Genomic DNA, 57,063 nt, shown 5'->3' with positions numbered 1-57,063 from the left:
TGCCGGCTTCGTCGTCGGCGTGACGCTCTCCTTCTTCACCTCAGTGCCGCGTATCGCCATCGCCTCCGGCTCGGCCTATCTCGCCGGCCAGCTGCTCGATATCGCCGTCTTCAACCGCCTTCGCCGCCAGGCCTGGTGGCGCGCGCCGCTGGTTGGCTCGCTGATCGGCTCGGCGCTCGATACGGTGATGTTCTTCTCGTTGTCCTTCGCGGCGTTTTTCGTCTTCCTCGGCCCGAACGATCCCTTTGCGCTGGAAGCAGCCCCCATCCTCGGCGTCTTCGCCGCGGAGGCTCCGCGCTGGATTTCCTGGGCGATCGGCGATTTCGCCGTGAAGATGATCGTCGGCCTCGTCATGCTGCTGCCTTATGGCGCACTGATGAATGTGCTGCGGCCGATGCAGGCTGCTCGCGCCAGCTAGCTGAAGTTACGGACGCCGCCGGACCGCACCGGCGGCGAGGGCCGGATGCAGCGGCACCTCTGCCGTCAGATCGTCGATACCTAGCGATGAATCGAGCCGCAGCACCGGCGCTGTCTGTGTTTCCAGCCATTGCTCATGTGCCACAAGGCTGCGGCGTTCGGGGCCGGCCGTATCGTAGCTGGCCGCCCATTCCAGGAATTCCCCGCTTTTTACGGCCATGTCGCCGCCCGGCCTGATTCTATTGCCGTATCGGGCAATCTCCCGCGCAAGGATGCGCGCCATTCTAAGCTCCGAGTCGATCCTGAGGGACACGATCAGATCGTAAAGCGGCTCGAGCGGCCTTCCCCATTTCAGCGCCGATCCGGAGAGGACCCAGCCGTCATGCCGCGCCACCTCATCGAGGAGCAGCCCGATGCGCTCGTCGGCATCCCTCGGCGTCGCGAAGGGCGGATCAGTCGGTAACCAGAAGAAATCGTCGGTGTCGAGATGGGCGATATCGAGCTTCTCGGCAAGCGCACGGCCGAGTGATGTCGTGCCTGAACCGGACGCGCCCATGACATGAATATGCACCACGAACTTCCCTCCGAGGCTGCTTTCCCGATGTCGCAAGCCGACCGATTGCGGCGGGATAGCCGAGGCATATGACATCAGTCTGACGTCTACGTCCTTTCGGACGCACAAAGGACGCTCTAACATTTTGAATCTACGCATCGTGCTTTCCGAAAATCGATTCCGATTTTCGGGCCGATGGCTAGGATCAATTCCGCTTCCGGGAACTCGGCGCTGACCACGCGGCCTCTTCCGAAAGCCGAAATTCCAGCATCAGATTGCGCTGCAGGATCGAATGATTGTCGTCCGACACTAGAATGATATGGGTCGTGCCGTCGGCGGCCTGGAAAGCATCGAGCCCTTCCATATTGTCGATCTGCGAGTTGAAATTGCCTTCCAGCAGCAAGTCGCCGTCGACGACGGCGCCGGGGCTGATGTCGGCGCCCTTGATGCGCCGAAGACGCATGCCGATGCCTTCGGCCATGTTGAAGCGGCGCTCCAGCAGCAGCAGGTCGCCGTTCGGCAGGAAGGCACCGTCGGTGATGTCGAAGCTGCCGTCTCGCTTAACCGAGAAACGGCCTTTCAGCGGCCCGCTGAGAATGGCCGCCAGCCGATTGCCGTCACTGTCGAGACCGCGTTCGGAGACGATGACCACGCCGCCCTTGAGTGGGCTGGATGCCGGCGCCACGGCGATGGTTTCGATGCCGCGGTTGTCGTCCAGCATCTTTCGCGGGATGAGGATCGGCAGGGTGGCGATCACTCCCGAGCCGGCAAAGCCGGGATCGGGATAGACATCGACGCGATGAGCCTGCTCGAAGGAGACCAGGATCCGGTCGCCGTCGAGCGCCAGGCCTTCGGCATCCATATGTCCCTTGCCCTCGAAGCTGCGCCCGGCGCTGTTCTTCATCGGCGTGATCTCGACATCCGAAAGGCCGGAAAGCCTGCCCTTGACGTCGCGCTCGATGCTGCCGGTCAGCCACTGGCCGGTGTCGAGCACGACGACGAAATGTTTTTGGTCCGGCCGGAAACGGATGGAGGAGAGCGAGCCGAATAGCGCTCGGCTGGAGACCATTTCCAGCCCGCCGAGAAATTCCAGCGAACCGAATTGCGTCTCCGAAGAGCCGATCCTGAAATCGGAGATTTGCCGGCTAATGACCGGCACGTCGTCGCCGGCCCATGACGAGGAAGCGCCGGCCGCGATGCAGAGAGCGATCGACGCCGCACGGCAGAGGCGCTTGACTGTCATTCTTCCAGCGACGTCAGCCGGCACGGCGAATCCGGCCGCCGCGCGGCTGGACGGATTGGTCCTCGAACAGTGAGGCAAGCTGCTCGGTCATCGCACCGGCAAGCTCGTCCGCATCGACGATCGTCACGGCGCGGCGATAGTAGCGCGTCACGTCGTGGCCGATGCCGATCGCCAGCAGTTCGACAGGCGAGCGCGTCTCGATCTGTTCGATGACGGCGCGCAGGTGCCGCTCCAGATAATTGCCCGGATTGACCGACAGCGTCGAATCGTCCACCGGCGCGCCGTCCGAGATCATCATCAGGATACGGCGCTGCTCACGGCGCGCGAGCAGGCGATTATGCGCCCAGATCAGCGCCTCGCCGTCGATATTTTCCTTGAGCAGGCCCTCGCGCATCATCAGCCCAAGATTGGCGCGCGCGCGCCGCCACGGCGCGTCGGCCGATTTGTAGATGATATGACGCAGGTCGTTGAGACGGCCTGGCGTCTGCGGCTTGCCGCCGGCAAGCCAGTTTTCACGCGCCTGCCCGCCCTTCCAGGCCTTGGTCGTAAAGCCCAGGATCTCGACCTTGACGCCGCAGCGCTCCAGCGTGCGGGCGAGAATGTCGGCGCAGGTGGCGGCAACCGTGATCGGCCGGCCGCGCATCGAGCCGGAATTGTCGATGAGCAGGGTAACGACGGTATCGCGGAACTGGGTGTCGCGCTCCATCTTGAAGGAGAGCGCCTGCATCGGATCGATGATGATGCGCTGCAGCCGGGCCGGATCGAGATAACCCTCTTCCAGGTCGAAATCCCAGGAGCGGTTCTGCTGCGCCATCAGGCGGCGCTGCAGCCGGTTGGCGAGACGGCCGACGGCGCCTTGGAGATGCGCCAACTGCTTGTCGAGGAAGGCGCGCAGGCGCTCCAGCTCGGCGGCGTCGCAAAGTTCCTCGGCGGTGATGATCTCGTCAAACTCTTCGGTAAAGACGTGATAATCGACCTTCTCGTTGAAATCGGCAAAAGGCGTATTCGGCCGGCGGGTCTCGCCCGGCGTTTCCGAATCGTCCTCACCCTCTTCCATCATATCGTCGTCGGAGATTTCGGCGCCTTCGGTCTCGCCGTCCTCCATCTGCTCGTCGGCGACTTCACTGTCCTCGACGGGGGCGGCATCGGTGCCGGCATCCTCGTCGACCTCGTCCTGGTCCTGCTCATCGCCGCTCGGCTGGTCTTCCTGCTCCGACTGGTCATCATTGTCGGCGTCGCTGTCGTCGTCGCCGTACTCCTCGGCCATTTCCATGGCCGACAGCATGTTGCGGATGACCTTGGCGAAGGCTTGCTGGTCATTGATCGCGCTCGACAGATTGTCGAGTTCGGACCCTGCCTTGTCCTCGATAAAGTCGCGCCAAAGGTCGAGCACCTTGCCGGCAGAGGCCGGCGGGCGCTGGCCGGTCAGCTTCTCGCGCACCATCATCGCAACGGCTTCGCCGACCGGTGCGTCTTCCTGGCGCTCGATGCCGGTAAAATTCGCCTTGGAATATTTCTCATCCGTCATGGAGCGCAGGTTCGACGCCATGCCCTCCATGCGCAGCGCGCCGATCGATTCCACACGCGCCTGCTCGACCACATCGAAGATCGCCCGGGCATCCGAGCCCTGCGGCGCCATCGTCGCATGCACCTTCTCGTCATGGCAGGCGAGCCGCAGCGCCATCGAATCGCCGAGACCGCGGGTGACCGCCAGCTCATGCGCCGTCGGCCGCTTGGAAAGTTCCGGCAGCCGAATGCGCTCGCCGGTCATCCCCGGCCGTTCATTGGCGAAGGTCACCTCAACGTCGCCGTCGCCGGCGATCGAGCGCACGCAGCCGGTTATCGCCCGGCGCAATGGCTCGACGTCGACAGGCGCGCCGGGCTTTGCTTTCGAATTGTCACCGCGAGCTGCCATGATCGGTCGGTCTCAAGCTCCGAGAACGATATTGGCGGCACTTTCCTTCAGCTCGACGCCGAAGGCCCGCTGATAGTGCTCGGCGACCAGCGGACGCTCCAGCTCATCGCACTTGTTGAGGAATGTGACGCGGAAGGCGAAGGCGAGATCGCCGAAGATCTCAGCGTTTTCGGCCCAGGTGATGACGGTGCGCGGGCTCATGACGGTCGAGAGATCACCGTTCATGAAGGCAGCGCGCGTCAGGTCGGCGACGCGCACCATCTTCGACACGGTCTCGCGGCCGCCCTTGTCCTTGCCGAAGCTCTTCACCTTGGCGGCGACGATATTCACTTCATGATCATGCGGCAGATAGTTCAGCGTGGTGACGATCGACCAGCGGTCCATCTGCGCCTGGTTGATCTGCTGCGTACCATGATAGAGGCCGGTCGTGTCGCCGAGGCCGATCGTATTTGCGGTCGCAAACAGACGGAATGCCGGGTGCGGCCGAATGACGCGGCTCTGGTCGAGCAGCGTCAGGCGACCGGAGGATTCGAGCACGCGCTGGATTACGAACATCACATCGGGACGGCCGGCATCATATTCGTCGAAGACGAGCGCAACATTGTGCTGATAGGCCCAGGGCAGGATGCCGTCCTTGAATTCGGTGACCTGCAGCCCGTCCTTGACGACGATCGCATCCTTGCCGACGAGATCGATACGGCTGACATGGCTGTCGAGGTTGATGCGCACGCAGGGCCAGTTGAGCCGCGCCGCCACCTGCTCGATATGCGAGGACTTGCCCGTGCCGTGGTAGCCGGAGATCATCACGCGGCGGTTATGGGCGAAGCCTGCGAGAATGGCGAGCGTCGTGTCGCGGTCGAACAGGTAGTCGGTATCGAGGTCCGGCACATAGGCGTCGCCCTTGCTGTAGGCGGGAACGCGGATGTCGGAATCGATGCCGAAGGCCTCGCGAACCGAAACGGTGGTATCGGGCAGTTCGGAAATATCAAGGTCGATCTTGCTCATCATGTCTCCAAGGCGGGTGATGCCACCCGGCCATACTGTCTCAGGCCATGTCGCAACCGTGACGCCGCGTTTTTTTATTCCGCGCCCGTCCAGGTCGGAACGTCGGCGATGCTTCTCCGGGACTGAAACGAAACCTCGGCGGGATAATGACCGCGTGCGAGCATTCTTGAAAGAGTCCCGGACAAGAAACGCCGCGTCCGGAAGGTCGGCGGAGGCGATGTCGGGAAAACGCACAAATATGAGCCGCGTTTGCCTGCGGCCTCAGCCGATTTGGACCATACCCGATTGAAGCCCAAGAGCAAGGACGGGAATTAACAAAAACCGTTCTGCTTCAACAATTGATAGGCCTGGATGACGGCGCGGAAACGCTCCTCCGAGCCGCGGTCGCCGCCATTGGCATCCGGATGGTGTTTCTTCACCAGTTCCTTGTAGCGGCTCTTGATCTCCGCCGATGTCGCATTGGCGTCGAGGCCCATCGTTTCGAAGGCCTTGGTTTCGAGCGATTTCAGCTTGCGTGCCTGCGGAAAACGCGGCCCGCTGCCCTTGCCGCCTTCCTTGACGAAGCCGAAGGGATCGCGAACGCGGGTATAGGCGCCGGAGCGGATCTCCGAATGCAGCGGACTGTCCTTCGCCGCCTTGTTGACGCCGACCGTCCATGTCGGCCGGTGACCGGTGATCGCCTCTTTCTGGTAACGCGCGATCTCGCCGTCCGAAAGACCGGAGAAATAATTGTAGCCCTTGTTGTATTCCTTGACGTGCTCGAAACAGAACAAAAAGAACTGGCCTTCCGCATTGCGGCCGACGGGAGCGCGATGCGCCCCCTTTTTGTCGCAGCCGTCCCACTGACAGGTAGGCGGCGCCTGCTCTGTCTCTGGCTCGCGTTTGCGGCGTGTTCGGATGCGATCGAAATATTTGGAATCAAGTCTCATGACGGCGCTAATTATGGGGCTGTCGCGAAGCGACAACAAGAATTGACAAACGGGAATGTTGCTGGCTTGGTAGGAACCCTTTTCGCGAACAGCAAGACCGGATGATGACCCTGCGAACCCGCATCGAAGAAAAACTTGTCGAAGCCTTCGCGCCCGACCGCCTGAGCGTCATCGACGAAAGCCATCTGCATGCCGGCCACCAGCCCGATATCACGGGCACCGGCGAAACCCATATGCGGGTGAGGATCGTTTCCGGAAAATTCGCCGGCATGTCGCGGCTGGCGCGCCACCGGGCCATCACCGACCTGTTGAAACCGGAGCTCGATGCCGGCCTGCATGCGCTGGCCGTCGAACCGGCTGCACCTGATGAACCGACCCGCTGGTAGCGGCACGCAACCCATATGGGCATTCGCCGTCTAAGATCCAAGCATAATCAGCCTGGCTTTGCGCCGTCTTCCCCGGCCGGGCGGATGCGCAGCTTGGTGATGCGGTTCTTCTCCCGCTTCATGACGACGAAACGCTTGCCGTAGAAGGTGAAGGCCTGGCGCTCTTCCGGGATGGTCATCGATTCGTGGATGACGAGTCCGGCGATCGTCGTCGCCTCCTCGTCCGGCAGGTTCCAGTCGAGCGCGCGGTTCAGGTCGCGGATCGGCACGCCGCCATCAACGACGACGGAACCGTCGGCCTCCTGGCGCACACCCTGTATTTCGATATCGTGCTCGTCGGAGATGTCGCCGACGATTTCCTCGAGAATATCCTCCAGCGTGACGATGCCCTGCACCTCGCCATATTCATCGACGACGACGGCGAAATGCTGCTTGCGGCGCAGGAAAGCGTTGAGCTGGTCCTCGAGGTTGGTGCTGTCGGGCACGAACCACGGCTTCTGCGCGATCTTCACGATATCGAGGTTCTGCGGCTCCATGTTCGGCTCGGCGAGCGCCCGCAGCAGATCCTTGGCGTGGACGACGCCGATGATGTTGTCGATCGTGCCGCGCCACAACGGCATACGCGTATAGGGGCTTTCGAGGATGACGCGCACCACCGCTTCCGGCGCATCGTCGGCGTTGATCGCCCGCATCGCGGTGCGGTGGACCATGATGTCGGAGAGTTCGAGCTCGCTAAGATCGAGTATGCCGCCGAGGCGGTCACGGTCGGCCTTCACCACCGATCCCTCGCGGTGCAGCAGATCGACGGCGCCGCGCAGCTCCTCATGCGCCGTCAGCATCGATGTCTCGCGTGAGAGATTGATGCCGAACAGCGAAAGAATCTGCCGGACGATCGCATTGACGAAGGAGGAAACCGGGCCGACGACGGCGACGAAAAGCTTGGCCGGCAGCGCGATGGCGAGTGCGAAGCGCTCAGGCGCCGAAATCGCCCAGCTCTTCGGCAGCACTTCCGCGAAGATCACCAGAATGACGGTCATCGCAAGCGTCGCCAGCGCCACGCCGGAACTGCCGAACAGCCCGAGGAAGAGGCTGGTGGCGATCGAGGAGGACAGGATATTGGCGAGATTGTTGCCGATGAGCAGCGCGCCGATCAGCCGGTCGCGCCGCTCGATCAACTGCCGGACGACGCTGGCGCGTTCGTCGCCGTTGACCTCGAGCGTATGGATACGGCTGCGCGAAACGGCGGTCAACGCGGTCTCGGAGCCGGAAAAGAAGGCGGACATGAGCACGAGCGCCGTGATCGAAAGGATCTCCGGCCAATATGTCGAAAGAAATGCCAGAGCGCCTTCGACCGACATCAGGCGTGTTTTTCCCGGAGAAAGCTGATCACTTCGGACGCCGGAACATCGTCGGCGACGAAGGACTGGCCGATGCCGCGTGTCAGGATGAAGGTGAGCTTGCCGCTCTTGACCTTCTTGTCCTGGGCGATCGCGTCCATCAGCGTTTCGGCCGGCGGCAGGTCGCCTGGAATGTCGGACATGCGGGTCGGCAGGCCGACCTCCTTCAGATGCCGCTCGACGCGCCGCGCATCGTCCGGGCTTGCAAGGTTCATCCGTGCGGAGAATTCGTGCGCCAGCACCATGCCGATCGAAACGCCCTCGCCATGCACGAGGCGAGAACTGTCATAGGCGGTCGCCGCTTCCAGCGCGTGGCCGAAGGTATGGCCGAGATTGAGCAGCGCTCGCTGACCATTCTCACGCTCGTCGGCAACGACGACATCGGCCTTTGCCTGGCAGCTTGCGGCAATCGCCTCGATGCGGGCGGAGCCGCCGGTAAAAACCGCTTTCCAATTCGCTTCCAGCCAGGCAAAGAAATCCGGCTTGTCGATCAACCCGTATTTAGCGACCTCGGCGTAACCTGCGCGGAATTCGCGCTCGCTCAGCGAATTCAGCACATCCGTATCGGCCAGAACCAGGTCCGGCTGATGGAAGACGCCGATCAGATTCTTGCCGTGGCGGGAATTGATCCCGGTCTTGCCGCCGACGGAGGAATCGACCTGAGACAGCAGCGAGGTCGGTACCTGCACCAAGCGCACGCCGCGACGGACGATGCCGGCCGCAAATCCCGAAAGATCGCCGATGACCCCGCCACCGAGCGCGATGACGTAATCATTGCGCTCGACGCGCGCCTCCAGCACCTTGTCGCAGGCCGTCATCAGATGTTCGAAGCTCTTGGTCTTCTCGCCGGCCGGCAGGACGACCTCAGCCGAGGCGATACCTGCTTCATCCAGACTTGCGACCAGGGCTTTGAGATAGAGCGGCGCGACATTTTCATCGGTGACAACAGCCGCCTTGCGGCCCTTGAGGCGAGAGGCGATCTCGGCACCGGCCCGCGTAATCAGCCCCGGCCCGATCAGGATGTCGTAGGCGCGCTCGCCGAGCGGCACATGCACCGTTCGGATGGCGGAGGCGGAGGTTATCGCATTCATGACGCTGCACTTTCCTTCTGAGCTTCGATCAAGGCCTTTAAGACTTCGTCGGCCATGATTTCCTTGCGGACGTCGCGCGAAAGCACGGTCAGATCGGCCTGCGCATAGATCGGATAACGCGCATTCATCAGGCCCTCGAGCGTCTGCTTCGGATTTTCGGTCTTGAGCAGCGGCCGTGTGTCGCGCTTGGCGACCCGGTCCCAGAGCACGTCGAGATCGGCCTTCAGCCAGACGGAAAGACCGCCCTTCTTGATATGCTTGCGCGTCCGGTCGTTGATGAAGGCGCCGCCTCCGGTGGAGACGACACGCGGCCCGCTCTTCAGCAGCCGCTTGATCACCCGCGCTTCCAACGCCCGGAACTCCTGCTCGCCATAGGCGGCGAAAAGCTCGGCGATCGTCATGCGCGACACCCGCTCGATCTCGAGATCGCTGTCGATGAAGGGAATGGCGAGCTGGCTGGCGACGATGCGCCCGACAGAGGATTTGCCGGCGCCCATCAGGCCGACAAGGATGAGATTGCGTGAACCGAGCGCGGCGCGAGCTCTGTCTTTCAAGCTTTCAGCAACGGTCAGCAGTTGTTCACTCATCGGTCCATTCACACTTTGTTTGCAAACGGTATCGACAAATGCAGATGGAGCGTCAAGTCGCGGACTAGGGAATCATGGCTTGAATACCGCTTCTTGCACTTGCAGATAGGCTTCTTATAACAGAAGCAGAGCATGAAGGAGTTGCTGGATGCCGACCCTGTTCCGTTTCCTGTTCGTCTGCGCGATCCTCGCCGGGACGGTCTACGGAGCGATGCTGGCGCTTGTGACCTTCGTGGAGCCGCAGCAGCGCGACGTGACGATCCGCATTCCGTCCGAGCGGGTCAATCCGCCCGCGACGGGCGCGATCGACACGACCAGGAAGTGACCGGCATGGTGGATCTCGGCCGCGTCCATGTGGAATCCTTCCTGGAGATGATGAGCGCCGAGCGCGGCGCTGCCGCCAACACGCTGCAATCCTATGAACGCGATCTCGACGACGTCTGCTCCTTCCTGACGGAGCGCAGCATACGGCTCACCGAAGCTGCCTCCGCCGATCTCGCCGCCTATCTCTCCTCGCTCGCCCGAAAGGGTTTCAAACCCTCGTCCCAGGCGCGCCGGCTTGCCGCCATGCGGCAGTTCTACAAGTTCCTCTATGCCGAGGGCCTGAGGACCGACGACCCCACTGGCATTCTCGACGCGCCGAAGAAGGGCCGTCCGCTGCCGAAGACGATGGGCGTCGACGAGGTCGGCAGGCTGCTTTCGCAGGCCGAGGCCGAAGCCGAGGATCCGGCTCCGGGCCAGTTGCAGCGCCTGCGCATGCTGGCGTTGCTGGAGCTGCTCTATGCCACCGGAATGCGGGTCAGCGAACTCGTCTCGCTTCCCGCCCGCGTGCTCGATCAGGAAGGCCGTTTCCTGATGATCCGTGGCAAGGGCAACAAGGAGCGGCTGGTGCCGCTGTCGCATTCGGCAATATCAGCCCTGAAATCCTACGGGCGCCTGCTGGCGGCCGAAAATGCAGCCGTGAAGGAACAGCAGGAAAGCCCGTGGCTGTTTCCCTCCGCCTCGAAGGAGGGATACCTGCCGCGCCAGGTTTTTGCCCGCGACCTCAAGAACCTCGCGATCCGCGCCGGCCTGACGCCGTCGCTGATCTCGCCGCATGTCATGCGCCACGCCTTTGCCAGCCACCTGCTTGCCAACGGCGCCGATCTGCGCGTCGTACAGGAACTCCTCGGCCATTCGGACATTTCGACCACGCAGATCTACACACATGTCCTCGAAGAGAGGCTGCAGCAGCTTGTCCAGACGCATCACCCCCTTGCCAAACAGGCGAAAAAGCACGAATAGGACCGGCGACATGGGGCGGAGCCAGGAAAACGCCCCGGGCACAAGGAACGGAAACGCACCTCATGCACAATTATCTCGACTTCGAAAAGCCGATCTCCGACCTCGAAGGCAAGATCATCGAGCTGAAGAAGCTCGCAACGGAAGACGAGAGCATCGACACCACCGATGAGATCGGCCGGCTGGAGGTTCGCGTCCGTGAGGCGATCGTCGAAATCTATTCCAAGCTCAATCCCTGGCAGAAGACGCAGGTCGCCCGCCATCCGCAGCGCCCGCATTTCATCGATTACGCCAAGACCCTGTTCCAGGAATTCACACCGCTCGCCGGCGACCGCAAATTTTCCGAGGATGCCGCGATCCAGGCAGGCCTTGCCCGCTTCCGCGGCCAACCCGTCGCCGTCATCGGCCAGGAAAAGGGCAACGACACCAAGAGCCGCATCAAGCACAATTTCGGCAGCCCCCGTCCGGAAGGCTATCGAAAGGCGATCCGCATCCTTGAAATGGCCGATCGTTTCGGCCTGCCGGTGATTTCGCTGGTGGATACGGCAGGCGCCTATCCCGGCGTCGGCGCCGAAGAGCGCGGCCAGGCCGAGGCGATCGCCCGCTCAACGGAAATGTGTCTCGGCGTCAAGGTTCCACTGGTCTCCGTCGTCATCGGCGAAGGAGGCTCGGGCGGCGCCATCGCCATCGCCACCGGCAACAAGGTCTATATGCTCGAGCATTCGATCTACAGCGTAATCTCGCCCGAAGGGGCAGCTTCCATCCTCTGGCGCGATTCCACCCGCGCCCGGGAAGCGGCGACCAACATGAAGATCACCGCCGAGGACCTGAAGTCGCTCGGCGTTATCGACGGCATCATTTCCGAGCCGCTCGGCGGCGCGCATCGCGATCCCGACAGCGTGATAGCCGCAACCGGCGACGTAATCGCCAGTGCGCTGGCTGAGATGGCACCCCGCTCCGGCGAACAGCTGCGCAACGACCGCCGCCAGAAATTCCTCGCCATGGGCCGCAATCTCTAACGGACATTCGGTTTCTCATCGATTGGGGCCAAATCTTGGCCACATTGATGTTATCTGTAGCATTCGCGCTTGCGGGGATGTTCCAGGCACGTCATAGGCTGGTAAGGACTTGTAAAGTATAAACCGTCTATGATTCCGTTTGATGCCTGGACTCCATGGGCGGACCGGGTCGCATTATCTTTATGGGCTAGTTGGGATGCGCATACGTCATTTTGCCTATATCTCCCTCATGGCGCTGGCTCTGTCCGGCTGCAATGACGCGTTGGAAACCGCGCAGGTCGATCTTTCCAAGGTCAAGAACAAGGTCGAGCAGCCGCTTCCCAGCCATATCCTCGCTCAGATGTCCGCCAAGGGCATGGACCGTAATTCGCCGATCATGATCCGCATCTTCAAGGAAGAAGGTGCCATGGAGATCTGGAAGGCGAAAACCGACAACCGTTTCGACAAGATCGCCGATTACAAGATCTGCGCCTGGTCCGGCCGTCTCGGCCCGAAGGTAAAGACCGGCGACCGGCAGGCGCCGGAAGGTTTCTACGACCTGACGCGCGCCAACCTCAATCCCAATTCCAAATATTATCTGGCGATCAACACCGGCTTCCCGAACCGCTACGACGCGGCGAACGGCCGCACCGGTTCCGATCTGATGATCCACGGCGCCTGCTCGTCCTCCGGCTGCTATTCGATGACCGACCAGCAGGTGCTGGAGATCTACGCTTTTGCCCGCGACGCCTTCAAGGGCGGCCAGGCGACGGTGCAGCTGCAGGCCTTCCCCTTCCGCATGACGGCGGAAAACATGGTGAAGCATCGCCTCGACGGCAATTACGACTTCTGGAAGATGCTGAAGGTCGGCTACGACAATTTCGAAGTGACGAAGCGCCCGCCTGAGGTGAATGTCTGCGAGAAGAAATACGTCTTCAATCAGCAGGCAACCGACGGCAACGCCTTCAATGCCGCCGGCAAATGCCCGGCAATGTCGACGCCGCCGGCGCTGACGGCCGCCCTTGCCTCCTACGGCAAGACCTACGATGCCGATTATGCCAAGGCGATGAGCAAATTTGACGGCATGGCCTGGTACGATCCCACCGAAGCCGAACGCAAGGCCGTGGTCGCCAAGCAGCGTAAGGGCCGCGAGCTTGCTTACGCTCCGACCGGCACCTCGCTGGAAGCCGGCCGCATGGTCAAGGTCGCCGAACTCGAAGACATGATGGCCAAGCGCACCGCGCAGGGCCTCGCCGCCAAGAGCGCGCCGGGCGCCACGCCGGCAACACCTGCCGGGCCGCAGGCAATCTCTGCCCAGCCGCAGGCAACGGCCGTCGCTGCCGCGACACCTGCGGTCGTGCCGGTGCCGATGCAGAACCCGCTGGCCTTTGCGGCGCCCGAACCGCAGGAAACGGCGGAAGCCACGGCAAAGAAGCCGTTCTGGAAATTCTGGGCGAGGAACTGAACGGCTTGAACCCCGTTCTCTACGATCTTCGCGGCCTGAAATGCCCATTGCCCGTGATCAAGACACGCAAGAAGCTCGCCGCCATGGCGAGCGGCACGCTCATTCGCGTCGACACCACCGACCCGCTGGCCGTGATCGATATGCCGCATTTCTGCAATGAGGACGGCCACGAACTGGTCGAGACGGAAAAGACCGAAAACGGCCACCGCTTCCTGATCCGCAAGCGCTAAAGCGCGTCGCGCAAAACTGTGCAGCGGTATTTGCGACAACGAGATGCGTAAAAACAAAAACCTAAAACGCGACGATTAAATCCGAAAGTTCGCCGAAGCGTACGCCTCCACCATAAGGCCGTCGTCCGCATCTCCAACCTTGCCTGCTCGCGCTTCCGCAGCTGCCGATCTGAGACCAGGCGCGGTGAAAATTCATCATACAACTACACAGCTTTTGTATGTTGACATTATACTTTACAGGTTCTAGCCATAGTGAGCCGGTCGGAGGAACGGCAAGAATAGAGGAGGCTATTGATCCAAGTCTTCTGTTTCCACAAGAAGAGCGACAGTGTTCGCGTGTAGAGGTCAGCAGCTGCTCCATCGAACCCGATGGGCACCGCTGAGCCATGTCGGTATGTCTCGATGAGGCTCTTCCAACTCGCGCAACTTTTCGTGCCGGACCATCAGTGCCCGATTGTGGAAATATCGCTGGAAGGAGGCGAAGCGTGCAGAGGACCTTCCTCTAAGTCGCAAAGCCGGGATACCGACTCTGAGAATTCATCGTCATGCAAAACGGGAGGAGAGCATGAAAAATTTCGTTAAACTGGCGGCCGGTCTTATGGTTGCCGCTTCATTCATGAGTGGCGCGGCCAGCGCTCAAACGGTGCTGAAATCGTCCGATACGCATCCGGACGGCTATCCGACAGTCGAGGGCGTCAAATATTTCGGCGAGCTCTTGAAGGAGCGGACGCAGGGCCGCTATTCCCTCGAAGTCTATCATTCCGCCCAGCTCGGCGAGGAGAAAGACACGATCGAGCAGGTGCGCTCCGGCGTAATCGAGCTCAATCGCGTGTCAATGGCGCCCTTCAACGGCACGGTGAAGGAATCGATCGTTCCGGCTTTGCCCTATATCTTCCGTTCGGAAGAGCACATGCACAAGGTCATGGACGGCGCCATCGGCGACCAGATCAAGAAGGCGTTCGAACCGGCCGGTCTCGTGGTGCTTGCCTTCTACGATGCCGGCGCGCGCTCGTTCTACAACAAAACGAAGCCGATCAATTCGGTTGCCGATATGAAAGGTCTGAAGTTCCGCGTTATCCAGTCCGATATCTTCGTCGACATGGTGGCGGCCCTCGGCGCCAATGCCACGCCGATGCCCTATGGAGAAGTCTACTCGGGGATCGAAACGGGCGTTATCGACGGCGCGGAAAACAACTTCCCGAGCTACGACACCGCCAAGCACGCCGAAGTAGCGAAGAACTACTCGCTCGACGAGCATACGATCCTGCCGGAGGTGTTCGTCATGAACAAGGCGGCGTTCGACAAGCTGACGCCTGAGGATCAGGCGGTCTTCAAACAGGCAGCCAAGGACAGCGTCGCCAAGCAGCGCGAGCTGTGGTCAGCCAAGGTCACTGAATCGCGCGCCAATGTCGAAAAGCTCGGCGCCCAGATCAGCACGCCGGACAAACAGGGGTTCATCGACGCCATGGCCCCGGTTTATGAAAAGCACGTGAAAGACGACGTGCTGAAGAAGATGGTCGAGGATGTAAAGGCTGTGCAATAGCCATAGCTTGCCTTCCTTTTTTGCGGAAAGCGGCGTCGGTTATCGGGGTGGACAGGTATCGCCACCCCGGTTCACCCGCCGTTTCGTGCACATCTTTCTCGATCCTCCCGACAAGGGAGAGTGAGCGCCCAATTTCGACGAGGCCCTTATGTCGAACAACCTGACACCCGTCGTCAATTCTCTGACACGCCTGAGCAACGCCGCCCTTTGGCTCGCGGGCACCGGCTTGGTGCTGATGACGGTCTTTGTCGCCTGGCAGGTATTTTGCCGCTATGTGCTGAACGACTCGCCGAGTTGGACGGAGCCGGGCTCGGTCATGCTGATGAGCTGGTTCATCTTCCTCGGCGCCGCCGTCGGCATCCGGGAGAATAATCATCTTGGTTTCGACGTGCTGCTCTATGTGCTGCCGAAATCCGGCAAGCGCGTCCTGCGCATGATCTCGGACGTCGTCATTCTCGCCTTTGGCGCCGGCATGGTCTGGTACGGCGGCGCGCTCATAAGCCTGACCTGGAACACAACCTTGCCGTCGCTGGGTATTTCCGGCGCGTTCGACTATCTGCCGCTCGCAGGCGGCGGCGTGCTTGCCGTCGTCTTCTCGCTGGAGCGCATCGTGCTCCGCCTCGCCGGCGAACCGATTGACGATGCGTTGGATGAGATTCTGCCGGCGGAAATCGCCGTCGAGATCGAAAACATCAATGCCGATCCGAACGTCAAATTGAAGGTGTAGCGCGATGGAACTCTGGATCCTGTTCGGTGTTTTCACCACCCTGATGCTGATAGGCACGCCGATCGCCTTCTGCCTCGGCGTCGCCAGCTTCGCCACGGTGCTCTACATGGGCCTGCCGCCGCTGGTCATCTTCCAGCGGCTGAATTCCGGCATGAGCGTATTTTCGCTCCTCGCCATCCCTTTCTTCATCTACGCTGGCGACCTGATGGTGCGCGGCGGCATCGCCAGCCGCATCGTCGCCTTCGCCGCATCACTGGTCGGCCACGTGCGCGGCGGCCTCGGCCAGGTCAACATCGTCACCGCCACGCTGTTCGGCGGCATCTCCGGTTCGGCCGTGGCAGAAGCCGCAGCCGTCGGCGGCCTGATGATCCCGCAGATGAAGCAGCGCGGCTATGGCGCCGATTATGCGGTGAACGTCACGTCAATGGCAGCGCTGATCGCGCTGCTCCTGCCGCCCTCCCACAACATGATCATCTATTCGATCTCTGCCGGCGGCAAGATCTCCATCGCCGACCTGTTCACCGCCGGCGTGTTACCCGGACTATTGCTTGCGGTCGCGCTCATGGTGACGGCCTACATCGTTGCGCGCTCGCGCGGCTATCCGACAGAGCCCTTTCCGGGCTTTGTCATGGTGGCTCATTTGTTCGCCGTCGCACTGCCCGGGCTTCTGCTGATCGCCATCATCTTCGGCGGGGTGAGGTCCGGCGTCTTCACCGCGACGGAAAGCTCTTGCATCGCGGTGCTCTACGCGCTGCTGATAACTCTCCTGGTCTACCGGCAGATGAGTTGGAGAGACTTCGTTCACGCCACACAGGGTGCCGTGCGCACGACGGCAATGGTGCTTTTGATTATCGGCACAGCTGCCGCCTTCTCCTGGTTGATGGCCTTCCTGAAGGTGCCTGCCTCGCTGGTGATCTGGATGAAGAGCGTCGCCGACGATCCGCTGACGGTGCTGCTCCTGCTGAATGTCCTCATGCTTGTGCTCGGCACTTTTATGGACATGGGGCCGACCATCATTATCTGCACGCCGATCTTCCTGCCGGTTGCCCAGGCCTACGGTGTCGACCCGGTGCATTTCGGCGTGATCATGATCCTGAATTTCGGCATCGGGCTGAACACGCCTCCAGTCGGCGCGGTGCAATTCGTGGCTTGTGCAGTCGGCAAGATCACGGTCTGGGAGGCCATGCGCTCGATCTGGCCGTTCTACGGTGCGGGCATCGTGGTGCTCGGGCTGGTCACCTACATCCCGGCGATTTCACTGTGGCTGCCGAGCGTGTTCAAATAGGAGTGCGACATGGCGACCGACACAGCCGTAGACTTCAGGGTCGAGCGAAGACCGAAACTCTCCGAAGGCGTCGTTTCGGCCATCCGCGCTCAGGTCGTGTCCGGAGTGTACGCGCCCGGCCAAAAGCTGCCGACGGAGATCCGGATGGGCGAACTCTTCGGCGTCAGCCGCACCGTTGTCCGCGAGGCGATTGCAACCCTTGCCGCCGACGGCCTCGTCGAGGCGCGGCAAGGCGCCGGCGTCTTCGTCAAGAACCATCCGACGATTGCCTTCGGTTCGATCAGCGCCGATGTCGGCAACAAGGTTTCCCATGCACTCAACATAATCGAGGTGCGCATGGGGCTGGAAATCGAGAGCGCAGGGCTTGCTGCACTACGGCGCAATGCAGCTCAGGAAGCGCAGATTCAGGAAGCATTCTTCGAATTCGACCGGCTGCTCGAGCGCGGTGAAGCAACCGGCAAAAGCGACTTCGCCTTCCACCGAGAAATCGCGGCTGCCACCAATAACTCATATTATGTCGAAGTTCTCGATGCGCTTGGCCTGCGGGCCATCCCCTGCGACGTCGCCTCGCCTTGGGGTACAGATAGCACCCTGTCGCGTGACTATCAGGAGGGCCTGCAGCGCGAGCATTTGGCGATTTTGAAGGCGATTTCTGCCGGGGACCCGGAAGCCGCCCGCGCCGCCATGCGCGCCCATCTGGCGGCAAGCCAGGAGCGCTATCGCAGCCTTCTCAGCGGCCAGCAGGCCAAGTGGCTTTCAAGTATCCTTAAACGCAAGACCTGAAGAAAATCGCGCAACAACAAAACCAACGGTTTAAATCCGCATGCCGGGAATGGCGAGCGGATTGTCCGACAGCGCCGCACGATCGGGCATATCGATGCGCGGCTTGCCGAGGAAGGCGTCGAAGAGATCCTTCACGAAGGCTTCCGGCAGATCGCGCGTGATCAGCACCATGCGCGTGCGCCGGTCTTCCCCCGGCCAGGCGGGAAGCCGCACCGGCGGGTGGAAGATGCTCTGCACCCCGTGCAGCACCAGCGGCCGATCCGGCCGGTCGGAGACGGACACGATCGCCTTCATCCTCAACAGCTTCTCGCCATGGGCCGAACGCAGAAGATCGATGAACATCTCAAGCGCCATCGGATCGATCGGCTTTTCCTCGATGATCGAGAAAGAGCGGATCGAGGCATCGTGACGATTGACGTCGTGCGGATCCTGATGCGCGTGCCCCTGTTCACCAAGATGGTGATGATCATGATGGTGGTGACCATGGTGATGGTGATCGCCATCATGATCATGATGATGATGCGCCTCGTGTGCATCCTCGTCCTGCAGCCAGCGGCCGACATCGGCGATCTTCGTCGCCGGATCGTAGAGCCCGTTGACCAGCACCGCGGCACTACCCGCCTGGGCGCTGTCGGCATCCATCATCGTCGCGCGCGGATTGAGCGCCCGCAGCCGCTTTTCCAGCCCGTCTTTTGCCTCGGCCATCGTCTTTTTCGAGACGATCAGCCGGTCCGCGACCGCCGCCTGCTTGCGCGCTTCCTCGTGATTGTCGAGCGTCTGTAGCCCATTCACCGCGTCCACGACGGTAACGACGCCATCGAGCTCGAAATTCGTGGCGATGACAGGATTGCCCATGATCGCCTGCATGACCGGTGAAGGATCGGCAAGACCGGTCGTCTCGATGACGACGCGCTTGACCGGTTTGACGCGGCCCGTCTGCACGGCGTCCATCAGGTTCGCGAGCGTATCGACAAGCTCGCCGCGCACGGTGCAGCAGAGGCAGCCATCGGACAGCTCGATGATCGAATCGCCGGAACTTTCGACCAGAAGATGATCGATGCCGACATCGCCGAATTCGTTGATGATGACGGCCGCATCCTTCATGACAGGATCTTTGAGGATGCGGTTGAGCAGCGTCGATTTGCCGGCGCCGAGAAAGCCGGTCAGGATGGTGACCGGAATCCTGTCGTTGAGCGCGCTCATGTCATTTTACCTTAAAAGCTTAGAAGGATGTCGGGCGCGGCATCGGCACCGGCACGTTGGCAATCGCTCCCGCCGTATCGCCCCGCGCCATTTTTTCCGGCTGCGCGGCCGGCTGCGGATCCTGGCCCGGAATGAGGCCGGCAAAGACGAATTGCGGATCGTGATCCATCGGCTGGATATAGGGTGACTGTACCTTCATGCGGCCGACTTCGTCTCGCGTTTCGCTGCGCACCTTGGCGCCCTTGGCGCTACAGATATCGGCACTGATGTCGGTCACCTGGTCCTGTCCCGACCCGTAGGGTCTCAGCGAACCTAATGTGTCGTTGCTGGCAGGCTGGGTGGTGAAGCCCTTCTGCAAAAGATTCGCCGTCGCATCGGCGCGGGCTGCAAGGCTGTCGGTGCCGAGCACGACGGAGACCAGCGTGCGGCCATTGCGCGTCGCCGAACCGATCTGGTTGAAGCCCGAGGCACAGATGAAGCCGGTCTTCATGCCGTCGGCGCCGGCGAAACGACCGATCAGCATGTTGAGGCTCGGCACGTTCTGCTGGCCGTTGGTGAAACCCTCCAGCGAGAAGTAGCCGGCATATTGCGGAAAATCGCGGCGCAGCGCCACCGTCAGCACCGCAAGGTCGCGCGCCGTCGTATACTGGCCCTTGCCGGGCAAGCCGTTCGGATTGACGAAGTGCGAATCCGTCATGCCGAGCTTCAGCGCCTCGCCGTTCATCCGCGTCACGAAGCCTTCCTGCGTACCGCCGATGGCTTCGGCGACCGCGACAGCCACATCGTTCGCCGACTTGACCAGTAGGATCTTCAATGCGCTGTCGAGCGTCAGTTTCTGGCCTGGTTTGAAATACATCTTGGCGGCCGGCTGCGCGGCGGCGCGTTTGCTGATGACGACGGGCGTATCAAGGCTGATCTGACCGGCGCGGATCGCATCGAACACGGTATAGACGGTCATCAGCTTGGTCAGCGAGGCCGGATACCATTTGCGGAAGGCTTCTTCATGCTCGAGCACGCGGCCGGTCTGCACATCGACGAGAATATGCGGATTGGCCTGGGCCAGCGGAACGGAGGCCAGAAAAACGGCCGTCGCCGCTGACGCGAAAGAAAGCGGCCGCAAGGCAGCAAACAAACGGAAGTGGCTCGTCGACACGGTTCGTCCTTCGGATATCAGGAAAATCTCGAAATCTTCCCCTATTTAGCCTATATGGCTATGACATGGCAAAGGTCATTGACTAAGTAATTTCCGTGAGCCTCACACCCTTGTGATGCGATGAAAGATTGTCGAGATTTCATAACAGGAACGCCGATATGCCGATTTTGAACAGAGCCGCGGAGTTGCAGGACGAGGTCGCCGAATGGCGCCGCCACATCCACGCTCGGCCCGAACTCCTCTTCGCGGTGGAAAACACGGCCGCCTTCGTCGCCGAAAAACTCAAGGAATTCGGCGTCGACGAGATCGTCACCGGCATCGGCCGAACCGGTGTCGTCGGCCTGATCAAGGGCAAGGGCGAAGGCCGCCGCACGGTCGGCCTGCGCGCCGACATGGATGCTCTGCCGCTCACCGAAATCACCGGCAAACCCTGGGCTTCGAAGACGCCGGGCAAGATGCATGCCTGCGGCCATGACGGCCACACCGCCATGCTGCTCGGCGCCGCAAAATACCTGGCCGAGACCCGCAACTTCAACGGCAATGTCGCTGTTATCTTCCAGCCCGCAGAAGAAGGCGGCGGCGGCGGCAATCTGATGGTCAAGGACGGCATGATGGAGCGCTTCGATATCGAAGAGGTCTACGGCATGCACAACCTGCCGGGCCTACCGGTCGGCCAGTTCGCCACCCGCAAGGGCGCCATCATGGCGGCGACCGATGAATTCACCGTCACCGTCAAGGGCCGCGGTGGCCACGCCGCCCAGCCGCATAAGACGATCGACCCGATCGCCATCGGCGCCCAGATCATCGCCAATCTGCAGATGATCGCCTCGCGCAGCGCTGATCCGCTGCGCTCGGTCGTCGTCTCGGTGACCAAGTTCAATGCCGGCTTCGCCCATAACGTCATTCCGAACGATGCGACCTTCGCCGGTACGGTCCGCACCCTCGACCCCGAGGTGCGCACGCTCGCCGAGACGCGGTTCCGGCAGATCATCGAGGGCCTGGTCGCGGCCCACGGCGCCGAGGCCGAAATCAGCTTCCACCGCAACTACCCCGTTACCGTCAACCACCCGGATGAGACGGAGCATGCGGTCGCCACCGCCAGCGCCATCGCCGGCGAAGGCAACGTCAACGCCGAGATCGATCCGATGATGGGCGGCGAGGATTTCTCCTACATGCTGAACGCCCGGCCCGGCGCCTTCATCTTCATCGGCAACGGCGACAGCGCCGGCCTCCACAACCCGGCCTACGACTTCAACGACGAAGCCATCGCCCACGGCATCTCCTACTGGGTCCGCCTCGCCGAACAGCGCCTCGGCCTCTGACAACAATTAAGGCTTGGCTTCCCGCCAAGCCTTTTGTATGCATGGCACTCAAGTGGTCCCGTAGCTCAGCAGGATAGAGCACCAGATTCCTAATCTGGGGGTCGCGCGTTCGAATCGCGCCGGGATCACCAGTCAATCAGATGCTTATCTCGATAGAACGCACGTTCCTGCAGACATGCAAGAACGCAATAACGACGTCATGAGAAACCGGCCTTTGATTGGCAGTAGCGAGGCCGAGTGTCGCGTTGAGGCCGCATGACCAAGCTCTTCGGGCCGAGGAAATTGGGCGATCGATTAGACTCGTTCAACTGGCTAGTTTTTCAACATCGGCGTCGATCCACGGTCAGTTCGTTCATGGTTGACGATCGCGTCTCAGCGCAGACTGCCCCACCGAAAAAGCACTCGGGCCAGAACCACTGGATCAGGACGATCAACGAATATATTCGAAATCGGTGTGGAGCCGGGCGCAAATCTGCGCACATCGGAGCATGCTATCGTAAAGTGGATACAACCACGCTAGCGAATTAGCTACCCTAAATTGAAAACAGTCTCTGCGATAGCCGCGCGCAGGCAGGCCTCATGGTCCAGCCATGCGAGGTCCTTGGCACGGCTGCCTCGGCATCCCAGCCCATAAAGAATGGCACGCTTCTTGCCTTGCTTGACGTAGAGCCGAGCATACTCGGCGGAAGCCCCCGACGGCCAGGAGCAGATGACAACATATTTGATCGTTCTAGGACGCGAACGCCATGTCTTTCAGGATCTGAAATCGGTATTGGCTTGCGCTTCGCCGCTGAAATCAGGTGACGTGCTGGCCGGGATCGCAGCGTCAAGCAACGAGCGGCGGGTGGCCGCCCGCTACCTGCTCGCGGATATGCCTCTCAAAACTTTCCTGGAGGATCTCGTCATCCCATACGAGGTCGACGAGGTCAGCCGACTGATCGTCGACCGCCATGATTGGATGGCATTCGCGTCGGTATCTCATATGACGGTCGGTGAGTTTCGCGATTGGCTTCTCTCTTATGACGCGACCGCCGAAAAACTGCTTGCCATTGCACCAGGCCTCACGCCCGAAATGGTCGCGGCGGTCTCCAAGATCATGCGCAACCATGATCTGATCACCGTCGCCGGCAAATGTAAGGTGGTCACGGCCTTTCGTTCCACGATCGGTCTCGCCGGCCGACTATCGAGCCGTCTTCAGCCCAATCATCCCACCGATGATCCTGAAGGCGTTGCCGGCTCGACGCTCGACGGACTTCTTTATGGGATCGGCGATGCGGTGATCGGCATCAACCCGGCTACCGACAATCTTGAGGCCTGCACAAGATTGATGGTTCTTTTCGACCGGCTGCGCGAACGGTTCGAGATCCCGACCCAATCCTGCGTGTTGACCCATGTCACCACGTCAATCAAGGCGATCGAGGCTGGAGCGCCGCTCGATCTGGTGTTCCAGTCAATCGCCGGCTCGGAAGCCGCTAACAAGGGTTTCGGCGTCGATCTCGCCGTCCTCAGGGAAGGTCAGCAGGCAGCACTTTCCATGAAACGCGGCACGGTCGGAAACAATGTCATGTATCTGGAGACCGGCCAGGGCAGCGCTCTCTCGGCGGACGCCCATCACGGAGTCGACGAACAGACGATTGAGACGCGGGCCTATGCCGTTGCACGTGAACTCAATCCGTTGCTCGTCAATACGGTGGTCGGCTTCATTGGCCCCGAATACCTTTTCGACGCCAAGCAAATTATCCGCGCCGGGCTCGAAGATCACTTCTGCGGCAAACTGCTTGGCGTGCCGATGGGGGTCGACGTCTGCTACACGAACCACGCCGAAGCGGACCAGGACGATATGGACAATCTGATGGTGTTGCTGACTGTCGCGGGCGTCAGTTTTCTCATCGCGGTGCCCGGCGCCGATGACGTCATGCTCAATTATCAGAGCCTTTCCTACCACGATATTGTCGGCCTCAGGCACCAGTTCAATCGCCCGCCCGCCCCAGAATTCGAAGCCTGGCTCCACCGCATGGGCATGCTTGATCAGACGGGTCGTCTTGCACCGGCCAGCGCCTCGGGCGCCTTCTCCCGCAATCTCTTGAGCTACAGGGCATCGGCATGAATTCCATCGAACCAGATCCGTTTGCGCGGTTCCGCAATGCCACACGCGCCCGGATTGGGCTTGGCAGGGCGGGCGACGCCTTGCCGACATCGGCAATCCTCGACTTCCAGCTCGCCCATGCCCGGGCGCGCGATGCCGTGCATGGTCAAGTGGATTTTGTCGCCCTCGCTAAGGCACTTGCGCCCGTGGCTACGGTCCGGATTCGCTCTCGCGCCAAAGACCGCACGATCTATCTGGCGCGTCCGGATCTCGGCCGTCAGACCCATGCAGCCGATCTGCCAGGCCCAGGCGATCGTTATGATATCGCCTTCATCATCGCAGACGGACTTTCGGCCTCGGCGGTCGAGCACCACGCGGTGCCGCTGTTTAAGGCATGCATGAAGCGTCTCGGCGACTTCAGCGTCGCCCCGGTGATATTGGGCGAGCAGGCGCGTGTGGCATTTGGTGATGAGGCGGCGGCGGCGTTTGGCGCAGAAGTTGCCATCGTGCTGATCGGCGAGAGGCCGGGGCTAAGCGTGCCTGACAGCCTCGGCGCCTACATCACGTTCCGTCCGCAATCGGGACGGCGTGACAGCGAGCGCAACTGTATTTCAAATATTCATGCCGACGGGCTCGGCTACGAGGTCGCAGCCGACAAGATCGTTTGGATCGTCCGGGAGGCGCTTCGCTTGCAGCTGACCGGTGTCGATCTCAAGGAAAATGCCGAAGGCGCCATAGAAGCGCTGCCACACCAAGAAGCATAGTTCAATTTACAAAAAGGGGAACAATCATGTCAAATTCGCAACCGACGCTCGCCAAAAGCCTGACCGGGCTGCACTTATGGGGACTTGCCGTCGGCCTCGTCATCTCCGGCGAATATTTCGGCTGGAGCTATGGCTGGGCGGCTGCCGGCACACTCGGCTTCTTGATCACCACGATCCTGATCGCCGTGATGTACACCACCTTTATCTTTTCCTTCACGGAGTTGACGACGGCTATTCCCCATGCGGGCGGCCCTTTTGCCTATGCGCTCAGGGCTTTCGGGCCGCTCGGCGGCTTCGTTGCGGGCTTTGCAACACTGGTGGAATTCGTCTTCGCCCCTCCGGCCATCGCGCTCGCCATCGGCGCCTATCTCAATGTGCAGTTCCCGGGGCTTGATCCGAAAATGGCGGCCGTCGGCGCCTATATCATTTTCATGGCGCTCAATATTGTCGGAGTTACCATCGCGGCAACCTTCGAACTCTTTATCACCGTTCTGGCGATTGCCGAATTGCTGATCTTTATGGGTGTCGTCGCGCCGGGCTTCTCTTTTGCCAATTTCGCGGCCAATGGCTGGGCTGGCGCCCCTGAATTCTCGGTTGGTGCCATTGGAGGCATCTTTGCCGCCATTCCATTTGCCATCTGGTTTTTCCTGGCGATCGAAGGCGCGGCGATGGCGGCTGAAGAGACCAAGAACCCCACCCGCACCGTTCCCATTGCCTATATTGCGGGTATTCTGACACTCGTCTTCCTCGCCTTCGGCACCATGATCTTCGCCGGTGGCGTCGGCGACTGGCGTACGCTGTCCAATATCAACGATCCGCTACCGCAGGCGATGAAGGCGGTCGTGGGCGAATCCTCCGGTTGGCTGCATATGCTGGTCTGGATCGGCCTGTTCGGCCTGATTGCTTCCTTTCACGGCATCATCATGGGCTATTCCAGGCAGATTTTTGCGCTGGGCCGCGCCGGCTACCTCCCGGAAGTCCTTGCAAAAATCCATCCGAAATTCCGCACGCCTTATCTCGCAGTCCTTGCAGGTGGCGCCGTCGGCATCGCAGCCATCTTTTCCGACAGCCTGATCCAGATCGGAGGTTTGCCGCTAACCGCCAATATTGTCACCATGTCGGTGTTCGGCGCGATCATCATGTACATCGTCTCGATGGCGTCGCTGTTTAAGCTGCGTCAGGCCGAACCTGAACTCGCCCGACCCTTCAGGGCCTGGGGTTATCCCGTGGTGCCAGCCATTGCTCTCGGGCTCGCCCTCGTCGCGCTGGCAGCGATGATCTACTACAACTTCCTGATCTTTGTGATCTTCCTCGCGATGGGCGTGGTGGCATTCGGCATTTGGCGTTTGCTTTCAGGTGGCATCGCCAAGGAAGCGGCAGCGTCCACGTAACAAGGCTCTCTGGCCCGATCACCGGGAAAGCAACTGGACGAACCGGTTCCGATTAATATCGACGACTCCCGCCGAAGTTTGGCGGGGGTCATTTCAGCGCAAAGCTTGGCTGATATCATTGCGTTCCGGGGCCAGTGCCACGTTCGCCACCGATTGGTTCACCGCACCTGACGATGGACGCGCCGTGCCCTCGTGACCCGCCGCGCCCCCAATCCCAGCAGCGCCGCCACGACCCAGCCGCCGAGAAATCCAATCGCACCCCAGACGAGGCCGGCGAAGCTCACCGGCACCCCAGGCACGAAGTCCCGCCAGGTATTGGCGAAAACCACATCATCCGCATTCCGCATCAGCACGAACGGCTTGACGACGGGTGCGGCGGTGCCGAGGTGGAGCTGCTGCGACAGCAGCGTTTCGTAGCGCGAGATCGTGCTCTGCATCGAGACGCCGCGGTCGCGCAGGAAATCGTCGGATGATTGCGCATAGGCGCTCAGCGCCTGCTGGCGATCGAGATGGTGCTCGGCGGCCTGGGCATTGAAATCCTCGACGATGACCCGCAATTCGTCGATCGCCCCGCCGATCCGCTGGCGGTATTGCTGCGCAAATTCCGGTGCCTGCGAAAAAACCGTGCCGCCGGCAAGCCCGGCGACGATGGTGATGATCCTTGCAATCGGTCCCATGATCTATGCCTCCGGCTATCCCCTTGCGCTAACGATCCGGCGCGTCAAAGGTTTCTGCCGTCGACACAATCGGTAACTCTATGTGATTGAACCGACGGCGCTTCCGGCGAGTTGATGCCGTGACCAACTCAGAAAGAGAGGCTTGTCATGAAACAGATTATCCTTGCCTGCACGCTCGCTGCTGCGTCCATCTTTTCCGCAATGCCGTCCCAGGCAGCAAGTGTGACGATCACCACCGATGACGCGCGCCCCTACTACCGCCATTCGGACAGGCCCAATTACCGCCATGACATGAGGGCGCGCCACGTTTCCCGCGATTGCTTCACCAAGACGGAAAAGATTCGCCGTCACGGCCATACGGTCGTCAAGGAAACCCGAATCTGCCGATAAGGCAATCCATGCAGGAAAAGCCCGGCCGATCCTCCTCGGCCGGGCTTTTTCTTTCTGATCTCGCCGATGCGGAACTTCGCCATACCAGCTGCGTTTATCGCGAAACAGGAGTATTCATCATGCGTATCAAGATGACTCTTTTGGCAATCGCCTATGTCGCCGTCAGTGTCCTGCTGCTCGCCATCGCCTACCAGCCGCAGGGATCGGGCGCCGCGCAGAAAACGGATCGTCTGGCGGGCTCGTCCTTCCTCGTCGAACGCTTCGCCGGTTGATCGGCGGCTTATAGGCGACGATGTGGAAATAGTCCTCGCCCGGCAGGGTCCAGGCTCGGAGCGGCCCGCCGTTGGTTAGTGCGAGCCGTCGAGCGAGGATCCGCCAAGCAGGATCCGGTTCTGCACAGCATGCACGCCCTCGACCGCCTTGGCGACCGCGGTTGCCCGTTCGATTTCGCCCACCGTGCCGACGGTGCCGCTCAGCATGATCTGGTCGTTTTCCATCGTCACCTCGACATCCGACGCATCGATGCCGCCGGCAATCGCCAGCGCATTGGCAACGGCTGACTCGACCGTTGCGCGATTGGCGATCTCTATCTCCATCTCGGGTTCGAGCCCGTGAAATGTCTGCTCCTTGAAAACCATGATCCGTTCCTCCGTGAAAGCTTCGTAGGAAACGCTGATCGGCGGAGTTTGGTTCAGTCCCCGCTACCAGTTGACGCGATAGCGGAGATTGACACTGCCCGCCTCACCTCCCGAAAATGGATTGCTCACCGAGGCATCGAGATTGAGGTTCGGCAGAATGGTCTGGCTGACCCCTACCGTGCTCGAGAAGTCGCCGCTGGCATTGCTGACGCCTGTCCCTGCCGAAAGCGAGGTTCCCGTCCAGGGATGAATCAGCTTCAGCGCCTGCGATGCCGTCACCGAAGCCTGCCGGGCCTCGACCGCGTCATATTGCACGCTGATGGATCGGCTCGATTGCATGTCGAGCGAATCGGACAGGATCCAGCTGCGCGAGCGGCTGAGGGTCAGCGCGCCGCTGCCGCGCAGCGTATCGACGCTGACGCTGGCACCCTGCTGTGACCGGCCTGCCGGGGTAACGCTCGTTCTGCTGATCCTGCCCCAAAGCATTGCCTGTTCGGAATCGGGCAGCAGCGCCCCGCCTTTGGTCGAGGCAAGCGCGATGTCGGCGCCGGCACTCGTTTCCCATTCCGCCGGCAGGCGAAAACCCATCGTCGCTTTGTAGGACCGGTCCGAGAGCTTGGCCGGCGACCAGATCAGCAGGTCGTCTGCCCTGGCTGCGGCTGTGAGCGAGGGCAGGATGGCGAAAAGGATGCATGCTAATTTGAATGTCGTCATGAAGTACGAACGTTTTGCCTGACACAGGGCTGCGGCTCCGAAACCGAAGCAGCAGCGAACGCGATGGGGATCACGGCCAAGCCGCCCATCCCGGTTTCATCCTCGATTTAATGGTTGGCCGAAAGGCCGGCGGCACCGAGTGCCTGTTCTTCGATGGGCTCCGTAGCGCCCCGACTTGCCCTGCGACCGCGACCGGCCGCGGCGGAACCGAATCCACCAGCAATGTTATAAGGATCACATCCGGCCGCTGCTCTGTAAACCCCTCAGGGGTTGAAATCTGCTGCACTGCACACTTGCCGCCCCCCCCAAAGCCTAGTAGAGCCTGAGCCTACGAGAGAAAATTTCGCGAAATTCTACATGATGACCGGCAAAAGCGCGCCGCGGCGCCTCAGCATCTTCGGTTCGACGGGTTCGATCGGCCAGAATACACTCAATGTCGTCGATCATCTGGGCGGACGGGAGAACTTCGAAATCTCCGTGCTGACCGGCAGCGGCAATGTCGAATTGTTGGCCCGGCAGGCGAAATCATCGGGCGCGCGGCTGGCGGTGACGGCAAATGACCGGCATTACGAATCACTGAAGAGCGCACTTTCCGGCACCGGCATCGCGGTCGCTTCAGGAAAATCCGGCCTGATGGAAGCCGCGGACCGCGAAGCCGACTGGGTGATGGCGGCAATCGTCGGCACTGCTGGCCTGGCGCCCACCCTTGCCGCTGCCCGCCGCGGCGCCGATATCGCCCTTGCCAACAAGGAATGCCTGGTATCGGCCGGCGACCTGTTCATCGCAGCGATCCGGGCGGGCGGCGGCAAGCTGCTTCCGGTCGACAGCGAGCACAACGCGATTTTCCAGGTGCTGGAAGAGAACCAGCGCCACGCCGTCGAGCGGGTCATCCTGACGGCGTCGGGTGGCCCCTTCCGCACCGCCTCGCTGCGTGACATGGCGGATGTGACGGTGGAAACTGCGCGCGCCCACCCGAACTGGTCGATGGGATTGAAGATCTCGATCGACAGCGCCTCGATGTTCAACAAGGCGCTGGAGATGATCGAAGCCCGGCACCTTTTCGGTCTCAGACCCGAACAGATCGAGGTTATCTTCCATCCGCAATCGATCATTCATTCCATGGTCGGCTATACCGATGGATCGGTGCTGGCGCAGCTCGGCGCGCCGGATATGCGCACCGCCATCGGTTATGCCCTGTCCTTTCCGCGCCGGCCGAACCTGCCGGTCGAGCGGCTGGATTTCGCCAAGCTCGCCAGGCTGGATTTCGAGGCACCGGATGAGGTGCGGTTTCCGGCGCTGCGGCTCGCGCGCCTGGCGATGACGCGCGGCGGTGTTCAGGGCGCGGTGCTGAACGGCGCCAAGGAAGTGGCGCTCGAAGCCTTCATCGAAGGGCAGCTCTCCTTCCTCGCCATGGCCGAGGTCACCGAGAGGGTCATGGACGATCTGGCCGGCCTGCCGCCGGCCTCCACCATGGACGATGTCTTCGCCGCCGACAGGCAAGCCCGGCAAAGGGCGGCGGAGCTCATGACACTCGCGATCGCCGAGTGAAGTTCAGACGGGCCGATCGCCGAGTGGTCGCCCGCCTGTGATCCTGACGCCCGCGATTAGCGCAACCGGTTCCCACCCTCGTCGAACAATCGGCAATCCGACGGTTCAAACAGCAGGCTCACCTGCTCGGCCGCCGCAATACTGATCGGTGACCGATGTTCGACGGTCAGTGACTGGCCATCGGCAAGCTGGCAATAGAGATATTGCGTTCCCCCGAGATACTCTGAAAAATCCACCCTGGCCGTCAGGCTGCCTGATAGGTCGGATGCCACCTTTAGATGCTCCGGCCGCAGGCCGAGCGTCACCGCGCCACCAACCGGCCTGTCTGCCGGCGGCAGGCCGCTTTCGATCTGCCGGCCGGCGACCTCGACCAGGCCCCCCTCACCCCAGCGGGCATTGAGCAGGTTCATCCTCGGCGAGCCGATGAAGCCCGCCACGAAGGTATTCGAGGGATTCTCGTAGATTTCCCGCGGCGTTCCCGCCTGTTCGACGCGGCCGTCGCGCAGCACGACGATCTTGTCGGCGAGCGTCATCGCCTCCGTCTGGTCGTGCGTGACATAGATCATCGTGTTGCCGAGTTCGCGGTGGAGGCGGGCGATCTCGATGCGCATCGAAACGCGCAGTTCCGCATCGAGATTGGACAGCGGTTCGTCGAACAGGAAGACGTCGGGCTTGCGCACGATTGCCCGGCCGATCGCCACACGCTGCCGCTGGCCGCCGGAAAGCTGTCCCGGCCGCCGGTCGAGAAGATGGTCGATCTTCAGGATCGCGGAAGCAGCCTTGACGCGCGTCTCTATCTCCGCGGCATTGGTGCGCGCCATCTTCAAACCGAAGGCTAGGTTGTCGCGCACGCTCATATGCGGATAGAGCGCGTAGGACTGAAAGACCATGGCGATGCCGCGCTCGGATGGATCGAGATCGGTGACAACACGTCCCTTGATCTCGACCTCCCCGTCGGTCACGTCTTCCAAGCCGGCGATCATGCGAAGAAGCGTCGATTTTCCGCAGCCGGAAGGGCCGACGAAGACGACGAATTCACCCTCCGCGATCGTCAGGTCGATCCCGTGGACCACCTGCAGATTGCCATAGCTTTTTCGCACGTCCTGGAGCACGACGCTCTTGTTACCCATACCGTTCGTCATCCCCAAAAAGACCTATCTGTCCGACTGGACCCAGACGAGCATCTCTCCGGGCGCGCGGTTGTCCCAGAGATGATAGGGCACGAAACGCGCGGTGGCGACCTGCCTTTCGGCAGGCGCCTTGCGGTAGAGCGCCGTTCCCCAGTTCGATGTTTCCTCGCGCTCGACCTTGAGATCGAGGGCGACGGCATCATTGAGATCCTTCAGTAAGACGGTTTCGGCTGTGGAGAGCTCACGCGGCAGGACGATGGCGTTGAGGTCTTCGCCGTTGTCGGTCGTTTCGACGCAATAGACCAGCGGGCCGCGCATCAATGCGACGCGCCCGGCATCCTGGCGCACCTTCGGGTTGGCATATTGCGGCCGAAGCGCCAGCGGCAGGTAGAGGGCGACACGATCGCCCGCAGCCCACTCACGATCGATCCTGGCATATCCGTCCTGCATATTGGCGTTGAGATCGAGCATCTCTCCATTAACGCTGAGGGTTGCGCCTTCAGCCCAGTCCGGAATGCGCAGCGACAGTGCAAACTTCGCCGGCTTCTCCAGCTTGGTGGTAAAGGCGACGGCACCGTCCCACGGATAGTTGGTGGTCTGCTCGAGTTCGACCTCGGCGCCGTTGGCCAGCTTCAGCCTTGCGGTGCTCTCGCCATAGAGGTGCACGGCGATCTCATTGTCCGAAACGGCGTACATGTAGGAGCCGATCGAGGTCACCAGCCGGGCGATGTTGGGCGGGCAACAGGGGCAATGGTGCCACTTCCACCGGTGGTGCTTGCCGGCACTTTCGAGCGGATTGTCGTAGAAGAATGTCTTGCCGTCGGTCGAAAGCCCCGGCAGCGCGCCGTTGTAAAGCGCCTGCTCCATAATATCGGCATAGCGCCGATCCGGACCGCGGCCGAGCATGCGGCTTGCCCAGAACACCAAGCCGACCGAGGCGCAGGTCTCCGCATAGGCGGTATCGTTCGGCAGATCGAAGTAATCGGTGAAGCCTTCGTTGGAGGCCGCCGGCCCGATGCCGCCGGTGATGTACATCTGCTTGGTCGTCAGATCGTCCCAGAGCGTTTCCAGCGCTGCCGTCAGGCTATCGTCCTTGTATTCGGTGGCGATGTCGGCCATGCCCGAATAGAGGTACATGGCGCGCACCGCGTGGCCGACCACCTTCGTCTGCTCGCGCACCGGCTGGTGTGCCTGGCCATATTCATAGGTCTTCTGATGGAAGTCGGCAGCGCTCCGGCCGTCGCGAGCGGCCTCGGCCGTGAAGAAGTGCGGCTCGGTGCCGCGTTCGTTGATGAAGTATTTCGAAAGCTCGAGATATTTCGTCTCGCCGGTCACGCGGGCAAGCTTGACCAGCGCGAGCTCGACTTCCTCATGGCCGCAATAGCCTGATATCTGGCCTTCGCCATGGCCGAAAATCTTGATCATGTAATCGGCATAGCGGCACATGATGTCGAGCAGCTTGCGTTTGCCGGTCGCCTGATAATAGGCGACGGCGGCTTCCATAAGATGGCCGGCGCAATAGAGCTCATGATGGTCGCGCAGATTGGTCCAGCGGCGGTTCGGCTCGACGCGCTGGAACCAGGCGTTCAGATAGCCGTCTTCGTCCTGCAGCTTCTCATACATGTCGATGATCTCATCGGCGCGGGCCTCGAGCTTCGGGTTCGGCCGGCGATAGAGCGAATAGGCGATCGTTTCGATCGACTTGCCGAGGTCGGAATCCCAGAACATCTGCGTCGTCCCGCCCCATGGCTGAATGGGAATGACAACCCCGGGGCTCGGTTGGTTGACGTCGATCGCCTTCAGCATGCCGGCCTCGACGCAGCGGTCGAGCAGGGTCTCGGCCGTGGAATTGCAGACGGCATCCTGCCATTTTCCCCAGAAGCCGCCGAGCTCCACATCGGGAACGGCGACGGGACGAAACTGGCGGTCATTGGTTGATTTGGTCATGGGCTCTACCTTCTTGGGATCATTTCACGGCGCCGGCCATCAGCCCGCGCATGTAGTAGCGTTGCAGGAGCAGGAAGACGATCAGGCAAGGGATCGTCATGACGACGACACCGGCCTGCACCGCTCCCCAGTTGATGGCGCCGAGCCGCCCGGCGCGAACCGCCGTCATCAGCACCGGCAGGGTGTATTTCTCGTTGCTGGAGAGCAGCACGAGGGCGGCCAGAAACTCGTTCCAGGCATTGAGGAAGGCAAAGATCGCCACCGTCGCGACACCGGGAAGCACCAGCGGCAGCAGAACCCGGACCAAGAGCCTGAGGTCGCGTGCGCCGTCGATGCGCGCGGCCTCTTCGATCTCCTTCGGCACCGCATCGAAGGCGTTGCGCATCATGAACACCGAAAAGGGCAGTTGAAGCGTCACATAGACGAGCGTCAGCCCAAGCAGCGAATTGTTGAGGCCGAGCTTTGCCAGGATGATGAAGAGCGGCGTCAGGATCGATTGGAACGGGATCATCAGCGTCGCGATGATCAGCACGAAAAGCGCATTCTTCATCGGGAATCGGTACCGCGAGAAGCCGTAGCCGGCGAGCAGGCTGACGGCGACGGTGAGCACCACCGTGGCGACCGAAACGAACAGCGAATTGATCATGTGCCGCCAGATACCGGCGCCGAACGTATCGAGCAGTGCGTAGGAATCAATGCTGACGCCGGATGTCGGCCATGGCGGCAATGGCGGCAGGCTGGCCTCCGTGCCATGCCGAAAGGACGACAACAAGGTGATCACGAAGGGGGCGAGAAAGAAGATCGAGATAGCGATGCCGGTCAGGTGATAGGCCGACTTCGTCCGGATGGCCTTGCGCGCGCGGCGCTCCCTTGAAGTGGTCATGGACGCTCCTCCCCGACGCGAAGCAGCCAGAGCTGCACGATGCTGATCGCCATTAGGATGGCGAGAAGCACGATCGACAGCGCTGCGCCATAACCAAGATTGAACGACACGAACGACTGATTGAAGATGTAGTAGACCACCGAGATCATCTTGTTCTGCGGTCCGCCTGACGTCATGATGTAGAACTGATCGAAAGCGAGGATCGAACCGGTGACGGAGACGATCAGCGCCAGTGCGATCGTCTTGCGCATCAGCGGCAGCGTCAGATGCCGGAAACGCTGCCAGCGGCCGGCGCCGTCGATGCGGGCAGCCTCCGTCAGCTCGGACGGAATGGCCTGAAGCCCGGTCAAAAGAATGATCATGGTGAAGCCGGCGATCTTCCAGACGACCATCACCACGATCGTCAGAAAGGCGGTGTCGAAGGTCGCAAGAAGATTGGGGCTCTTTTCGACGAGGCCGAGCGCCTTCAAGGCCGGGCCGATGAAGCCGCTATCGACATTGGCGAGCCAGACCCACAGCAGCGAGGCTGTCGCAAGACCGACCACGACGGGCAGGAAGATGATCGTCCGGTAGGCGCCGACGAACTGCCGTTCCTTCTCGACGAAGATTGCCAGCGGAAACGCGATCGCGAAGATCGCGATGGTGACGATCACGGTATAATAGGCCGTGAAATTCAGTGCCGTCATAAAACGGGTATCGTTGGCCATGCGGAAATAATTGTTGAAGCCGATCCAGCGGGACGCCCCCATCAGCGGCCAGTTGTGCAGGCTCATCCATCCGGTGAAGAGAACCGGCATGATAAAGAAGACGATGACCAGCGCCATGGCCGGTGCGATGTAGACGAGGCCGCGCCAGTTCGATCGGCGCCGTCGCCTGCGTCGAGGCAATAGAATCTCTGAACCGGAACCGGTCATCAAACGCTCCGCATCTGTCGAGTGGGATTGGCCGGGAAGCTGCCACCGCTCCCCGGCCGCGGCCGGGGGAGAGTTTACTGGCCGCTATCGATGATCGATTGCATTTCCGATTGCGCACTCGAAAACGCGCCGTCGACGTCCTCGCCGAAGATCGCGGCGTTGGTGAAGCTTGCCCATGGCCCGTTGGCGCTGTTGATCAGATCGTTGAACTGCAGCGTATAGGGGGTCTTGGCCACACCGATCGCCTTCAGGCCGACCTGCATGCGCGGATCGAGGCCCTCAAGCACCTTGTCGGCGATATCGCCACGCGTCGGCAGGCTGCCATACTTCGCCATGATCTTCTGGCCGTCCATCGAATATACATATTCGATGAACTCCTTCACCGCGTCGATCTTCTTCGTGCCCTTGGTGATGACGAAGTTGTCGCCGCCGGCAAAGGACGAAGGCTTCCCGTCGACGCCAGGAATGAGCGTTACGCCGAAGTTGATATCGGGATGCTCGGTCACCAGCGTGCCGATGGCAAAGGCGCCAAGGCTCTGCTGGCCGATCTTGCCGTTGGTGAAGGTCAGGAAGTTGGCGCCGTTGTCGCTGGCGGCTCCTGCCGGCACGAGGTCCTTCTTGATCATGTTGCGGTAGATATCGACGGCCTTGCGCATCTGCGGCGTATCGAGCGTCGCCGTCTTGCTGTCGGCCGACAGGATATCGGCGCCCGCACCCCAGACCAACGGCGTGAAGGTGAAGATCATGCAGCCGCCGCAGCCGCCGCCGGAGAAATAGAAGCCGTAGGTATCGTCACCCAGCGCCCGGATCTTCTCGGCATTGGCGGTGATTTCGTCCCAATTTACAGGTGCCTTTTCCGGGTCGAGACCTGCCTTCTTGTAGAGATCCTTGTTCCAGGCAAAGACGGAGGTCTCGACCGAAAGCGGCAGGCCGTAAATCCGGTCCTGATAGGTGCCGAGGCGAACATGCGATGGCGAAAGCGAGTTGAAATAGGGCAGGGATTTTGCCCAGTCCGTCAGGTCTTCCAGCTGGCCGGCCGCAGCAAAGGCCGGATTATAGATCAGATCCATCGACAGGGCGTCCGGCGCCTGTCCGCCGGCGATCGCCGTCGCATATTTCTGCACGAGTTCGGAGAACGGCACCTCGGTCATCACGACCTTGTTCTCGTGACCGGAATTATAGGCTTCGACGACCTTCTTGAAGGCGTCGCCGATCCCCGTACGAACCCACATTTCGACATTCTCGGCAGCTGACGCGGCCGAAAACAGGCACAAGGTAGCGATGCTGGTCGCCGCCAATAGACGCTTGATCATGACACTCCTCCCGATATGGCGCATCTCCTCGCGCCTTTGCTCATTCTCTTGTTCTCATTCCTTCGGGGCTGTACCCCCGCATGACTGCCGGACGATCAGCCGGCACGGCAATTTCCTCACTCCCGGCTCGACAGGCCGTCCTTCCGCAAGCGCGAGCACCGTCAATCCGGCTTGCCGCCCGAGCTCCTTCAGTTCCATGTCCACCGTCGTCAGCGGCGGCCGCGTCTGGGCCGCGACAATCTCCCAATTGTCGAAGCCGATGACCGAGACGTCCTGCGGCACCTTGACGCCGCGCTCGCGCAACGCATCCACCGCGCCGCGGGCGATCTGGTCATTGCCGCAGAAGAGAGCATCCGGTTTTTCTCCCGACCTCTTCCAAAGCTGTTCGACCGCATCATGCCCCCAGCTTTCCGACCAGACGCCGTAGAGCACCGGCTCACGGTGACCTGCCACCTCGTGATAGGCGCCGGCACGTTCCCGCACTGAGAAGAAGTCCTCCGGCCCGGTGATGTGCGCAATCCGCCGCCGTCCGATCTTCACGAGCCATTCCACCGCCAGCCGCGCACCCTGTTCGTCGTCCGAACGGAAGGTGACACTGTTCTGCGTCCCCTCCGTGAATGCGTAGACGACAGGCACATGCAAATTCGAAAGATCGACAGGCAGGCGCCGATCCAGGCGTTTTCCCGTCGCAATGATGCCGTCGACCTGTTTGTCCAGCATCGCATCGACATGGATCTGGGCGAGCGCCGGATCGTCTTCGATGGCGCACAGGAAGACCGAAACGCCGTGATCGACGAGAGCATCCGAGATACCCGCCATGACAGGCAGCGTGAAACGGCCGTAAGTATCGTTCGTCAGCAGCCCGATGGTGAAGCTGCGCTTGCTGAGAAGACCTCTCGCCAGAGCATTCGGCCGGTATCCGATCTCGGCGGCGATCCGTTTCACCCGTTCGCGCGTTTCCGACCCCATCCGGCCGGTATCGTTGAGAGCTTTCGACGCCGTCGAGATGCTGACCGCGGCAGCCGCCGCCACCTCGTGGATGGTGATCCTGCCTCTTTTTCCTCCCGATATGTTCAGAACGTCCTCCTTCTGAAGTGATCTGAGAAAAGCTTTTACCAATCCTTATGTCAAGTGAGAAAAGGTTTTCTCACGCCACACCAAAGCTCGGATCGGCAACACAGTTGCGGCAAGAGGCAAGCACAGGGAAAGATCGATGCGCATCGGTCAGGCCGATTGCGATGTGTCATCGGTGTTAAGACCAAGCGCAGAGCGGACGATCTTGGACGGGCAAGGGAGGTTTGTTCCAGCGTCTTGCGGGAGCAAGACCGATCGCTATCAGAGCCTCCGGTGGAGGCCCTGAATTACGGTTCGAACCGAGCGATCATCGAAAAATCAGGCGACGTGCCTTGCGAGTGCGCAGCGCGACCAGAGCGAATGCAGCGCCTCAACCAGATGGGCGATATCGGCGTCGGAATGCAGCGGCGTCGGCGTAATGCGCAGGCGCTCGGTCTTCTTCGGCACGGTCGGATAGTTGATCGGCTGGACGTAGACGCCGCAATTGTCGAGCAGCAGATCGGAGATCCACTTGCACTTGGCCGCATCGCCGACCAGCACCGGCACGATATGGCTCGGATTGGGCATATGCGGAATGCCGCGCTGGTCGAGCAGCGCTCTCAGCTTGCGGACACGATCTTGATGGCGGGCGCGCTCGAACTGGCTGACCTTCAGGTGCTGGATCGAGGCGACGGCGCCGGCGGCAAGTGCCGGCGGCAGCGCCGTGGTGAAGATGAAGCCGGAGGCAAACGAGCGAATGAAATCGCAAAGCGCCGTCGAAGCGGCGATATAGCCGCCCATCACCCCGAAAGCCTTGCCGAGCGTGCCCTCGATGACGGTCAACCGGTCCATCAGCCCCTCGCGTTCGGCAATGCCGCCGCCACGCGGGCCGTACATGCCGACGGCATGCACTTCGTCGAGATAGGTCATCGCGCCATATTTGTCGGCGAGATCGCAGATCTCCTTGATCGGGGCGATATCGCCATCCATCGAATAGACGCTCTCGAAGGCGATCAGCTTCGGCGCCCTCGGATCGGCGGCAGCGAGCTTGGCCTCGAGATCGGCCACGTCATTGTGCTTCCAGATCACCTTGTCGCACTTGGCGTGGCGAATACCCTCGATCATCGAGGCATGGTTCATAGCGTCGGAGAAGATTATGAGCCCGGGAATCTTCGCACCGAGCGTGCCGAGTGCCGCCCAGTTGGAAACATAGCCTGATGTGAAGATCAGGGCCGCTTCCTTGCCGTGCAGATCGGCAAGCTCACGTTCGAGCACGACGTGGTGATGGTTGGTGCCAGAGATATTCCGGGTGCCTCCCGCACCCGCGCCACAGTGGTCGATGGCGTTCTTCATCGCCTCGATCACCTTGGGATGCTGGCCCATGCCGAGATAGTCGTTGGAGCACCAGACGGTAACTTCTTTTGCGCCATCGGCCGTATGGCGCGTCGCGCGCGGAAAATTGCCGCGGTGACGTTCGAGATCGGCAAAAACGCGGTAACGGCCCTCGATGTGAAGCCCGTCCAGCTCGCTTTTAAAATACGCTTCGAAATCCATCATATGCTCCAGTATCACGCGACCGTTCTTGCTGACCGGACGTTCGCGCGTCAACCCTTGCCCTTTGCTTTAACATCAACTGCGGCAAAAGGCGCAGAGTTTTGAATGATTCCAGATAAAGAATATGCGAGCCGCGATCAACGAAATTGATGTGGCAAGCATAATGGAAATTCGCGAAACCGTGCAGCTGGCGACAACATCCTGTATCGAAAAAAATCAGGACAGCAGTGGACAACCCTTTCTTCCGACATAGTTTTCGGTCTAGCCTGACAAAAAATAAAAGGGACGGCCTTTGCCCGCTGGGCAACAACCTCGGAGAGAAAAGATGAAGAAAGTTGTCATACTCGCATTGATCGGCTTGTCGATCGCAAGCTGCACGCCGACGCAGCAAGGCGCCGGCATCGGCGCTGCATCAGGCGCCGTCATCGGCGGCGTAGTCACCGGCAACGTCCGTGGCGCGGCAGTCGGCGCCGCTATCGGCGGCGTGTCCGGCGCCCTCATCGGCAGCGTCGCCGAACAGCCCGGCCAGTGCTACTATCGCGACCGCTACGGCCGCCGCTATATCGATAGTTGCCCGCGCTGAGAGCGCACTGAAATCGGCAAATTCAAGAAATCCCGGACACAGGTCCGGGATTTTTTGTGCTAAATTAGCGCGTTGGCAATTTAAAATGGTACACCTCGCGCGATTTTGCCGCTAAGCTGTTCATGGCTGGGCAACGAAGCTTCAATGTAGACACAACCAAAAGCGGCGGATGCGGATCAGAGGGACAGGCCCGAAAACAGGTACTGCGTATCGGCGAACAGGCACCATGATGGTGGTCGCAGCGGCGGCTGCGTTCTCACCGGTGCTGATCGGCGACGCTTACGCCTTCAAGCTTTTCGGCATCACCATTTTCGGCAAAGAGGAAGACGAAGGCGAACAGGTGCCCGATCCGGTGCGCTACCAGGTCGACCTCAAAGCCGATACCGCCGATCCGGACCTGAAAGAAGCGCTGGAAAACAGTTCCCGTCTCGTCAGCGACCAGAAGCTGCCGGTTTCCGGCGATCTCGGCGTCGTCGTCAAGGCGCGCGACGACCGGGAGCGGCTGATCGCCACTCTGTATGAAAAGGCCCGTTATGGCGGCCTGGTGACGATCACCATCGACGGCAAGAATATCGACGACCTGCCGCCCAATCCGACATTCGACCGGTCCGGGCCGATCCCCGTCACCGTCGCCATTGCTCCCGGCCCCGTTTTCAAGGTCAGGGAGGTCCAGTTCGGCGGCGATGCCGCAAACCATAATCCCGCCGATTACGATCTCGCCCCGGGCGCGCAGGCCGGCTCGCTCGCGATCATCAGGGCCGGCGACAAGATCGTCGAACAATTGAAGAGCGAAGGCCGGCCCTTCGCCAAGTTGACCGAACGCAAGGTGGTCGCCGATCACAACAGCGATACCGTCGATATCGTCCTTGCTGCCGAGGGCGGCCCCATCGCTCCGGTCGGCGATGTCGGCGTCACCGGCGAGAAGACCGTCAAGCCAGCTTTCATCCAGCGTTATTCCCGGCTGAACAAGGGCGAAGCCTATTCCTTGGAAACGTTGAAGAAAGCCGGCGAGCGGCTTCGCGCCCTCGGCGTCTTTTCGAGCGTCACCATTCACCAAGGAGATGCGCTGGCATCGGACGGCACCTTGCCGATGACGATCGAAGTTTCAGAGGGCAAGAGGCGCTACTTCGGCGTCGGCGCGCAATATTCCACCACCGACGGCTTCGGTGTTCAGGGCTATTGGGGCCACCGCAACCTTTTTGGCGAAGCCGAAACGCTGAGGATCGAGGGAGCGGTCTCGCGGCTTGGCGAAACGACCGATGTCGGCAGCCTCGACTATTCCGCCGGCATCCTGTTCACCAAGCCCGGCGCCTTCTTTCCCGCCGCCACGCTGAAGGCCGGCATCGTCGCCAAGACCGAAAATCCGGATGCCTATAACGCCACGCTCGTCACCGCCTCGCTCGGCCTTTCCTACGAACTGACCGACCAGGACACCGTCTCGGCGAGCGGCGAGGTCAGCTGGGAGCGCGACGACGACGCCTTCGGCACGAACGACTATCTGACCTTCACCTTGCCGATCCAATATGATCGCGACGCACGTGACGACAAATTCAACCCGACGGAGGGTTATCGCGCGACGCTCTCGGCTAAGCCCGGCTACGAGATCTTCAACGCCACGCCCTATGCGGCATTCGAGGGCTCGATCTCCGGCTACTTGCCGTTCGGACAGGAAGACGGCGTGGTGCTTGCCGGCAAGGTTGCCGCCGGCGTCCTGATCGGCGGCGACAGCATTGGGGACATTCCCGCCACGCAGCGCTTCTTTGCCGGCGGCGGCGGCTCCGTGCGCGGATACAGCTATCAGGAAATCTCGCCCTATAACGACGATGGCGATCCCACCGGCGGCCGTTCCTATGTGACCGGTTCGCTGGAGGCCCGCATCAAGATCACCGATACGATCGGCATCGTGCCTTTCATCGATGTCGGCACCGTATCGGACAGCACCTTTCCGGGTTTTTCCGATATTCGCGCCGGTGCCGGCGCCGGAATACGATATGCAACGCCTTTCGGCCCGCTGCGGCTTGATTTTGCCATGCCGCTGAACAAGTACGAAGATGGCACAGATTACGGAATCTACGCCGGCATCGGCCAATCTTTCTAGGATTGCCGGTTCCGCTCGTGTTTTCCGATCTGTGGGCCGTCATGAAAACGGGGTAGTGTCCGCGCCGATGCAAACGCTGACAAAAATCGTCAACTGGGTCGTACGGCTCACCGGCTATGTCGTCGGCGCCACGTTGATTCTCGCGGTCGTAGCACTGGCGATCTTCGGCTTCACCAGTTTTGGTGCCCGCATCGTCACCGAAAAGATAGCCTCCACGCTGTCCAATCGCGACATGACGATCGAGGTTCGCGAACCGCAAGGCCTTTTGACCGGCGGGCTTCGCGCCGCCGAGATCTCCATCTCCGACACCAGGGGCGTCTTTGCGGAAATTCATGGCGTCGCGATCGACTGGAATCCGCTTGCGCTGCTGACCGGAACCTTCCATGCCAAACGCTTCGAGATCGAAGCGATCAACGTGCTGCGCAAGCCGGTGCGCACCCTGCCCTCGCGGCCGAAGGCTGAAAATTCTGGCGGATTCAGCCTTCCGATCAAGGTCGATATAGACCGCATCGCGCTGCCCGATATCAAACTTGCCGCACCCGTTGCCGGCCGCGCCTTTGCGCTCGCCGCCGAAGGCAGCCTTTCGGCGAACGGCGATGGCGGCGAGGCCGTCGTCAATGTCAGCCGTCACGCGGTTCCGGATGCGCGGCTTGCCGCCGACATCGCTTTTGCGCCAGCCGAAAACCGGCTGCGGCTGAAGGCGCAGCTGTCCGAGCCGAAGGGCGGGCTGCTGGCAGGCTTTCTCGGTCTGCCGGACAGCCCGGCCGTCAACATCGATCTCGATGGCCAGGGGCCGATATCCGATTGGAAAGGCAAATTGCAGGCTGCCCTCGACGGGCAGCAGCGTGCCGCAATCGAAGCGCGGCACCAGATTACGGAAGACGGGCTGCACCACCTCGACCTCAAGGGCGGCGGTGACCTGAGCTCGCTGCTTCCATCGGCATTCCGGCCGCTTTTTGCCGGCCAGACCAATATCGATCTTGCCACCACCTTCGATAATCACGGCAAGATCGATATCCAGACCGGCAATATCGCCACCGGCAGCGTTGTGATCGCCGCCTCGGGCACCCTCGATCCTGCCGGCAACAACAGCCTGAACGCCAATCTGCTCGGCACGTCGGGGCCTGTCGATTTCCGCTGGCCGCTCGCCGAAGGCGAAGCCCGCTTCCTGATATCAGGCCTCAACCTGGCACTAACAGGCGATGCGCAGACCGCCCGACTGAACGTCAGCGGCTCGCTCGACACCGCAACCCTGCCGCAGGCCAATATCGGCAACATCAAACTGACGGCAAAGAGCGACGCCTTCAATCTCGCCGCCCGTTCCGGCAGCGTCCAGCTGCGCCTTGTTGCCGGCGACGCGACCTTTGCCGAGCCAAACCTCAATCGTGCGGTCCAAGGCCCGATCACCATCGCCTCGCCGCTGCAGATCTCGCCCTCCGGTATCGGCTTCAACGGCACCACCGTCGAAAGCGCCAATATCAACGGCAGCCTCAACGGCTCCTATCGGCTGACGGACCAAGCGCTGACCGGCAACCTCAAGCTCATGATCAATCCGGCAGCCCTGCCGGCTGCGGCAACAGGCAAGTTCGACGGGCCGATCTCGCTCGAGAGCCAGGTGGTCGGCACCATCCCGTCGAAATTCGCGCTGTCCAACCTCGTCCTGAAGTCCGGCACGCTCGAAGCCGCCGGCAACGTCGCGCTCGACGGCGGGATCTTGAACGCCGATCTCTCCGGCCGGTTGCCTGACATCGGCAAGCTCATCCCCGGCGCCAGCGGCGGGGCGGGTTATGCGTTGAGAGTGGGAGGTGAGCTCCCGGCAATCTCCGTCACGGCCAATCTCAAGGCGCCCAGCCTTAAAATGGCCGACCGCGTGCTCGGCAACCTCAATATCGACCTGTCGGGTCTCGCCGATCCCAAGGCGCCGCAGGGCAAGATCGCCGCCACCGGCACAATCGATGGCCAACCGATCGGCATCAACGGCAACATCACCTCGCAGGACGGCAAGATAAGCATTCCGGCTCTGACCGCCGATATCGGCGGCAACCGACTGACCGGCAATGCGGACTTCTCGCCGACCCTGGAGCCAACAGCCGCACTGACCTTCGATTTCCCCAATGTCGGCCTGCTCGCCGCACTCGGCGGACAGAAGGCCGAAGGCGATCTCAAGGGTTCGCTCGGCGTCAGCAGCGACGGCGGCAAGATTGCGCTCAAGCTGCTTGCAACCGGCGGCTCGATCCGCCGTGATACTCTTGCGATCGTCAAGCCGGATATCGATGTCACGGTCAGCGATCTCAAAGCCCTCGCGGCAAACGGCACGGTCAAGGCCGAGGAGGTGAGCGCCGGAACGAACAGGCTCGCCGGCCTTTCGCTCGATTTTACCAAGCAGCAAGACCATACCGATTTCGATCTCGATGCTGCCTATGACGGCAATCCCGTACTGGCCGCCGGCAATATCGAAGCGGCCGGCGGCACGATGCACCTGAACCTCGATCGCTTCTCGGCAAGCCCCCGCAATATCCCGATCGAGCTTGCCGCACCGACGCAGGTCTCAATCGGCGGCGGTGCCGCCAGCCTGAACGGACTGACGCTGAAGACCGGCGCCGGTTCGGTGACCGTCACCGGTTCCGCCGGCGAAACGCTGAAGCTTGATGCAGATATCCGCGAGCTGCCGGCAGCGCTCGCCAACAGTTTCGTGCCGAACCTGTCAGCCGGCGGCACGATCTCCGGAACCATTGCCGTGACCGGAACGCCGGCAGCACCGGTCGCTGACTTCAAGCTCGACTGGAAAGATGCGACGACGGGCCAGACGAAGGGGGCGGGTCTGGCACCGCTCGGCATCACCGCCGGCGGCAAATTCGCCGACAATAAGCTCGATTTCGACACGACGGTCGGCAGCAATGACGGCCTGTCGCTCAAGGCTGCCGGCAATGTCACGCTCGCCGACCCGAAGGCGCCGGTGCTCGATGTCGACGCCGATATCCTCAATCTGCCTGCCCGCATCGCCAATGGTTTCGTTCCCGATCTCGCCGCCGAAGGCACGATTACGGGAAAACTGGCGGCCTCCGGCTCCCTCGCTAATCCCACCGCCAATTTCGATCTCGATTGGAAAAGTGCTGCGACGAGCCAGACGAAGCGTGCCGGCCTTGCCGAGCTCGCCGTCAAGACATCCGGAAAATTCGCCGACAACCAGCTCGATTTCGACACCGTGATCGGCGGTGCCAACAGCCTCTCGCTGAAGGCAAACGGCAATGTCGCCATCACGGGCACGACAATCGGCAACGTCACGGTCGACGCCGCACTGGCGAATGTTCCGGCAAATATCGCAAACAGCTTCGTCCCCGATCTCGCCGCCGAAGGCGCGGTCTCAGGAAAGATCACGGCCAGCGGGTCGCTTTCCGCCCCGAGTGCCGATTTCGATCTCAATTGGAAAGACGCTGCGACGAGCCACACGAAACGTGCCGGCCTCGCCGCGCTCGGCGTGACCGCATCGGGAAAATTTGCCGACAACAAGCTTGATTTCAATGCGGCAGTCAGCGGCGATAAAGACCTCTCACTGAAGGCCATGGGCAATGTCGCATTGGCCGGTACGGCGATCGACAGCATCAAAGTCGATGCAGCGCTGGCAAATGTCCCGGCGAATATCGCAAACAGCTTCGTCGCCGATCTCGCCGCCGCAGGCGCGATCTCAGGAAAGATCTCGGCCAGCGGATCGCTTTCCGCCCCGAGTGCCGATTTCGACCTCAATTGGAAAGACGCTGCGACGAGTCACACGAAACGTGCCGGCCTCGCCGCGCTCGGCGTGACCGCATCGGGAAAACTTGCCGACAACAAGCTTGATTTCGATGTTGCAGTCAGCGGCGACAAAGACCTCTCGCTGAAGGCCATGGGCAATGTCGCACTCGCCGGTACGGCGATCGACAGCATCAAGGTCGATGCCGAGATCGCCAAGCTTCCCGCCAGTCTCGCAAATGCCTTCGTTCCCGATCTGGCGGCCGGCGGCACGGTATCAGGCACTCTGTCCGCCGCCGGGACACCCGCCGCACCGAAAGCCGATTTCAAGCTCGACTGGATGGATGCTGCGACCAGCCATACCCGAAGCGCTCATCTCTCGGGCCTCGCACTTGCCGCATCGGGACGCTTCGCCGACAACCGGCTCGATTTCGATGCCAATCTCGCCGGCAAGGACGGCCTCTCGCTGAAGGCCGCCGGCAACGTCGCGATTTCAGGCACGTCGGTCCGCGATCTTGACGTCAAGGCCGATCTCGCCAACCTTCCGGCAGGCCTCGCCAACGGCTTCGTCCCGGGTCTTGCCGCCGAAGGCACTGTCTCGGGAACGGCATCCGCTTCCGGCGCGCTTCCGAAGCCGGCGGTCGATTTCAAGCTCGACTGGAAGAACGCCGCGACCGCCCAGACCAAGAGCAGCGGCCTTTCGGGCCTGAGTGCTGCAGCCTCCGGCAAATTCGCCAACGACAGGGTCGATTTCGACGCCAATCTCGCCGGTAAGGACGGTGTGTTGGCCAAGGCGACGGGCGGCGTGACGATCGCGGGAACGGCCATCCGGGACCTTTCGATCAATGCCGATATTCCGGCGCTGCCGGCAAATATCGCAAACGCCTTCGTTCCAGGACTCGGTGCCGAAGGCACGCTTTCGGCAAGCGCCGTGACGTCGGGAACGCCGGCAAATCCGATCGTCGATTTCAAGCTCGACTGGAAGGATGCCGCTACCAGCCACACCAAGGCTGCCGGCCTATCTCGCCTTGCGCTGGCGGCGACGGGAAAATACACCGGTGACAGGCTGGATTTCGATGCCGCCCTCAACGGCGGCGGCGGCATCGCGCTGAAAGCTGCCGGCAATCTTGCCATCGCCGGCACGTCGATCCGGTCGCTCGATGTCACGGCGAATACCAACAATCTTCCGGCCGGCATTGCCAACGGCTTCGTTCCCGGCCTTGCAGCCGAGGGCGCGGTCTCTGCGACCGTAAAAGCCACCGGCGCGCTATCGGCGCCCTCCGTCGACTTCAAGGTCGACTGGAAGAACGCAGCGACGAGCCAGACAAAAGGTGCCGGCCTTTCGCCGTTCAGCATCGGCGCATCAGGCAAACTTGCCGGAAACAAGCTGACGGTCGATACCAGTCTTGCCGGTGACGCCGGCATGTCGCTGAAGGGCGGCGGCAGCGTCGTCATCACAGGCAATCGCGCCATGGACATGCGCTTCACAGGCAATCTTCCTTTCGCCGTGCTCGGCGCCCCGCTTGCGCAACAGGGCCTCGTCGCGGACGGCGTCGCCACCGTCAACCTGCAGATTGGCGGAACGGCCGCAGCACCCGTCATCAACGGCACTGTCTCGACCAATGGCGCAAAGCTCGTCGACGTTCGGCGCAATATGGCCGTCAACAATCTGACGGCGACCGTGACCTTCAATGGCAGCCAGGCCGTGATATCGCGCCTCACCGGCAACCTTGGCGGCGGCGGTACGATTTCGGCCAGCGGCACCATCGGCATCCAGCCGGCCGGAGGTTTTCCCGCTGACATTTCGATCAAGCTCGACAAGGCGGTCTATGTCGATGGAACCCTTGTCGTCTCGACAGTCAATGGCACGGTCGGCCTGCGCGGGCCGATCACCAATGCGACGCTAAGCGGCAAGCTTCGACTGGACAAGACCTCGATCACGGTCCCGGAAAAATTGCCCACCTCGCTGAGAGAAATCGACATCCGCCACAAGAATGCGCCGCGGGCTGTACTTGCGCAGTTGCGGGATGACGGCGAGCAGAAACCCGGAGAGAAATCCTCCGTGATCACGCTGGATCTCGAAATCGACGCGCCCTCGCATATCTTCGTGCGCGGCCGCGGCATCGATGCCGAGCTTGGCGGTCTGGTGACGATCCGCGGAACGGCGGCTGCACCCATCGTGACCGGCGGTTTCACCATGCGCCGCGGCCGCATGACCATTCTCAACCGCCGGCTGGATTTTTCCGACAAGAGCAGGATCACCTTCGCCGGCGACCTGACGCCGGCGCTCGATATGGAAGCGACCTCGGCCTCAGGCTCGACGACGCTGACCGTCGACGTCGCCGGCCTCGCTACCGACCCCGCGATCACCTTCTCCTCCTCGCCCGAACTGCCGCAGGACGAGGTGCTGGCGCAGCTGATCTTCGGCCAGTCGATGTCGAAGCTCTCGCCGGTGCAGATCGCTCAGCTCGCCGACGCGGTCAGTCAGCTGGCCGGCAACCGCTCGACGTCGCTTTTCGAAGGCCTGCGCAACCAGCTCGGCGTCGACGATTTCGACGTCAGCACCGATTCCAAGGGCCAGACGAGCGTCAGCGTCGGCCGCTACCTCAACGACCGCACCTATTTCGAGTTGCAGCAGGGCGGTTCGGCTGGCGCCAAGGCGGTGATCAACCTCGATGTCGGCCGCGGCGTCAAGCTGCGCGGGGGGGCCGGTGGCAACGGTGAGGGCGAAGCCGGGATTGTCTACGAACGGGAATATTGATGCCTCTCGCAAGAAGCTGTGCAGCAGTTTGAGGACAGCATGCACGAGCTTTAAGCCGGCTTAGAAACCGGTTTTGCTGGTCTTCAGAAGGATGTTGGTCTCGGTCGAATTGATGCCGTTGATTAGCCGGATGCGGCGCAGCGTCTCGTCGAAGGCGGCAAGGTCGCGATCCTCGAGTTCGGCGACGAAATCCCATTTGCCGTTGGTGCTGTGAAGCGCGCGCACCTGCGGCAGGCCCCTTAACTGATCGGCCACCCTGTCGGCGAGCTTGCCGAGCACCTCGATCATGACGATGGCGCGCACGCCGGCGGAGCGCGTCTCATGGCCGGGGCGGATGGTGAAGCCGACGATGGTGCCGCTGGCCACCAGCCGGTCGATACGGGTGGCAACCGTTGCCCGCGATGCGCCGGTCATCGCCGCAAGCGAGGAGACGGAAATCCGGGCGTTATGGCGAAGTGCACTCAGAAGTTCGGTGTCGAGATCATCCACGCTGATCACTTTGTCAAAATGGGTTTATCAATCTGCGCAATCATAGTCCATTTCTGACACTTTTCCATCTTTTTGCCGCCAGCCCTTTGTCCCACTATCGGCCGAAACAGGCCTCAACACGGAGCCCTCCACATGAATGCGCAATCGCGATCTGTCACCCTCATCGGCGCGCCGCTGGAAGAAGGCTCCGGCCGCAGAGGGGCTGCCATGGGCCCCGCGGCCCTGCGCATAGCCGGCGTCGACCAGACGCTGATCGAGCTTGGCCATGACGTCGCCGATATCGGCGATCTCAGGATCGTGCCGGCGATGGATCTGCCGAACCATCCAAAAGCCCACAATCTGAGGATCGTCGGCGCCTTCACGCGCGCCCTCGAAAGCAGCGTCCACGACGTGGCCGCCTCCGGCCGTTTCCCGCTGATTCTTGGCGGCGACCACAGCCTTTCCATGGGCAGCGTCTCCGGAATGGCCCGCTATGCCGCCAGCAAAGGCCGCCCGCTCTTCGTGCTCTGGCTCGATGCCCATGCCGATTTCAATTCTCCGGCGACGTCGCCCTCCGGCAATATTCATGGCATGCCGGTCGCCTTCTTCTGCGGCGAGGCGGAGTTCGCCGAGATCCTGCCGAACGACCGTCCGTTCGTCGATCCGAAGAATGTCTTCCAGGTCGGCATCCGTTCGGTCGATGCGCGCGAGCGCGAGGAAATCCACGAACACGGCGTCAATGTCTTCGACATGCGCGCGATCGACGAGCAGGGCATCGGCGCCATCATGCGTGAGATCCTCGATGTCGTCACCAAGGCGAACGGCCTGCTGCATGTCAGCCTCGACCTCGATTTCCTCGATCCCGAGATTGCCCCCGGCGTCGGCACGACGGTGCCTGGCGGTGCGACCTTTCGCGAGGCGCATCTGGTCATGGAAATGCTTTCGGACAGCGGCCTCGTCTCGTCGCTCGATCTCGTCGAGCTCAATCCGTTTCTCGACGATCGCGGCAAGAGCGCCCGCATCCTGGTCGAGCTGACGGCAAGCCTGTTTGGCCGCCGTATCTTCGATCGTCCGACACGCGCCGCGTAAGAGCATGTCGAGCAAAAGTGTGCAGCGGTTTTGCGACAACGACATGCGTTGAAATAAGATTAGTGGGAGAACGGCCATGAACACTTCGGAAAAACTGATCGCCACGGAACAACGGCTCGGCGCCCATAACTACAAGCCGCTCGACGTGGTGCTGACGCGCGGCGAAGGTGTTTATGTCTGGGATACCGACGGCAACCGTTATCTCGATTGCCTCTCGGCCTATTCCGCCGTCAACCAGGGCCATTGTCATCCGAAGATCCTCGCCGCCATGGTCGAGCAGGCGGGCAGGCTGACACTCACCTCCCGCGCCTTCCGCAATGATCAGCTCGCCTATCTCTACGAAGAGCTCGCGGCTCTCACTGGATCACACAAGATCCTGCCGATGAATTCCGGCGCCGAAGCGGTGGAGACCGCCATCAAGGCGGTGCGCAAATGGGGATACGAGGTCAAGGGCGTGCCGGAGGGCAAGGCGGAGATCATCGTCTGCGCCGATAATTTCCATGGCCGGACGCTGAGCATCATCAGCTTTTCGACAGATCCCGACGCCCGCAGCGGTTTCGGCCCCTATACGTCAGGTTTCCGCATCATTCCCTTCGGCGATGCCGAGGCTTTCGCCGCCGCAATCAACGGCAATACCGTGGCCGCCCTGATCGAGCCGATCCAGGGCGAAGCCGGCGTGATCATCCCGCCGGCGGGCTATTTCACCCGCATCCGCGAGCTTTGCACGGCAAACAACGTCACCCTCATCCTCGACGAGATCCAGACCGGCCTCGGCCGTACCGGCAAGCTGCTGGCCGAGGAGCACGAAGGCATCGAGGCCGACGTGACGCTGATCGGCAAGGCGCTGTCCGGCGGCTTCTATCCGGTGTCGGCCGTGCTTTCGAATTCCGAGGTTCTGGGCGTGCTGAAGCCTGGCCAGCACGGCTCGACCTTCGGCGGCAATCCACTCGCCTGCGCAGTGGCGCGCGCAGCACTCAAGGTGCTGACGGAAGAGGGCATGATCGAGAACGCCGCAGTTATGGGCGACTACTTCCTCGAAGGCTTGAGGTCGATCCGCTCGAACATCGTCAGGGACGTGCGCGGCCGCGGCCTGATGATGGCCATCGAGCTGGAACCCGAAGCCGGCGGCGCACGGCAATATTGCCATGCGCTGAAGGAGCGCGGCCTGCTCGCCAAGGATACCCACGACCATACGATCCGCCTCGCTCCGCCATTGGTCATAACAAGGGAGCAGGTGGATTGGGCGGTCTCGCAGATCGAAAAGACGATCAGCTAAGTAAATCGGCGAAAATTCTTCTCACGATCTCGACTACAGCACTTTGAATGCGAAGGAGATCGGCAGCAAAACCGCCTGGCTTTCATCCAAGGTTAAAAACCTTCGCAATCCCGCCTGCCAATTTAGATTTGGGCAACACTCTTTCGCTAAAGTCATCGATAACCATAACGATGCTTCGCCGAGCGCAAAGCCATCGCGTGGTATGAAGGCAAAGCTTGTCCGCGCCAATGGTGGCGCATCCGCTTCTGCCCTGGCTTACGATAGTTGGGAAGAATTCTAATGGCCACGATCAATTCGACTAACTTCAGCGGCGATACGCTCGAAATTATTGCCTTCCGCCTGCATGATCAGGAATTCTGCGTCAAGACCACGACCATCCGCGAAATCCGCGGCTGGGCGCCGTCGACGCCGATCCCGCATGCACCGGCCGATGTCATCGGTGTCATGAACCTGCGCGGCTCGGTGATCCCGATCATCGATCTTGCTTTCAAGCTCGGCATGAAGAGCACGGTCGCCAATGAGCGCAGCGCCATCGTCGTCGCCGAAGTTCACAGCATGGTCATCGGCATGCTGGTCGACCGCGTCTCGGACATTCTCACCATCTCGTCCAGCCAGGTCCAGCCGGTGCCCGAGGTAACCGCCTCCTTCGACCGGGCCTATTGCGAAGGCATCATCGCCTCGGAGAATGGCATGATCTGCTTCCTGAACCTCGCCAAGATGTTCAAGGAAAACGAGACGGATGAACTGGCCGCCTGATCTTTGAAAAACCACTAATTTATTGAAAACCGCCCTCTCGGGCGGTTTTTTATTGCGCGAGACACACGGTTAAGCTGCGACTTTCATCCTGACATCATAAAATTAGCAACAGCTTTTATACGCAATATTAACCATGCCCCGTCAGCATGGTTGTGTAGCGTTCGGATGACACGTTTGCGGCACTTTGGGATTACGAACCGGCCAACGGTTCGTCCCGGGACCGGCACTCCTCGTCGACCCTTGCGTCCACCAGCCTAAGCAGCAAAAGCTGCGCATCTCAAAGGGACAGGAATGTTTGGTCTAAGCTCCGATTCGAAATACATTCTTGATGCCATCTCCAAATCGCAGGCGATCATAGAATTCGATCTCAAAGGAAATATCCTCAAGGCGAACGAAAATTTCTGTAAAGCGCTTGGATACAGCCTGAGCGAGATCGTTGGTAAGCATCACGGCATGTTCTGCGAGCGGGCCTATACGGCAACCGCGGAGTATCGCGAATTCTGGGCGCGGCTCGGACGCGGCGAATATGACGCCGGCGCCTACAAACGCTTTGCCAAGGGCAACCGGGAAATATGGATCCAGGCGTCCTATAATCCGGTTTTCAAAGGGGGCAAACCATACAAGGTCGTGAAATTCGCGGCCGACATCACCGCAGCGAAAAAGAAGGCGGTGGAGGATTCCGGCAAGCTGGAGGCGATCTCGCGCTCGCAGGCGGTGATCGAATTTGCCCCCACGGGCGAAATCTTGACCGCCAACGAGAATTTCTGCAACGCCATGGGATATTCGCTCGCCGAGATCACCGGCAAGCACCACAGCATGTTCTGCGATCGTGCCTATACGGATACGGCCGATTATACCAATTTCTGGAAGCGGTTGGCGCAGGGCGAGTTCATCGCCAACGAATTTGTCAGGTTCGGCAAGGGTGGCCGGCAAATCTGGATACAGGCAGCCTACAACCCGATCCTCGATGCCGACGGCAAAGTCTACAAGATCGTGAAGTTCGCGACCGACGTTACCCAGCGCATGAGCGCCATTTCCCTTCTCGGCACAGCGCTGCGCAATCTCTCCGAAGGCGACCTGACAAGAACGGTGGACACGCCTTTCGTTCCATCGATGGAGGAGCTGCGGCACGATTTCAACACCGCTGTCAAAGGCCTATCCGAGACCATGAAGACGATCGGTGAGAATGCCGGTGCGATCGCCGCAGGGTCGAGCGAGATCGGCGCAGCGGCCGACTCCTTCTCCAAGCGAACGGAACAGCAAGCAGCATCGATCGAAGAGACGGCCGCCGCGTTGGAGGAGATCACCACGACCGTCAACGATTCCAGCCGTAGCGCCGACGAGGCGGGTCGCCTCGTCGCCATCACCAAACAGGGCGCCGAACATTCCGGCGTCGTGGTCCGCAATGCCGTCGCCGCCATGGGTCAGATCGAACAGTCCTCCCGCGAGATCACCAACATCATCGGCGTCATCGACGACATCGCCTTCCAGACGAACTTGCTTGCGCTGAATGCCGGCGTCGAGGCGGCCCGCGCCGGTGAAGCCGGCAAGGGCTTTGCGGTCGTGGCTCAGGAAGTGCGGGAGCTTGCCCAGCGCTCCGCCAAAGCTGCCAAGGAGATCAAGGCACTGATCAACACGTCGGGCGAGCATGTCAAGAACGGCGTCGGCCTCGTCGGCGAGACCGGCAAGGCGCTCGAGGCGATCGTCGCACAGGTCGGCGATATCAACGGCAATGTCGTCGCCATCGTCGAAGCCTCCAGGGAACAGGCAACCGGCCTCAAGGAAATCAACCAGGCGGTCAATACGCTGGATCAGGCAACCCAGCAAAATGCCGCGATGGTCGAAGAAAGTACCGCCGCCAGCCACAGCCTTGCGAGAGAAGCCGAAACGCTGCGTGTCCTGCTGGCGAGGTTCCGCCTACCGGGTCAAACGCAGTCCATCGGCGGAGCTGGGCCAAGACAGGCGGGCTCACCGGCGCTGCACCTCGTTTCACGTGTCGCAAAGGCGCATAGTGCAGGCGCAGCGACCGCCCAGAGCTGGGAAGAGTTCTGAACCATACCGGTGCAGGCGGCACTTTGATCAGATGCGCTGTATACGAAGATAAAGCGCGCCGCATGAAACCCATGCGACGCGCTTTGATGGCTTAGCCGAACAGCGCGAAGGTTGCCCTCAGCGTCACCCAGACACCCCACAGCAGCGGAATGCCGACGACGGCCCAGGCAAGCATCGCCTTGGCGTCCAGCCCGCCTGTGCCGATGCCGAAGGAACCCGTCGGGCCGGCGTTGACCGCCGCCGACTTCGCCTGCAGCGCAGCAACCTCGTCATCGGACATGAACCACTTGTCCGAAAGAGGCCTGATCAGCGCATTGGCGATCAGCCCGAGCGCCAGCATGCCGGCGAGGATATACATGGTGCCGGTATAGAGGGTTGGCCCGGGTGCAACGCCGGCGGCAATCTGCGCTTCGCGGATATAGTTGACGACGACGGGCCCGACGATGCCGGCCGTTGCCCAGGCCGTCAGCAGCCGGCCGTGGATGGCGCCGACGAACTGCGTGCCGAAAATATCGGCAAGATAGGCCGGGATCGTCGCGAAGCCGCCGCCGTACATCGACAGGATGATGCCGAAGGAGAGAACGAACAGCGCCTTGTTGCCCATGCCTGCGAAAGTGGGCGCCAGCGCATAGAGCACGATGCCGAGGACGAAGAAGCAATAATAGGTATTCTTGCGGCCGATCTTATCGGACAGCGACGCCCAGAAGAATCGTCCGCCGATGTTGAAGAGCGACAGCAAACCGGCGAAACCGGCGGCGATCGTGGCGATCGATGCCTTCTGCCCGGCGTCGAGCTGGGCGAAGCCGACATCCGGCAGGCCGATCAGCGAACCGGCAAAGATTTCCTGCAGCATTGGCGAGGCCATGCCGATAACGCCGATACCGGCCGAAACGTTGAGGCAAAGCACCGCCCAGATCAGCCAGAACTGTTTTGTCCTGTGGGCATTGCTGAGGTGCACATGTTTGGTGGTGATCATCGTGCTCTTGGCTGCAGGCGGCGTCCAACCCTCGGGACGCCAGCCGGCCGGCGGAATGCGATAGCCGAAGGAGCCGCCCATCATGAAGACGAAATAGATCGCCGCCATGACGATGAAGGTCTGCCAGACGCCGACCGAACTGTCGGTTTTGAAACTATTCATCAGCAGGTTGGCCAATGGGGCGCCGATCATCGCACCGCCGCCGAAGCCCATGATCGCCATACCGGTCGCCATGCCGCGCCGGTCGGGAAACCATTTGATCAGCGTCGAGACCGGCGAGATGTAGCCGAGGCCGAGACCGATGCCGCCGATGACGCCGGCACCCAGCCACATCAGCCAGAGCTGATGGGTGATGACGCCGATCGCGGCAAGAATGATGCCGCCGCACCAGCAGCAGGCGGAAACGACACCCGCCTTGCGCGGACCGGCGCGCTCGAGCCAGCCGCCCCAGATGGCGGCGGATGAACCAAGCAGCACGAAGAACAGCGTATAGATCCAGCCGAGGTCGGCAACGCGCCAGTCGCAGGTCGTGGTGAACAGCGCCGAGGCGAGTGTCAGATCGGGGCAGGCCGTCGAGGCCGTGATCCCGAGCGACTTGGAAAGCGGCAGCCAGAACACGCTGAAACCATAGGCCATGCCGATGCAGAGATGAATGGCGAGCGCTGCCGGCGGCACCAGCCACCGATTGAACCCGGGCCTTGCGACGATCCTTTCCCGATCGAGCAGGCCTAGGCCCGCCAACGCCCCGTCTGTACGTGTTTCCGCTGCAGTCATGAAAACTCCTCCTTGATTCAAATCTGATTTGATTTCAGCTTTTACTGTCACCGGCACATGCGCGGGCAGGTTGCTCCTGCCTCCCCTCCCGCACGGATTGATCCTGGATTTTGGAATTAAAGCATTGAAATAAAGACCTAAAGCGCGAGGAACGCGCTTTAGTGTGTTACCGGCTCCGGCTTTCTAATCAGAGGAACGGCCTGAAGCACGAGCGCGTCCAGGCCATTCTCCTCATTCTCCAGAATTTCGAACAATTGCCGCCGCATGCGCGGGTCCCAGAATTTGTTGATATGGGTGGCGACCCCCTGCGCGGCCTCGCTTTCCGGCTGGCTCTTGAAGAAGGTGGCGATCTGGTTTGCCATATAGACGAGTTTGGTCTTGGTATCATGCGACATCGGCAATGTTTCCGGGCGAGATGCGGTGCGGGTGGGTGAAAATCTCGAAGTCCTCGCCACGCACCAGCGCGACGAGCGTCATGCCGGCTTCTTCGGCCGTGCGGATGGCGAGAGCCGTCGGCGCCGAAATGGCGATGAGCACCGGGCTGCCGAGGATCGCCGCCTTCTGCACCATCTCGACGGAGAGCCGACTGGTGACGACAACGGCGCCGTCCCCGCCTCTTTCGCTGGCGCCGATGACGGCGCCGCAGAGCTTATCCAGCGCATTGTGCCGGCCGACATCTTCACGCACGGCAATCAGCCCCCTGCTAGGAAGATAGAACCCGGCGCCATGCACCGCCCGCGTCTCACGATGCAGCGGCTGTGCCTCGTTCAGAAGCGAAACGGCGCGGACAATATCCGCATGCGACAGCGCCAGCGGCAATGTCGAAACGTCAGGCACCGGCCGTACCGCCTGTTCGATCGATTCGATGCCGCAGAGCCCGCAGCCGACCGGTCCCGCCATGCTGCGGCGTCGCGCCCGCAGCCGATCGGCGACGTCGTCGACCAGGCTCACCTGCACATCGATCCCCTGCTCGCCCTGGACGACCTCGATGCCTGATATCTCCGCCGGCCCGGTGATGATCCCTTCGGTCAGGCTGAATCCAACGGCAAAATCCTCGAGATCATCAGGCGTTGCCATCATTACAGCATGCGAACTGCCGCCATAGGAAAAGGCGATCGGCACCTCTTCCGGCACGATGCGCGAACCGGTCTGGAGGATGCCGTTGCGGCGGGCGGTTTCGGGCGCACGGGCGGTGACGGTGAAGGTCATGATGCGCGTTCCTGCCCAAAGAGCCGCCCCCGCATCGTCACTCCGCAGCCTCGAGCTTGCTGGCGATGCGGCGCGATTGCCGCGCTTGCTCGTCATATTCGAGTTGCCATTCGCTCGGCCCGTTGGAGGGCGAGACCTGCACCGCCGTCACCTTGTATTCCGGGCAGTTCGTCGCCCAGTCGGAGAAATCGGTGGTGATGACGTTCGCCTGCGTCGTGGGATGATGGAAGGTCGTATAGACGACACCCGGCGCGACGCGATCGGTGATCAGCGCCCTGAGCGTGGTGTCGCCGGAGCGGCTGCCGAGCTTCACCCAGTCGCCGTCGCGAACGCCGCGCTGCTCGGCATCGTGCGGATGGATTTCCAACCGGTCTTCCGCATGCCAGAGGACATTCTCGGTTCGCCGCGTCTGCGCCCCGACATTGTACTGGCTGAGGATGCGGCCGGTTGTCAGCAGCAGCGGGAAGCGCGGACCGGTACGCTCGTCGGTCGCCACATATTCGGTGCGGATGAACTTGCCCTTGCCGCGCACGAAGCCGTTGACATGCATGATCGGCGAGCCGAGCGGGTTCTTCTCGTTGCAGGGCCACTGCACCGAGCCCATTTTATCGAGATAGTTGTAGGAGACCATCGCGAAGCTCGGCGTCGTCGCGGCGATCTCGTCCATGATCTCCGACGGATGGGTGTAATTCCAGTCGAGCGCCATCGCCTGGGCAAGCTTCTGCGTCACTTCCCAGTCGCCATAGCCGTTGCGCGGCGACATCACCTTGCGCACGC

General features: G+C 61.4%; 50 protein-coding genes and 1 tRNA gene (2 of these 51 cut by a window edge). 26 read left to right on the top strand and 25 right to left on the bottom strand.

The genetic code is table 11. The features are described 5' to 3' along the window. Positions 1-418 carry the 3' portion of a VUT family protein gene (locus HX899_RS15550; protein ID WP_180194789.1) on the top strand. It extends 218 nt beyond the left edge of the window, so the window shows 418 of its 636 coding nt (coding positions 219-636); its start codon lies beyond the left edge, outside the window; its stop codon occupies positions 416-418. A 6-nt stretch (positions 419-424) separates the two neighbouring features. On the opposite strand, the gene HX899_RS15545 is transcribed toward HX899_RS15550, so the two are convergent. The 5 genes from HX899_RS15545 to HX899_RS15525 form a co-directional block, all read right to left on the bottom strand. After that, positions 425-991: an AAA family ATPase gene (locus HX899_RS15545; RefSeq protein ID WP_181292782.1), complete on the bottom strand. Its 567-nt coding sequence runs from the start codon at positions 989-991 to the stop codon at positions 425-427. A gap of 184 nt (positions 992-1,175) precedes the next feature. Beyond that, positions 1,176-2,213: an esterase-like activity of phytase family protein gene (locus HX899_RS15540; RefSeq protein ID WP_181292781.1), complete on the bottom strand. Its 1,038-nt coding sequence runs from the start codon at positions 2,211-2,213 to the stop codon at positions 1,176-1,178. A gap of 13 nt (positions 2,214-2,226) precedes the next feature. Then, positions 2,227-4,128: a cobaltochelatase subunit CobT gene (cobT, locus tag HX899_RS15535; protein WP_020051849.1), complete on the bottom strand. Its 1,902-nt coding sequence runs from the start codon at positions 4,126-4,128 to the stop codon at positions 2,227-2,229. 12 nt (positions 4,129-4,140) lie between these two features. After that, entirely contained in the window at positions 4,141-5,133 is a 993-nt protein-coding gene (cobS, locus tag HX899_RS15530) for a cobaltochelatase subunit CobS (RefSeq protein ID WP_011653731.1), read from the bottom strand. 311 nt (positions 5,134-5,444) lie between these two features. Further along, a complete protein-coding gene (locus HX899_RS15525) occupies positions 5,445-6,062 on the bottom strand; it encodes a J domain-containing protein (protein ID WP_011653732.1) in 618 nt (205 codons plus the stop codon). A 101-nt stretch (positions 6,063-6,163) separates the two neighbouring features. Here HX899_RS15525 and HX899_RS15520 point away from each other — a divergent pair, with 101 nt between their 5' ends. After that, complete coding sequence (locus tag HX899_RS15520) at positions 6,164-6,448, top strand: BolA family transcriptional regulator (RefSeq protein WP_171600148.1); 285 nt, start codon at positions 6,164-6,166, stop codon at positions 6,446-6,448. A 47-nt stretch (positions 6,449-6,495) separates the two neighbouring features. Here HX899_RS15520 and HX899_RS15515 read toward each other — a convergent pair whose 3' ends face one another. From HX899_RS15515 to HX899_RS15505, 3 genes are read right to left on the bottom strand one after another with little or no spacing between them, the layout of a single operon-like run. Further along, positions 6,496-7,806 (bottom strand): HlyC/CorC family transporter, encoded by a 1,311-nt coding sequence (locus tag HX899_RS15515; protein ID WP_181292780.1) that lies wholly within the window; start codon positions 7,804-7,806, stop codon positions 6,496-6,498. Continuing rightward, positions 7,806-8,936 (bottom strand): 3-dehydroquinate synthase, encoded by a 1,131-nt coding sequence (aroB, locus tag HX899_RS15510; RefSeq protein ID WP_171600149.1) that lies wholly within the window; start codon positions 8,934-8,936, stop codon positions 7,806-7,808. The genes HX899_RS15515 and aroB overlap by 1 nt, the downstream gene beginning before the upstream one ends. Further along, the gene (locus tag HX899_RS15505) at positions 8,933-9,523 is read right to left on the bottom strand and encodes a shikimate kinase (RefSeq protein WP_003543361.1); all 591 of its coding nucleotides are present in this window, start codon (positions 9,521-9,523) and stop codon (positions 8,933-8,935) included. Before HX899_RS15505 ends, aroB begins: the two co-directional genes overlap by 4 nt. Positions 9,524-9,671: 148 nt before the next feature. On the opposite strand from HX899_RS15505, the gene HX899_RS15500 reads away from it, so the two are divergent. The 9 genes from HX899_RS15500 to HX899_RS15460 all read left to right on the top strand — a co-directional run bounded on the left by HX899_RS15500 (position 9,672) and on the right by HX899_RS15460 (position 17,835). Further along, positions 9,672-9,848, top strand: coding sequence for a hypothetical protein (locus HX899_RS15500; RefSeq protein ID WP_012759201.1), 177 nt, complete (start codon positions 9,672-9,674; stop codon positions 9,846-9,848). A 5-nt stretch (positions 9,849-9,853) separates the two neighbouring features. Next, on the top strand, positions 9,854-10,807 hold the full coding sequence (gene xerD, locus HX899_RS15495) for a site-specific tyrosine recombinase XerD (protein WP_181292779.1): 954 nt from the start codon (positions 9,854-9,856) through the stop codon (positions 10,805-10,807). Between the two features lie 62 nt (positions 10,808-10,869). After that, positions 10,870-11,823 (top strand): acetyl-CoA carboxylase carboxyltransferase subunit alpha, encoded by a 954-nt coding sequence (locus HX899_RS15490; protein ID WP_138331713.1) that lies wholly within the window; start codon positions 10,870-10,872, stop codon positions 11,821-11,823. Positions 11,824-12,019: 196 nt separating this feature from the next. Further along, entirely contained in the window at positions 12,020-13,267 is a 1,248-nt protein-coding gene (locus HX899_RS15485) for a murein L,D-transpeptidase family protein (RefSeq protein WP_138331714.1), read from the top strand. A 5-nt stretch (positions 13,268-13,272) separates the two neighbouring features. Then, a complete protein-coding gene (locus HX899_RS15480; protein WP_128404958.1) occupies positions 13,273-13,497 on the top strand; it encodes a sulfurtransferase TusA family protein in 225 nt (74 codons plus the stop codon). 565 nt (positions 13,498-14,062) lie between these two features. Beyond that, positions 14,063-15,040, top strand: coding sequence for a TRAP transporter substrate-binding protein (locus tag HX899_RS15475; protein WP_138331715.1), 978 nt, complete (start codon positions 14,063-14,065; stop codon positions 15,038-15,040). 148 nt (positions 15,041-15,188) lie between these two features. After that, complete coding sequence (locus tag HX899_RS15470; protein ID WP_138331716.1) at positions 15,189-15,767, top strand: TRAP transporter small permease; 579 nt, start codon at positions 15,189-15,191, stop codon at positions 15,765-15,767. 4 nt (positions 15,768-15,771) lie between these two features. Beyond that, complete coding sequence (locus HX899_RS15465) at positions 15,772-17,052, top strand: TRAP transporter large permease (RefSeq protein WP_029871070.1); 1,281 nt, start codon at positions 15,772-15,774, stop codon at positions 17,050-17,052. 9 nt (positions 17,053-17,061) lie between these two features. Continuing rightward, entirely contained in the window at positions 17,062-17,835 is a 774-nt protein-coding gene (locus HX899_RS15460; RefSeq protein ID WP_138331717.1) for a FadR/GntR family transcriptional regulator, read from the top strand. Positions 17,836-17,865: 30 nt separating this feature from the next. On the opposite strand, the gene HX899_RS15455 is transcribed toward HX899_RS15460, so the two are convergent. Together HX899_RS15455 and HX899_RS15450 are read right to left on the bottom strand one after the other, a co-directional pair. Continuing rightward, on the bottom strand, positions 17,866-19,038 hold the full coding sequence (locus tag HX899_RS15455; RefSeq protein ID WP_181292778.1) for a GTP-binding protein: 1,173 nt from the start codon (positions 19,036-19,038) through the stop codon (positions 17,866-17,868). Between the two features lie 19 nt (positions 19,039-19,057). Further along, the gene (locus tag HX899_RS15450; protein ID WP_180194798.1) at positions 19,058-20,191 is read right to left on the bottom strand and encodes a D-alanyl-D-alanine carboxypeptidase family protein; all 1,134 of its coding nucleotides are present in this window, start codon (positions 20,189-20,191) and stop codon (positions 19,058-19,060) included. A 158-nt stretch (positions 20,192-20,349) separates the two neighbouring features. Here HX899_RS15450 and HX899_RS15445 point away from each other — a divergent pair, with 158 nt between their 5' ends. The 5 genes from HX899_RS15445 to eat all read left to right on the top strand — a co-directional run bounded on the left by HX899_RS15445 (position 20,350) and on the right by eat (position 25,754). Continuing rightward, on the top strand, positions 20,350-21,513 hold the full coding sequence (locus HX899_RS15445; RefSeq protein ID WP_138331720.1) for a M20 aminoacylase family protein: 1,164 nt from the start codon (positions 20,350-20,352) through the stop codon (positions 21,511-21,513). A 54-nt stretch (positions 21,514-21,567) separates the two neighbouring features. Next, a tRNA-Arg gene (locus HX899_RS15440) sits at positions 21,568-21,644 on the top strand. 578 nt (positions 21,645-22,222) lie between these two features. After that, positions 22,223-23,620, top strand: coding sequence for an ethanolamine ammonia-lyase subunit EutB (locus tag HX899_RS15435; RefSeq protein WP_181292777.1), 1,398 nt, complete (start codon positions 22,223-22,225; stop codon positions 23,618-23,620). Next, positions 23,617-24,363 (top strand): ethanolamine ammonia-lyase subunit EutC, encoded by a 747-nt coding sequence (eutC, locus tag HX899_RS15430; protein WP_181292776.1) that lies wholly within the window; start codon positions 23,617-23,619, stop codon positions 24,361-24,363. Before HX899_RS15435 ends, eutC begins: the two co-directional genes overlap by 4 nt. A 26-nt stretch (positions 24,364-24,389) precedes the next feature. After that, a complete protein-coding gene (gene eat / locus HX899_RS15425; protein WP_171600154.1) occupies positions 24,390-25,754 on the top strand; it encodes an ethanolamine permease in 1,365 nt (454 codons plus the stop codon). Positions 25,755-25,912: 158 nt separating this feature from the next. Here eat and HX899_RS15420 read toward each other — a convergent pair whose 3' ends face one another. Continuing rightward, entirely contained in the window at positions 25,913-26,431 is a 519-nt protein-coding gene (locus HX899_RS15420) for a DUF2937 family protein (protein ID WP_180194801.1), read from the bottom strand. A 147-nt stretch (positions 26,432-26,578) separates the two neighbouring features. Between HX899_RS15420 and HX899_RS15415 the strand changes: the two genes are divergently transcribed. After that, a complete protein-coding gene (locus HX899_RS15415; protein ID WP_181292775.1) occupies positions 26,579-26,821 on the top strand; it encodes a hypothetical protein in 243 nt (80 codons plus the stop codon). Positions 26,822-26,940: 119 nt separating this feature from the next. Continuing rightward, a complete protein-coding gene (locus HX899_RS15410; protein ID WP_003543398.1) occupies positions 26,941-27,093 on the top strand; it encodes a hypothetical protein in 153 nt (50 codons plus the stop codon). 75 nt (positions 27,094-27,168) lie between these two features. Here HX899_RS15410 and HX899_RS15405 read toward each other — a convergent pair whose 3' ends face one another. Beyond that, the gene (locus HX899_RS15405; protein ID WP_180194803.1) at positions 27,169-27,459 is read right to left on the bottom strand and encodes a BON domain-containing protein; all 291 of its coding nucleotides are present in this window, start codon (positions 27,457-27,459) and stop codon (positions 27,169-27,171) included. A gap of 63 nt (positions 27,460-27,522) precedes the next feature. Further along, positions 27,523-28,173, bottom strand: coding sequence for a hypothetical protein (locus HX899_RS15400; RefSeq protein WP_138331727.1), 651 nt, complete (start codon positions 28,171-28,173; stop codon positions 27,523-27,525). Positions 28,174-28,530: 357 nt separating this feature from the next. Here HX899_RS15400 and dxr point away from each other — a divergent pair, with 357 nt between their 5' ends. Further along, positions 28,531-29,721, top strand: coding sequence for a 1-deoxy-D-xylulose-5-phosphate reductoisomerase (gene dxr, locus HX899_RS15395; RefSeq protein WP_171600155.1), 1,191 nt, complete (start codon positions 28,531-28,533; stop codon positions 29,719-29,721). A 56-nt stretch (positions 29,722-29,777) separates the two neighbouring features. On the opposite strand, the gene HX899_RS15390 is transcribed toward dxr, so the two are convergent. The 7 genes from HX899_RS15390 to hemA all read right to left on the bottom strand — a co-directional run bounded on the left by HX899_RS15390 (position 29,778) and on the right by hemA (position 38,515). Further along, positions 29,778-30,851 (bottom strand): ABC transporter ATP-binding protein, encoded by a 1,074-nt coding sequence (locus HX899_RS15390; RefSeq protein ID WP_181292774.1) that lies wholly within the window; start codon positions 30,849-30,851, stop codon positions 29,778-29,780. A gap of 24 nt (positions 30,852-30,875) precedes the next feature. Then, positions 30,876-32,798: a glycoside hydrolase family 127 protein gene (locus HX899_RS15385; RefSeq protein ID WP_181292773.1), complete on the bottom strand. Its 1,923-nt coding sequence runs from the start codon at positions 32,796-32,798 to the stop codon at positions 30,876-30,878. Between the two features lie 19 nt (positions 32,799-32,817). After that, complete coding sequence (locus HX899_RS15380) at positions 32,818-33,681, bottom strand: carbohydrate ABC transporter permease (protein ID WP_072640387.1); 864 nt, start codon at positions 33,679-33,681, stop codon at positions 32,818-32,820. Beyond that, positions 33,678-34,595 (bottom strand): carbohydrate ABC transporter permease, encoded by a 918-nt coding sequence (locus tag HX899_RS15375; protein WP_129421912.1) that lies wholly within the window; start codon positions 34,593-34,595, stop codon positions 33,678-33,680. The genes HX899_RS15380 and HX899_RS15375 overlap by 4 nt, the downstream gene beginning before the upstream one ends. 74 nt (positions 34,596-34,669) lie before the next feature. After that, on the bottom strand, positions 34,670-35,908 hold the full coding sequence (locus HX899_RS15370) for a sugar ABC transporter substrate-binding protein (protein ID WP_138331731.1): 1,239 nt from the start codon (positions 35,906-35,908) through the stop codon (positions 34,670-34,672). 54 nt (positions 35,909-35,962) lie between these two features. After that, positions 35,963-36,940, bottom strand: coding sequence for a LacI family DNA-binding transcriptional regulator (locus HX899_RS15365; RefSeq protein ID WP_138332022.1), 978 nt, complete (start codon positions 36,938-36,940; stop codon positions 35,963-35,965). Between the two features lie 360 nt (positions 36,941-37,300). Beyond that, positions 37,301-38,515 (bottom strand): 5-aminolevulinate synthase, encoded by a 1,215-nt coding sequence (hemA, locus tag HX899_RS15360; protein ID WP_138331732.1) that lies wholly within the window; start codon positions 38,513-38,515, stop codon positions 37,301-37,303. A gap of 325 nt (positions 38,516-38,840) precedes the next feature. On the opposite strand from hemA, the gene HX899_RS15355 reads away from it, so the two are divergent. The 3 genes from HX899_RS15355 (at position 38,841) to HX899_RS15345 (ending at position 47,686) form a co-directional block, all read left to right on the top strand. Next, positions 38,841-39,098, top strand: coding sequence for a YMGG-like glycine zipper-containing protein (locus HX899_RS15355; RefSeq protein WP_012759223.1), 258 nt, complete (start codon positions 38,841-38,843; stop codon positions 39,096-39,098). Positions 39,099-39,267: 169 nt separating this feature from the next. Next, positions 39,268-41,196 (top strand): autotransporter assembly complex family protein, encoded by a 1,929-nt coding sequence (locus HX899_RS15350; RefSeq protein WP_181292772.1) that lies wholly within the window; start codon positions 39,268-39,270, stop codon positions 41,194-41,196. Positions 41,197-41,263: 67 nt separating this feature from the next. Further along, positions 41,264-47,686, top strand: coding sequence for a translocation/assembly module TamB domain-containing protein (locus tag HX899_RS15345; RefSeq protein WP_181292771.1), 6,423 nt, complete (start codon positions 41,264-41,266; stop codon positions 47,684-47,686). A 60-nt stretch (positions 47,687-47,746) separates the two neighbouring features. On the opposite strand, the gene HX899_RS15340 is transcribed toward HX899_RS15345, so the two are convergent. Beyond that, on the bottom strand, positions 47,747-48,184 hold the full coding sequence (locus HX899_RS15340; RefSeq protein WP_181292770.1) for an Lrp/AsnC family transcriptional regulator: 438 nt from the start codon (positions 48,182-48,184) through the stop codon (positions 47,747-47,749). Between the two features lie 123 nt (positions 48,185-48,307). Here HX899_RS15340 and rocF point away from each other — a divergent pair, with 123 nt between their 5' ends. From rocF to HX899_RS15320, 4 genes are all read left to right on the top strand, one after another. Next, complete coding sequence (gene rocF, locus HX899_RS15335) at positions 48,308-49,243, top strand: arginase (protein WP_138331734.1); 936 nt, start codon at positions 48,308-48,310, stop codon at positions 49,241-49,243. Between the two features lie 76 nt (positions 49,244-49,319). Then, positions 49,320-50,519 (top strand): ornithine--oxo-acid transaminase, encoded by a 1,200-nt coding sequence (rocD, locus tag HX899_RS15330; RefSeq protein WP_181292769.1) that lies wholly within the window; start codon positions 49,320-49,322, stop codon positions 50,517-50,519. A gap of 279 nt (positions 50,520-50,798) precedes the next feature. Further along, complete coding sequence (locus tag HX899_RS15325) at positions 50,799-51,275, top strand: chemotaxis protein CheW (RefSeq protein WP_003543427.1); 477 nt, start codon at positions 50,799-50,801, stop codon at positions 51,273-51,275. 291 nt (positions 51,276-51,566) lie between these two features. Then, on the top strand, positions 51,567-53,327 hold the full coding sequence (locus HX899_RS15320) for a PAS domain-containing methyl-accepting chemotaxis protein (RefSeq protein ID WP_181292768.1): 1,761 nt from the start codon (positions 51,567-51,569) through the stop codon (positions 53,325-53,327). A gap of 91 nt (positions 53,328-53,418) precedes the next feature. On the opposite strand, the gene HX899_RS15315 is transcribed toward HX899_RS15320, so the two are convergent. The 4 genes from HX899_RS15315 to fdhF form a co-directional block, all read right to left on the bottom strand. After that, positions 53,419-55,077, bottom strand: coding sequence for an OFA family MFS transporter (locus HX899_RS15315; RefSeq protein ID WP_181292767.1), 1,659 nt, complete (start codon positions 55,075-55,077; stop codon positions 53,419-53,421). Between the two features lie 158 nt (positions 55,078-55,235). Further along, entirely contained in the window at positions 55,236-55,472 is a 237-nt protein-coding gene (locus HX899_RS15310; protein WP_018448151.1) for a formate dehydrogenase subunit delta, read from the bottom strand. After that, positions 55,462-56,286, bottom strand: a complete 825-nt coding sequence (fdhD, locus tag HX899_RS15305; protein ID WP_181292766.1) for a formate dehydrogenase accessory sulfurtransferase FdhD — start codon at positions 56,284-56,286, stop codon at positions 55,462-55,464. Before fdhD ends, HX899_RS15310 begins: the two co-directional genes overlap by 11 nt. Before the next feature lie 37 nt (positions 56,287-56,323). Next, positions 56,324-57,063 carry the end of a formate dehydrogenase subunit alpha gene (gene fdhF, locus HX899_RS15300; RefSeq protein ID WP_181292765.1) on the bottom strand. The gene runs 2,140 nt beyond the window's last position, so the window shows 740 of its 2,880 coding nt (coding positions 2,141-2,880); its start codon lies off the right edge, out of view; it ends in the stop codon at positions 56,324-56,326.

The organism is Rhizobium sp. WYCCWR 11146 (assembly GCF_013591995.1).
Taxonomy (GTDB): domain Bacteria; phylum Pseudomonadota; class Alphaproteobacteria; order Rhizobiales; family Rhizobiaceae; genus Rhizobium; species Rhizobium indicum.
Note: the sequence above shows the minus strand (reverse complement) of the source record. Positions and strands in the feature narration are given on the sequence as shown.

What these genes read in the sequence shown, in the direction of transcription:
- HX899_RS15460 (WP_138331717.1), top strand. Translation starts at nt 17,062, where the DNA reads ATGGCGACCGACACAGCCGTAGACTTCAGGGTCGAGCGAAGACCGAAA.
- HX899_RS15515 (WP_181292780.1), bottom strand. Translation starts at nt 7,806, where the DNA reads ATGTCGGTCGAAGGCGCTCTGGCATTTCTTTCGACATATTGGCCGGAG.
- HX899_RS15520 (WP_171600148.1), top strand. Translation starts at nt 6,164, where the DNA reads ATGATGACCCTGCGAACCCGCATCGAAGAAAAACTTGTCGAAGCCTTC.
- fdhD (WP_181292766.1), bottom strand. Translation starts at nt 56,286, where the DNA reads ATGACCTTCACCGTCACCGCCCGTGCGCCCGAAACCGCCCGCCGCAAC.
- HX899_RS15420 (WP_180194801.1), bottom strand. Translation starts at nt 26,431, where the DNA reads ATGGGACCGATTGCAAGGATCATCACCATCGTCGCCGGGCTTGCCGGC.
- HX899_RS15325 (WP_003543427.1), top strand. Translation starts at nt 50,799, where the DNA reads ATGGCCACGATCAATTCGACTAACTTCAGCGGCGATACGCTCGAAATT.
- HX899_RS15485 (WP_138331714.1), top strand. Translation starts at nt 12,020, where the DNA reads ATGCGCATACGTCATTTTGCCTATATCTCCCTCATGGCGCTGGCTCTG.
- HX899_RS15385 (WP_181292773.1), bottom strand. Translation starts at nt 32,798, where the DNA reads ATGACCAAATCAACCAATGACCGCCAGTTTCGTCCCGTCGCCGTTCCC.
- HX899_RS15315 (WP_181292767.1), bottom strand. Translation starts at nt 55,077, where the DNA reads ATGACTGCAGCGGAAACACGTACAGACGGGGCGTTGGCGGGCCTAGGC.
- HX899_RS15415 (WP_181292775.1), top strand. Translation starts at nt 26,579, where the DNA reads ATGAAACAGATTATCCTTGCCTGCACGCTCGCTGCTGCGTCCATCTTT.
- hemA (WP_138331732.1), bottom strand. Translation starts at nt 38,515, where the DNA reads ATGGATTTCGAAGCGTATTTTAAAAGCGAGCTGGACGGGCTTCACATC.
- HX899_RS15390 (WP_181292774.1), bottom strand. Translation starts at nt 30,851, where the DNA reads ATGGGTAACAAGAGCGTCGTGCTCCAGGACGTGCGAAAAAGCTATGGC.
- HX899_RS15375 (WP_129421912.1), bottom strand. Translation starts at nt 34,595, where the DNA reads ATGACCGGTTCCGGTTCAGAGATTCTATTGCCTCGACGCAGGCGACGG.
- HX899_RS15525 (WP_011653732.1), bottom strand. Translation starts at nt 6,062, where the DNA reads ATGAGACTTGATTCCAAATATTTCGATCGCATCCGAACACGCCGCAAA.
- aroB (WP_171600149.1), bottom strand. Translation starts at nt 8,936, where the DNA reads ATGAATGCGATAACCTCCGCCTCCGCCATCCGAACGGTGCATGTGCCG.
- HX899_RS15410 (WP_003543398.1), top strand. Translation starts at nt 26,941, where the DNA reads ATGCGTATCAAGATGACTCTTTTGGCAATCGCCTATGTCGCCGTCAGT.
- HX899_RS15500 (WP_012759201.1), top strand. Translation starts at nt 9,672, where the DNA reads ATGCCGACCCTGTTCCGTTTCCTGTTCGTCTGCGCGATCCTCGCCGGG.
- HX899_RS15405 (WP_180194803.1), bottom strand. Translation starts at nt 27,459, where the DNA reads ATGGTTTTCAAGGAGCAGACATTTCACGGGCTCGAACCCGAGATGGAG.
- HX899_RS15355 (WP_012759223.1), top strand. Translation starts at nt 38,841, where the DNA reads ATGAAGAAAGTTGTCATACTCGCATTGATCGGCTTGTCGATCGCAAGC.
- HX899_RS15310 (WP_018448151.1), bottom strand. Translation starts at nt 55,472, where the DNA reads ATGTCGCATGATACCAAGACCAAACTCGTCTATATGGCAAACCAGATC.
- HX899_RS15370 (WP_138331731.1), bottom strand. Translation starts at nt 35,908, where the DNA reads ATGATCAAGCGTCTATTGGCGGCGACCAGCATCGCTACCTTGTGCCTG.
- HX899_RS15345 (WP_181292771.1), top strand. Translation starts at nt 41,264, where the DNA reads ATGCAAACGCTGACAAAAATCGTCAACTGGGTCGTACGGCTCACCGGC.
- HX899_RS15490 (WP_138331713.1), top strand. Translation starts at nt 10,870, where the DNA reads ATGCACAATTATCTCGACTTCGAAAAGCCGATCTCCGACCTCGAAGGC.
- HX899_RS15470 (WP_138331716.1), top strand. Translation starts at nt 15,189, where the DNA reads ATGTCGAACAACCTGACACCCGTCGTCAATTCTCTGACACGCCTGAGC.
- HX899_RS15445 (WP_138331720.1), top strand. Translation starts at nt 20,350, where the DNA reads ATGCCGATTTTGAACAGAGCCGCGGAGTTGCAGGACGAGGTCGCCGAA.
- HX899_RS15540 (WP_181292781.1), bottom strand. Translation starts at nt 2,213, where the DNA reads ATGACAGTCAAGCGCCTCTGCCGTGCGGCGTCGATCGCTCTCTGCATC.
- HX899_RS15320 (WP_181292768.1), top strand. Translation starts at nt 51,567, where the DNA reads ATGTTTGGTCTAAGCTCCGATTCGAAATACATTCTTGATGCCATCTCC.
- xerD (WP_181292779.1), top strand. Translation starts at nt 9,854, where the DNA reads ATGGTGGATCTCGGCCGCGTCCATGTGGAATCCTTCCTGGAGATGATG.
- HX899_RS15455 (WP_181292778.1), bottom strand. Translation starts at nt 19,038, where the DNA reads ATGAGCGCGCTCAACGACAGGATTCCGGTCACCATCCTGACCGGCTTT.
- cobT (WP_020051849.1), bottom strand. Translation starts at nt 4,128, where the DNA reads ATGGCAGCTCGCGGTGACAATTCGAAAGCAAAGCCCGGCGCGCCTGTC.
- HX899_RS15435 (WP_181292777.1), top strand. Translation starts at nt 22,223, where the DNA reads ATGACAACATATTTGATCGTTCTAGGACGCGAACGCCATGTCTTTCAG.
- eutC (WP_181292776.1), top strand. Translation starts at nt 23,617, where the DNA reads ATGAATTCCATCGAACCAGATCCGTTTGCGCGGTTCCGCAATGCCACA.
- eat (WP_171600154.1), top strand. Translation starts at nt 24,390, where the DNA reads ATGTCAAATTCGCAACCGACGCTCGCCAAAAGCCTGACCGGGCTGCAC.
- dxr (WP_171600155.1), top strand. Translation starts at nt 28,531, where the DNA reads ATGATGACCGGCAAAAGCGCGCCGCGGCGCCTCAGCATCTTCGGTTCG.
- HX899_RS15380 (WP_072640387.1), bottom strand. Translation starts at nt 33,681, where the DNA reads ATGACCACTTCAAGGGAGCGCCGCGCGCGCAAGGCCATCCGGACGAAG.
- HX899_RS15400 (WP_138331727.1), bottom strand. Translation starts at nt 28,173, where the DNA reads ATGACGACATTCAAATTAGCATGCATCCTTTTCGCCATCCTGCCCTCG.
- HX899_RS15465 (WP_029871070.1), top strand. Translation starts at nt 15,772, where the DNA reads ATGGAACTCTGGATCCTGTTCGGTGTTTTCACCACCCTGATGCTGATA.
- HX899_RS15475 (WP_138331715.1), top strand. Translation starts at nt 14,063, where the DNA reads ATGAAAAATTTCGTTAAACTGGCGGCCGGTCTTATGGTTGCCGCTTCA.
- rocD (WP_181292769.1), top strand. Translation starts at nt 49,320, where the DNA reads ATGAACACTTCGGAAAAACTGATCGCCACGGAACAACGGCTCGGCGCC.
- HX899_RS15350 (WP_181292772.1), top strand. Translation starts at nt 39,268, where the DNA reads ATGCGGATCAGAGGGACAGGCCCGAAAACAGGTACTGCGTATCGGCGA.
- HX899_RS15505 (WP_003543361.1), bottom strand. Translation starts at nt 9,523, where the DNA reads ATGAGTGAACAACTGCTGACCGTTGCTGAAAGCTTGAAAGACAGAGCT.
- rocF (WP_138331734.1), top strand. Translation starts at nt 48,308, where the DNA reads ATGAATGCGCAATCGCGATCTGTCACCCTCATCGGCGCGCCGCTGGAA.
- cobS (WP_011653731.1), bottom strand. Translation starts at nt 5,133, where the DNA reads ATGAGCAAGATCGACCTTGATATTTCCGAACTGCCCGATACCACCGTT.